General features: G+C 59.6%; 51 protein-coding genes, 2 tRNA genes, 1 other RNA gene and 2 pseudogenes (1 of these 56 running past the window's edge). 27 read left to right on the forward strand and 29 right to left on the reverse strand.

The window, feature by feature from the left end:
- Positions 1-225: 225 nt before the first annotated feature.
- From AAEZ08_RS15400 to AAEZ08_RS15415, 4 genes are all read right to left on the reverse strand, one after another.
- A complete protein-coding gene (locus AAEZ08_RS15400) occupies positions 226-1503 on the reverse strand; it encodes a Wzz/FepE/Etk N-terminal domain-containing protein (protein WP_230697743.1) in 1278 nt (425 codons plus the stop codon).
- A 134-nt stretch (positions 1504-1637) separates the two neighbouring features.
- On the reverse strand, positions 1638-1922 hold the full coding sequence (gene ihfB, locus AAEZ08_RS15405) for an integration host factor subunit beta (protein ID WP_045164450.1): 285 nt from the start codon (positions 1920-1922) through the stop codon (positions 1638-1640).
- Between the two features lie 432 nt (positions 1923-2354).
- On the reverse strand, positions 2355-4016 hold the full coding sequence (locus tag AAEZ08_RS15410) for a DEAD/DEAH box helicase (RefSeq protein ID WP_500124669.1): 1662 nt from the start codon (positions 4014-4016) through the stop codon (positions 2355-2357).
- Between the two features lie 520 nt (positions 4017-4536).
- Positions 4537-5286 carry a spermidine synthase gene (locus AAEZ08_RS15415; RefSeq protein WP_058064699.1) on the reverse strand — a complete coding sequence of 250 codons (750 nt, stop codon included), beginning with the start codon at positions 5284-5286 and terminating at the stop codon, positions 4537-4539.
- 134 nt (positions 5287-5420) lie between these two features.
- On the opposite strand from AAEZ08_RS15415, the gene AAEZ08_RS15420 reads away from it, so the two are divergent.
- Positions 5421-6770 carry a class II 3-deoxy-7-phosphoheptulonate synthase gene (locus AAEZ08_RS15420; protein ID WP_102819559.1) on the forward strand — a complete coding sequence of 450 codons (1350 nt, stop codon included), beginning with the start codon at positions 5421-5423 and terminating at the stop codon, positions 6768-6770.
- Positions 6771-7172: 402 nt separating this feature from the next.
- Here AAEZ08_RS15420 and efp read toward each other — a convergent pair whose 3' ends face one another.
- The 3 genes from efp to ffs form a co-directional block, all read right to left on the reverse strand.
- Entirely contained in the window at positions 7173-7739 is a 567-nt protein-coding gene (gene efp / locus AAEZ08_RS15425) for an elongation factor P (RefSeq protein WP_003280508.1), read from the reverse strand.
- Positions 7740-7784: 45 nt separating this feature from the next.
- Positions 7785-8924 carry an elongation factor P maturation arginine rhamnosyltransferase EarP gene (earP, locus tag AAEZ08_RS15430; protein WP_500124670.1) on the reverse strand — a complete coding sequence of 380 codons (1140 nt, stop codon included), beginning with the start codon at positions 8922-8924 and terminating at the stop codon, positions 7785-7787.
- A 230-nt stretch (positions 8925-9154) separates the two neighbouring features.
- Positions 9155-9251, reverse strand: an RNA gene (gene ffs, locus AAEZ08_RS15435) — signal recognition particle sRNA small type.
- Between the two features lie 308 nt (positions 9252-9559).
- Between ffs and AAEZ08_RS15440 the strand changes: the two genes are divergently transcribed.
- The 3 genes from AAEZ08_RS15440 (at position 9560) to AAEZ08_RS15450 (ending at position 12195) form a co-directional block, all read left to right on the forward strand.
- A complete protein-coding gene (locus AAEZ08_RS15440; RefSeq protein WP_500124671.1) occupies positions 9560-10546 on the forward strand; it encodes an NAD(P)/FAD-dependent oxidoreductase in 987 nt (328 codons plus the stop codon).
- A gap of 105 nt (positions 10547-10651) precedes the next feature.
- On the forward strand, positions 10652-11461 hold the full coding sequence (locus tag AAEZ08_RS15445; RefSeq protein WP_058064701.1) for a motility protein A: 810 nt from the start codon (positions 10652-10654) through the stop codon (positions 11459-11461).
- A 2-nt stretch (positions 11462-11463) separates the two neighbouring features.
- Positions 11464-12195 (forward strand): OmpA/MotB family protein, encoded by a 732-nt coding sequence (locus AAEZ08_RS15450; RefSeq protein WP_003280500.1) that lies wholly within the window; start codon positions 11464-11466, stop codon positions 12193-12195.
- Between the two features lie 37 nt (positions 12196-12232).
- Here the strand turns inward: AAEZ08_RS15450 and AAEZ08_RS15455 are convergent, their stop codons facing one another.
- A complete protein-coding gene (locus tag AAEZ08_RS15455; protein ID WP_003280498.1) occupies positions 12233-13165 on the reverse strand; it encodes a ZIP family metal transporter in 933 nt (310 codons plus the stop codon).
- 237 nt (positions 13166-13402) lie between these two features.
- On the opposite strand from AAEZ08_RS15455, the gene AAEZ08_RS15460 reads away from it, so the two are divergent.
- From AAEZ08_RS15460 to AAEZ08_RS15490, 7 genes are all read left to right on the forward strand, one after another.
- Entirely contained in the window at positions 13403-14587 is a 1185-nt protein-coding gene (locus AAEZ08_RS15460) for an efflux RND transporter periplasmic adaptor subunit (RefSeq protein WP_427703130.1), read from the forward strand.
- Between the two features lie 5 nt (positions 14588-14592).
- Positions 14593-15813, forward strand: coding sequence for an ABC transporter permease (locus AAEZ08_RS15465; protein ID WP_003280494.1), 1221 nt, complete (start codon positions 14593-14595; stop codon positions 15811-15813).
- The gene (locus AAEZ08_RS15470; RefSeq protein WP_003280493.1) at positions 15806-16531 is read left to right on the forward strand and encodes an ABC transporter ATP-binding protein; all 726 of its coding nucleotides are present in this window, start codon (positions 15806-15808) and stop codon (positions 16529-16531) included. The genes AAEZ08_RS15465 and AAEZ08_RS15470 overlap by 8 nt, the downstream gene beginning before the upstream one ends.
- Positions 16532-16710: 179 nt before the next feature.
- Positions 16711-17574 carry an MBL fold metallo-hydrolase gene (locus AAEZ08_RS15475; RefSeq protein ID WP_003280491.1) on the forward strand — a complete coding sequence of 288 codons (864 nt, stop codon included), beginning with the start codon at positions 16711-16713 and terminating at the stop codon, positions 17572-17574.
- 21 nt (positions 17575-17595) lie between these two features.
- Positions 17596-19341, forward strand: coding sequence for a bifunctional protein tyrosine phosphatase family protein/NAD(P)/FAD-dependent oxidoreductase (locus tag AAEZ08_RS15480; RefSeq protein WP_500124672.1), 1746 nt, complete (start codon positions 17596-17598; stop codon positions 19339-19341).
- Entirely contained in the window at positions 19341-21119 is a 1779-nt protein-coding gene (locus AAEZ08_RS15485; RefSeq protein WP_003280488.1) for a SulP family inorganic anion transporter, read from the forward strand. The genes AAEZ08_RS15480 and AAEZ08_RS15485 overlap by 1 nt, the downstream gene beginning before the upstream one ends.
- Positions 21116-21496 carry a rhodanese-like domain-containing protein gene (locus AAEZ08_RS15490; protein WP_003280486.1) on the forward strand — a complete coding sequence of 127 codons (381 nt, stop codon included), beginning with the start codon at positions 21116-21118 and terminating at the stop codon, positions 21494-21496. The genes AAEZ08_RS15485 and AAEZ08_RS15490 overlap by 4 nt, the downstream gene beginning before the upstream one ends.
- 77 nt (positions 21497-21573) lie before the next feature.
- Here the strand turns inward: AAEZ08_RS15490 and AAEZ08_RS15495 are convergent, their stop codons facing one another.
- From AAEZ08_RS15495 to AAEZ08_RS15510, 4 genes are read right to left on the reverse strand one after another with little or no spacing between them, the layout of a single operon-like run.
- Positions 21574-21774, reverse strand: a complete 201-nt coding sequence (locus AAEZ08_RS15495) for a YgaP family membrane protein (protein ID WP_003280485.1) — start codon at positions 21772-21774, stop codon at positions 21574-21576.
- 13 nt (positions 21775-21787) lie between these two features.
- Positions 21788-22207 (reverse strand): DUF6691 family protein, encoded by a 420-nt coding sequence (locus tag AAEZ08_RS15500; protein WP_181067678.1) that lies wholly within the window; start codon positions 22205-22207, stop codon positions 21788-21790.
- Between the two features lie 2 nt (positions 22208-22209).
- Positions 22210-22644, reverse strand: a complete 435-nt coding sequence (locus AAEZ08_RS15505; RefSeq protein WP_058064707.1) for a YeeE/YedE family protein — start codon at positions 22642-22644, stop codon at positions 22210-22212.
- Positions 22641-22958, reverse strand: a complete 318-nt coding sequence (locus tag AAEZ08_RS15510; protein WP_003280480.1) for an ArsR/SmtB family transcription factor — start codon at positions 22956-22958, stop codon at positions 22641-22643. The genes AAEZ08_RS15505 and AAEZ08_RS15510 overlap by 4 nt, the downstream gene beginning before the upstream one ends.
- 185 nt (positions 22959-23143) lie before the next feature.
- Here AAEZ08_RS15510 and AAEZ08_RS15515 point away from each other — a divergent pair, with 185 nt between their 5' ends.
- Both AAEZ08_RS15515 and AAEZ08_RS15520 read left to right on the forward strand, forming a co-directional pair.
- Positions 23144-23434 (forward strand): metal-sensing transcriptional repressor, encoded by a 291-nt coding sequence (locus tag AAEZ08_RS15515; protein ID WP_003280478.1) that lies wholly within the window; start codon positions 23144-23146, stop codon positions 23432-23434.
- Between the two features lie 778 nt (positions 23435-24212).
- Positions 24213-24605 (forward strand): annotated as a pseudogene (locus AAEZ08_RS15520) (conjugal transfer nickase/helicase domain-containing protein); the annotation flags it as partial.
- 189 nt (positions 24606-24794) lie between these two features.
- On the opposite strand, the gene AAEZ08_RS15525 reads toward AAEZ08_RS15520, so the two are convergent.
- From AAEZ08_RS15525 to AAEZ08_RS15535, 3 genes are read right to left on the reverse strand one after another with little or no spacing between them, the layout of a single operon-like run.
- Positions 24795-27905, reverse strand: coding sequence for an efflux RND transporter permease subunit (locus AAEZ08_RS15525; protein WP_003280474.1), 3111 nt, complete (start codon positions 27903-27905; stop codon positions 24795-24797).
- Between the two features lie 2 nt (positions 27906-27907).
- The gene (locus tag AAEZ08_RS15530; protein WP_312245862.1) at positions 27908-29572 is read right to left on the reverse strand and encodes an efflux RND transporter periplasmic adaptor subunit; all 1665 of its coding nucleotides are present in this window, start codon (positions 29570-29572) and stop codon (positions 27908-27910) included.
- Positions 29569-30855, reverse strand: coding sequence for a TolC family protein (locus AAEZ08_RS15535; protein ID WP_003280471.1), 1287 nt, complete (start codon positions 30853-30855; stop codon positions 29569-29571). Before AAEZ08_RS15535 ends, AAEZ08_RS15530 begins: the two co-directional genes overlap by 4 nt.
- Positions 30856-31354: 499 nt before the next feature.
- Here AAEZ08_RS15535 and AAEZ08_RS15540 point away from each other — a divergent pair, with 499 nt between their 5' ends.
- The gene (locus AAEZ08_RS15540) at positions 31355-31684 is read left to right on the forward strand and encodes a DUF2790 domain-containing protein (RefSeq protein WP_003280469.1); all 330 of its coding nucleotides are present in this window, start codon (positions 31355-31357) and stop codon (positions 31682-31684) included.
- A gap of 736 nt (positions 31685-32420) precedes the next feature.
- Here the strand turns inward: AAEZ08_RS15540 and AAEZ08_RS15545 are convergent.
- The 4 genes from AAEZ08_RS15545 to AAEZ08_RS15560 all read right to left on the reverse strand — a co-directional run bounded on the left by AAEZ08_RS15545 (position 32421) and on the right by AAEZ08_RS15560 (position 36314).
- Positions 32421-33476 carry a copper resistance protein B gene (locus AAEZ08_RS15545; protein ID WP_500124673.1) on the reverse strand — a complete coding sequence of 352 codons (1056 nt, stop codon included), beginning with the start codon at positions 33474-33476 and terminating at the stop codon, positions 32421-32423.
- A complete protein-coding gene (locus AAEZ08_RS15550; protein WP_003287672.1) occupies positions 33466-33774 on the reverse strand; it encodes a hypothetical protein in 309 nt (102 codons plus the stop codon). The genes AAEZ08_RS15545 and AAEZ08_RS15550 overlap by 11 nt, the downstream gene beginning before the upstream one ends.
- A gap of 12 nt (positions 33775-33786) precedes the next feature.
- A complete protein-coding gene (locus AAEZ08_RS15555) occupies positions 33787-35604 on the reverse strand; it encodes a copper resistance system multicopper oxidase (RefSeq protein WP_003280464.1) in 1818 nt (605 codons plus the stop codon).
- A 185-nt stretch (positions 35605-35789) separates the two neighbouring features.
- A complete protein-coding gene (locus tag AAEZ08_RS15560; RefSeq protein WP_003280462.1) occupies positions 35790-36314 on the reverse strand; it encodes a cupredoxin domain-containing protein in 525 nt (174 codons plus the stop codon).
- Between the two features lie 362 nt (positions 36315-36676).
- Here AAEZ08_RS15560 and AAEZ08_RS15565 point away from each other — a divergent pair, with 362 nt between their 5' ends.
- From AAEZ08_RS15565 to AAEZ08_RS15575, 3 genes are all read left to right on the forward strand, one after another.
- Positions 36677-37354, forward strand: a complete 678-nt coding sequence (locus tag AAEZ08_RS15565; RefSeq protein WP_003280460.1) for a heavy metal response regulator transcription factor — start codon at positions 36677-36679, stop codon at positions 37352-37354.
- Complete coding sequence (locus AAEZ08_RS15570; protein WP_500124674.1) at positions 37351-38757, forward strand: heavy metal sensor histidine kinase; 1407 nt, start codon at positions 37351-37353, stop codon at positions 38755-38757. The genes AAEZ08_RS15565 and AAEZ08_RS15570 overlap by 4 nt, the downstream gene beginning before the upstream one ends.
- 155 nt (positions 38758-38912) lie before the next feature.
- Entirely contained in the window at positions 38913-39242 is a 330-nt protein-coding gene (locus AAEZ08_RS15575) for a four-helix bundle copper-binding protein (protein WP_003280456.1), read from the forward strand.
- A gap of 67 nt (positions 39243-39309) precedes the next feature.
- Here the strand turns inward: AAEZ08_RS15575 and AAEZ08_RS15580 are convergent, their stop codons facing one another.
- Positions 39310-39612 (reverse strand): hypothetical protein, encoded by a 303-nt coding sequence (locus AAEZ08_RS15580; RefSeq protein WP_003280454.1) that lies wholly within the window; start codon positions 39610-39612, stop codon positions 39310-39312.
- 248 nt (positions 39613-39860) lie between these two features.
- Between AAEZ08_RS15580 and AAEZ08_RS15585 the strand changes: the two genes are divergently transcribed.
- From AAEZ08_RS15585 to AAEZ08_RS15600, 4 genes are all read left to right on the forward strand, one after another.
- On the forward strand, positions 39861-42182 hold the full coding sequence (locus tag AAEZ08_RS15585) for a heavy metal translocating P-type ATPase (protein ID WP_003280452.1): 2322 nt from the start codon (positions 39861-39863) through the stop codon (positions 42180-42182).
- 74 nt (positions 42183-42256) lie between these two features.
- Entirely contained in the window at positions 42257-42529 is a 273-nt protein-coding gene (locus AAEZ08_RS15590; protein WP_003280450.1) for a heavy-metal-associated domain-containing protein, read from the forward strand.
- Positions 42530-42554: 25 nt separating this feature from the next.
- Positions 42555-43013: a DUF411 domain-containing protein gene (locus tag AAEZ08_RS15595; RefSeq protein ID WP_003280447.1), complete on the forward strand. Its 459-nt coding sequence runs from the start codon at positions 42555-42557 to the stop codon at positions 43011-43013.
- A gap of 150 nt (positions 43014-43163) precedes the next feature.
- On the forward strand, positions 43164-44930 hold the full coding sequence (locus AAEZ08_RS15600; RefSeq protein ID WP_003280442.1) for a protein-disulfide reductase DsbD: 1767 nt from the start codon (positions 43164-43166) through the stop codon (positions 44928-44930).
- 279 nt (positions 44931-45209) lie between these two features.
- On the opposite strand, the pseudogene AAEZ08_RS15605 reads toward AAEZ08_RS15600, so the two are convergent.
- The 3 genes and pseudogenes from AAEZ08_RS15605 to AAEZ08_RS15615 all read right to left on the reverse strand — a co-directional run.
- Positions 45210-46476 (reverse strand): annotated as a pseudogene (locus tag AAEZ08_RS15605) (tyrosine-type recombinase/integrase); the annotation flags it as partial.
- Between the two features lie 224 nt (positions 46477-46700).
- Positions 46701-46776 (reverse strand) — tRNA-Gly (locus AAEZ08_RS15610).
- 16 nt (positions 46777-46792) lie between these two features.
- Positions 46793-46868: transfer RNA gene (locus tag AAEZ08_RS15615), tRNA-Glu, on the reverse strand.
- Between the two features lie 228 nt (positions 46869-47096).
- Between AAEZ08_RS15615 and AAEZ08_RS15620 the strand changes: the two genes are divergently transcribed.
- Positions 47097-47852, forward strand: a complete 756-nt coding sequence (locus AAEZ08_RS15620) for a hypothetical protein (protein ID WP_003280439.1) — start codon at positions 47097-47099, stop codon at positions 47850-47852.
- 51 nt (positions 47853-47903) lie between these two features.
- Complete coding sequence (locus AAEZ08_RS15625; RefSeq protein ID WP_003280438.1) at positions 47904-48581, forward strand: glutathione S-transferase family protein; 678 nt, start codon at positions 47904-47906, stop codon at positions 48579-48581.
- A gap of 85 nt (positions 48582-48666) precedes the next feature.
- Here the strand turns inward: AAEZ08_RS15625 and AAEZ08_RS15630 are convergent, their stop codons facing one another.
- From AAEZ08_RS15630 to msrB, 3 genes are all read right to left on the reverse strand, one after another.
- Entirely contained in the window at positions 48667-49557 is an 891-nt protein-coding gene (locus tag AAEZ08_RS15630; protein ID WP_058064764.1) for an ATP-binding protein, read from the reverse strand.
- An 85-nt stretch (positions 49558-49642) separates the two neighbouring features.
- Entirely contained in the window at positions 49643-50125 is a 483-nt protein-coding gene (locus AAEZ08_RS15635; protein ID WP_103457213.1) for a glutathione peroxidase, read from the reverse strand.
- Positions 50126-50151: 26 nt separating this feature from the next.
- Positions 50152-50550 (reverse strand): peptide-methionine (R)-S-oxide reductase MsrB, encoded by a 399-nt coding sequence (msrB, locus tag AAEZ08_RS15640; RefSeq protein WP_003280434.1) that lies wholly within the window; start codon positions 50548-50550, stop codon positions 50152-50154.
- Positions 50551-50740: 190 nt separating this feature from the next.
- On the opposite strand from msrB, the gene AAEZ08_RS15645 reads away from it, so the two are divergent.
- The 4 genes from AAEZ08_RS15645 (at position 50741) to AAEZ08_RS15660 (ending at position 54115) form a co-directional block, all read left to right on the forward strand.
- On the forward strand, positions 50741-51952 hold the full coding sequence (locus AAEZ08_RS15645) for a pyridoxal phosphate-dependent aminotransferase (RefSeq protein ID WP_500124675.1): 1212 nt from the start codon (positions 50741-50743) through the stop codon (positions 51950-51952).
- A 4-nt stretch (positions 51953-51956) separates the two neighbouring features.
- Complete coding sequence (locus AAEZ08_RS15650) at positions 51957-52427, forward strand: hypothetical protein (RefSeq protein ID WP_003280431.1); 471 nt, start codon at positions 51957-51959, stop codon at positions 52425-52427.
- A gap of 88 nt (positions 52428-52515) precedes the next feature.
- Positions 52516-53388 (forward strand): protease HtpX, encoded by an 873-nt coding sequence (gene htpX / locus AAEZ08_RS15655; RefSeq protein ID WP_003280429.1) that lies wholly within the window; start codon positions 52516-52518, stop codon positions 53386-53388.
- Positions 53389-53470: 82 nt separating this feature from the next.
- Positions 53471-54115 (forward strand): DUF2959 domain-containing protein, encoded by a 645-nt coding sequence (locus AAEZ08_RS15660; RefSeq protein WP_003280427.1) that lies wholly within the window; start codon positions 53471-53473, stop codon positions 54113-54115.
- A 26-nt stretch (positions 54116-54141) separates the two neighbouring features.
- Here the strand turns inward: AAEZ08_RS15660 and AAEZ08_RS15665 are convergent, their stop codons facing one another.
- From AAEZ08_RS15665 to AAEZ08_RS15675, 3 genes are all read right to left on the reverse strand, one after another.
- Complete coding sequence (locus AAEZ08_RS15665; protein WP_500124676.1) at positions 54142-54801, reverse strand: thiopurine S-methyltransferase; 660 nt, start codon at positions 54799-54801, stop codon at positions 54142-54144.
- 61 nt (positions 54802-54862) lie between these two features.
- Positions 54863-56257, reverse strand: a complete 1395-nt coding sequence (locus AAEZ08_RS15670; RefSeq protein ID WP_500124677.1) for a sigma-54-dependent transcriptional regulator — start codon at positions 56255-56257, stop codon at positions 54863-54865.
- 5 nt (positions 56258-56262) lie between these two features.
- On the reverse strand, positions 56263-56621 hold the final stretch of the coding sequence (locus AAEZ08_RS15675) for a sensor histidine kinase (protein ID WP_500124678.1). The gene runs 829 nt beyond the window's last position; the window shows 359 of its 1188 coding nt (coding positions 830-1188); the start codon falls outside the window, past its right edge; it ends in the stop codon at positions 56263-56265.

Genomic DNA, 56621 nt, shown 5'->3' on the forward strand with positions numbered 1-56621 from the left:
AGAAGGCCAGCGCTCTGGTCGAGCTGCTGCCGCACAACTGGGTATCCGCCGGCAAGGTGTAATGCCCGTTCGCTTACGAGCATTCGCCCCGAGGGCGGGCCTCCCACAAAAGCTGTGAGGTGTTGCCAAGATTTGTAGGAGGCGCGCCCTCGCGGCGAATGCATCAGGGAGCAGTAGCGGGCGATGCAGAATTGATAGGCTACTGGAGCGTCAGCGGCCTATTGATCAGAGAACAGCGGTGTCTGGTTCGTTGTTACGCGCTACCAGACTGCGTACCAGCGCGACAAACACCCCCAGCATTCCACCAAGCACGAGCCCTAATGCCAAAATCATGGCTTTTTTGGGTTTGATGGGGTTGAGGGACTGCAGAGCTAGCTGATCCAATCGCACCAGTCTCAACCGTTCTGTGTCTAGCTTGATGCCTTTCAGGCGAGCGGCTTCTTCACGTAGCTCGGCGAGGTTGGTCAAATAAAGGTCTTCGCCCTCTCGCTCCTTCAAAATCTCGACTTCCCGATTGTGTTCGAGCATTGCCAATTCCGACTGGATTTCAGCGATACGGGGCTCTATGAAGTCGTCTGAAGTTCGCGCAACAAGCGCATCGCGTTCGGCGGTTAGCGCCTCGGTACCCATGAAGTACAGTGGTGCTTTCTGATTAGTGACCTCAGTGCGAATGACCTGAGTACCGCTGGGGGGCGACGCTGTCATGGCTGATGGGCTTGTTGGATTCCGGATTCCCAGTGATTCGGCAATAGAGATTGCCTCGTTAAGCTCCTGAATACGGTTTGTCCTACGAGTCTTGAGTTCTGCACGCAACGCAGTGAGTTCGTCCTGTAGCTCGGCGCGCTTCAAGGTATCTTCCTCTAGCAGCGCTGCGATTTTCGCTTCTTTGGTGGCCGAATAATGTGCGCGCTGAGCGTCCATGTTCATATCCAGACTGGCCAAGCGGTTATTGATCAGGCTTTCAAGATCCTCCGTGATTTCGCGACGCTCAAGCTCCAGCACATGCGCAACGAAGCCATTGACCACCGCAGCACCGTCCATTCCTTCAGGGTAGGTCAGCCTGAGCCCGACGAAAGCGCTTCGGTTGTCCGTACGCTTGGGATCAGGAAAGAGCATTTCGAAGGCGTCTTCGTTGAAATTAGCAAAGGCCTGCTCAAGCGAGTCGCCGCGCTTTTCGATTTGCTGGAAAAGCTCTTGGTTGTTCAGAAAGAAGTCGAGTCGGTTGTCATAGGATGACAGCGCACCGGCCACTCTGTTGATGGCCTCTTCCGGGGTGAGCTTGTAGATGCCGGTCTCATTGAGTTGATCCAGACTGCTCTGTGGGGCGGGTCGTAGATAGGTTTTGGTCTGGTAATAAGGAGTCGCAAGGAAAGCGTAAGCGGCTGCGATAAGCGTGACGACCGCCGTGATTCCGAGAATCAGGAATTTCTGACGCCAAAGTGCCCGGAATAGCTCGACTAGATCTATCTCTTCGGATGTGGAGGTTTGGTACTGCACGGTGATCCCAACTCCTTGTTATAAATGCGCTTCAATGCAAAGCAGGCGAACCGGGTTTAGTGCACGGTTAAGCGGGAAAGTTCGCTCACGCTGACAATTTTGCGCTTCTGAGAGAGAGATTATGAGTGCGACTGCGCTCGTTATTCTTCTTCGTTCACCCGATCGCGCAGTTCTTTCCCCGGCTTGAAATGCGGGACGAACTTGCCATCGAGCGGGACGGATTGGCCGGTCTTGGGGTTACGGCCGACGCGCGGGGCGCGGTAGTGGAGAGAGAAACTGCCGAAGCCTCGGATTTCGATACGGTCTCCGGTTGCCAATGCTTGAGCCATTTGCTCGAGCATGGTTTTGATTGCCAGTTCCACATCCTTGGACGAAAGCAGCCCTTGTTGGGTGACGATACGCTCGATCAACTCCGACTTGGTCATGGTTTTCCCTTCGTTTTCAAGCGGCTAGATCATTTGGGTTGCGTTCGTTTGTAGCATGTTGTTCAGAGTTTGAACAGCCTGGACGTTTGGGTCAGATATTTGGTTCTGGTGGCGAGGTCCGGACGTTGTGCTTTGGGCTGGTGGATCGGTGAAGCGCGATCCACCCTATCGCTCCATCAGCGATACGCGCCGTTTCGGGGCCATTCACGCAACCCAACCAGCAGCAAAAATGGGCAACTACCGTAGGGTGGATGACGCTTTTCTTCATCCACCATAAGTGCCAGTGGTTCCGTCAATTTTCTTGGCGGATCGGTGAAGTGCGATCCACCCTAACGTTCTGGCAAATGGCAGATGCAAGAAAGGGTGGACCGAAGTCCACCCTTTCTTTTCTGACGAGGCATAGCCTCATCGCGTGCCGCTACGTCTAAAGCATCAATCTTCGCGATAGCGGCGCAGCTTCAGTTGCTTACCACCGACGCGGGTGTCCTTGAGTTTACCCAACAGACGCTCGAGGCCCTCTTCCGGCAGCTCGACCAGGCTGAAGCTGTCGCGTACCTGGATGCGGCCGATGGCTTCGCGGGCCAGGCCGCCTTCGTTGAGGATGGCACCGAGCAGGTTGCGGGCAGCGATGCCGTCACGCGCTCCAAGCGGCGTACGGCAGCGGGCGCGGCCTTCGGCCAGCGGGACCGGAGCGCGACGCTCGCGATCGCCACTGCGCTCCGGACGATCGGAACGCTCGCGCGGACCACTGGTGGGGACCAGCGGCTGCTCTTTCTCCACTTCCGCAAGAGTCAGCGCCTGACCATTGGTGGCCTTGCGCAGCAGCGCAGCGGCCAGAGCACGTGGGCTGCAACCGATGTCGGCGACCAGCTTGTCGAGCAACTCGCCATGGGTGGTTTCGGCATCGGCTACCAGCGGCGCAAGGCTGTTGGTGAGCTTCTTGATGCGAGCATCCAGTACTTGCTGGGCGTTAGGCAGACGCGCCTCGGCAACTTTCTGGTTAGTCACGCGCTCGATCACCTGCAGCATGCGACGCTCACGCGGGGTGACCAGCAACAGCGCACGGCCTTCACGACCGGCACGGCCGGTACGGCCGATGCGGTGTACGTAGGACTCCGGATCGTAGGGCATGTCCACGTTGAATACGTGGGTGATGCGCGCCACGTCGAGACCACGTGCGGCGACGTCGGTGGCGACGACGATGTCCAGACGGCCATCCTTGAGCGATTCGATAACGCGCTCACGCTGGTTCTGGGCGATATCGCCGTTCAGCGCAGCGGCCTTGTAGCCCTTGGCTTCCAGCGCGGCGGCCAGATCCAGAGTGGCTTGCTTGGTGCGCACGAAGGCGATCAGTGCGTCGAATTCTTCAACTTCCAGCAGACGCAGTACGGCCTGAATCTTCTGATCGGCATGGACCATCAGATGCGCCTGTTCGATTCGAGCGACGGTCTGGGTCTTGGCAGCGATCTTGATGTGCTGCGGCTCACGCAGGTGCTTTTCGGCAATCGCGCGAATGGAGTGCGGCAGCGTAGCGGAGAACAGGACAGTCTGACGGCTCTCTGGCATCGCTTCGAAGATCACTTCGAGGTCGTCCATGAAGCCCAGCTTGAGCATCTCGTCCGCTTCGTCGAGTACCAGGAAGCGAATGGTCGACAGCAGGCCACTGTTGCGGCTCAGGTGATCGACCAGGCGGCCTGGGGTCGCAACGATGACCTGCGCACCCTGGCGGATGGCCTTGAGCTGCGGACCCATCGGGGCACCACCGTAGACTGCAACGACGGTCAGGCCAGGCATCTGCTTGGAATAGGTTTCGAATGCCGTGGCGACCTGCAGTGCCAGTTCGCGAGTCGGCGCGAGGATCAGCGCCTGGACTTCCTTACGAGCGGGATCGATCTTCGACAGGATCGGCAGCGCAAAGGCTGCAGTCTTGCCGGTACCCGTCTGGGCCTGACCGATCATGTCGTGGCCGCCAAGGATCACCGGGATCGCTTGGGACTGAATGGGGGATGGCTCTTCGTAGCCGACTGCACTGATGGCAGCCAGAACAGCGGAGTGAATACCGAGTGCGGCAAAGCCGCCGATTTCTTGGGTCATGGGTCTTGTCTCTGATGCTCCGCAAGACCCATTGTTCCGAAGCTGCGCATGCCGTGCAAAACCCGAAGGTCACCCTGGCAGCCTGGTCGGCGGGGTTGCGAAAACGAATGAATGATGAATCGTCAAGGATAGCCCGCTCGAAGCGGACAGCAGCCGAAGCAGCGCTTCGTGTGTTGCAGTACCTGAACGCAGGCTGGTTTACAGCCGGCGCGTACTATACCGGATTAACGTGACGCTGTGCGTGTATTTTGCACCGGTGCTTGGTGATCGCCCTGGTTGCCTCTAGCAGGCTTGCGGTCTGCATTCGCCGCGGGGCGCGCCTCCCACGGGTGGAGCGTGCATTTTCTGATGTTGTGGATGTCCGACCTCGGACAAAGCTTTTGCGTTGGCAGGCTTGAGGTCTGCATTCGCCGCGAGGGCGCGCCTCCTGCGGGAGGCGCCGTGCATTTTCGTGCTGCGGGAGGCCCGACCTCGGGGCGAGGCTTGCGTCTTAGCAGTGGCGCGCCTCCTTGCGCAGCCTTCAGCTCGCGGGCCGTAGCGCCCCAATCAGTGATTCGAGTGAATAGCCGAGACGCGGCGCAAGCGCTTCGGCACGTTGACGCAGCCCGACCATATCCAGCTGCTGATCAAGATCGGCCGGCACCAACAGCACCACGTTGCCCTCCTTCACCGGGCACTCCCAGTAATGCCGGTGATAAAGCCCGCGCAACAATGCCGCTCCAAGGGGACGGTCGTCGTCAGTACCCCACTGATTGATGATCAACCAGCCACCCGGGTTGAGCTTTTCCTGGCAACGCTTGAGGAATGACCAGGCCAGATGTGCGGCATCCGGCCCGGCGTCGTTGTACAGGTCGACGAAGATCAGATCGGAGCTCTCAGCGGTATCCAGCAACTCGGTTGCATCGCCGATGCGGATGTATAGCCGCGAATCGTTCTGCAGACCCAGGTACTGCATCGCAAGCTCCGGCACCGCCGGTCGCAGCTCGATAACTTCGACATCCTCCAGCGGCAGGAACTGCAGGCAAGCCTGGGTCAGGTTCCCGGCACCCAGCCCGAGAAACAGCGCAGTTTCCGGCTCCGCGTGACAAAGCCCTCCCAACAGCATGGCGCGGGTATAGTCGTACTCCAGCCAAGCGGGATCGGCCGTGAAGACGCAACTCTGCTCGACCGCCGCACCAAATTCCAGAAAGCGGTAATCGCCCACTTCGAGCACGCGAATGAGCCCGAACGCGTCTCGCACCTCGGCGAGCAACCGTTCCTCTTTGTCCATCGATGTTGCTCCGCAGCTGTCCGGCCGCCCCGGCCGGCGATGGCGCATCTTACGCAGCCCCATAGGCCATCGCTATCTCCGAGGTCCTAGCGCTTCAGGTAAAATCGCCGCACTTTTTAGGAATTGGAACGATCATGAACGACGCCTGGAGCCCCGAAAGCTGGAGAAATAAGCCGATCCAGCAGCAGCCCGAATACCCGGATGCCGATCACCTCAAGCGCGTTGAACAGACCCTGGCTGGCTTGCCGCCCCTGGTGTTCGCCGGTGAAGCACGCGAACTGAAGCGGCAATTCGCAGAAGTGACCCAGGGCCGTGCATTCCTGCTTCAGGGCGGCGATTGCGCCGAGAGCTTCGCTGAATTCTCCGCCACTAAGATTCGCGACACCTTCAAGGTGCTGCTGCAGATGGCCATCGTGATGACCTTTGCCGCCGGTTGCCCGGTGGTAAAGGTCGGACGTATGGCCGGTCAGTTTGCCAAGCCACGCTCAGCCGGCGACGAGACCATCGAGGGTGTGACCCTGCCGGCTTATCGTGGCGATATCGTCAATGGCATCGACTTCAATGAGAAAAGCCGCGTGCCGGACCCGGAGCGCCTGTTGCAGGCCTATCACCAGTCCACCTCCAGCCTCAACCTGCTGCGCGCCTTTGCCCAGGGAGGTTTTGCAGACCTGCATCAGGTGCATCAGTGGAACCTGGACTTTATCGCCAATTCCTTATTGGCCGAGAAGTACCACCAGCTGGGCGCGCGCATCGACGAAACGATGAAGTTTATGCGCGCATGCGGCCTGGACGGCGCGCCGCAGCTGCGCGAGACCAGCTTCTTCACCGCCCACGAGGCACTGCTGCTCAACTACGAGCAGGCTTTCGTCCGGCAAGACAGCCTGAGCGGCGGCTGGTACGACTGCTCCGCACACATGCTGTGGATCGGTGACCGCACCCGTCAGCTGGACGGCGCGCATGTCGAGTTCCTACGCGGCGTGGGCAACCCCATCGGCGTGAAGGTCGGGCCGAGCATGGACAGCGATGAGCTGATCCGCCTGATCGACATCCTCAACCCACAGAACGATCCGGGCCGCCTGAATCTGATCGTACGCATGGGTGCCGACAAGGTCGAAGCTGGCCTGCCGCGACTGGTGCGTGCAGTGCAGAACGAAGGTCGCCATGTGCTGTGGAGTTCCGACCCAATGCACGGCAATACAATGAAGGCCTCCAGCGGCTACAAGACTCGGGACTTCGAGAAGGTGCTTGCCGAAGTCCGCCAGTTCTTCGATGTACACCGTGCCGAGGGCAGCTATCCCGGCGGCATACACATTGAGATGACCGGTCAGAACGTGACCGAGTGCATCGGTGGTTCGCGGCCGATCACCGAGGCCGGCCTCAGTGATCGCTACCACACCCATTGCGACCCGCGACTCAACGCCGATCAGTCGCTGGAAATGGCCTTCATGATCGCCGAGACACTGAAGCAGCTGCGCCCCAACTGACGGTTTTGGCAACAGCCGTCTTGGTGTCGGCAGCTAAGGCCTCGCAGCTGCGACGCTGTGAAGGTAGGCCCTGTCAGCGGCGTCACCGAGCGATCCTCGGTGGGCTGAAGCCCACCCTACACACTGCTCCCCAGCTGATGGCCTGGTAGTAGCCGTCTTGGTGTCAGCTTAAGCATCGCAGCTAGGATGCTGCGAAGGTGCGCCCTGTCGGCTGCCGTCACCGAGCGATCTTCGGTGGACTGAAGTCCACCCTAGGAACGAGCGGTTCGGCACAGAGGGCGGGCTATAACGCTGTAGGGTGGGCTTCAGCCCACCAGTTCGTGCACTCACCATCCACCCGATAGTGCGCACAAAAAAGCCCGGCGCTGGGCCGGGCTTTTTTCGAGCGGTCTGCGAGGCCTATCAGGCCTTGACGCGGGACTTATACTCGCCGGTACGGGTGTCGATTTCGATCGAGTCACCAATTTCGCAGAAAGCGGAAACCTGCAGCTCGGCACCGTTCTTCAGGCGAGCGGTCTTCATAACCTTGCCGGAGGTGTCGCCACGGACGGACGGCTCGGTGTAAACGATTTCGCGAACGATGGTGGTCGGCAGCTCGACGGAGATCACCTTGTCGTTGTAGAAAACGGCTTCGCAGACGTCGGTCATGCCGTCTTCGATGAAGGTCATTACGCCTTCGAGATCGTCTTTTTCGATTTCGTACTGGTTGAACTCGTCGTCCATGAACACATACAGCGGGTCGGCGAAGTAGGAATAGGTCACTTCCTTACGCTCGAGGATGACCGGCTCCAGCTTGTCGTCAGCCTTGTAAACGGTCTCGGTAGCCGAACCGTTGAGCAGGTTCTTCAGCTTCATCTTGACCACGGCACTGTTACGACCGGACTTGTTGAACTCGGCTTTCTGGATGACCCAGGGTGCGCCGTTGATGATGGCCACCTGGCCGGCACGGAACTCTTGTGCGGTTTTCATACGAAATATCCGAAGGGAATTAGAGACAAAAAAACAGGCCGCGTATCATAGCCAATCTGTGTAAAAAAACACCAGCTTTCCGGCCAGGTCGCCATTGGCTACCTGTTCGTGCGTCCAGCCTTGGGAGTGCGCGAGCAGCGCCGGATATTCCCGCATCAAGGCGTACCAAGCCTCGCCCGCGCCCTCCCCCATGTTCCAAGCTCGCCAGAATCCTCGCAGCGCGACATCAGCAGCCGTCGGCAACCCATGCGCGTACAGATCGAGGAAGGCATTGAGCTTGTCCCAGTGGGCATCGTCTTCCTGAGGATAGATATGCCACACCAGCGGTCGGCCGGCCCACTGGGCGCGTATGAAAGACTCCTCGCCCCGCACCGCATTGAAGTCGCAGCTCCACAGCAGCAGGTCGTACTCGTCCTGGGTCATGAACGGCACGATATTCAGCTGAAGACTGCCGCGCTGGTGGTGCTCACCAACTTGCACCTTTGGTAAACCGAGCCAGGCGGCGACATCACCAAGTACCCGCCCCTCTGGAACCAACAGCTGATTGACGTGCGAATCAGCCGCTAGCGCGTCCAACCAGCCCGCAACTGCAGGGTTCTCATAAGCGAACAGCGAAAGCAGGCGTGAGCCCGGCTGTCGCACCACCCCCAGCGTAGCGAGAAAATCAGCCTGCTGCGCCACACCACCCTGGAACTCCGCACGCCGCAGCATCAGATCAGCCTCGCGGATGAGACCGCCGGTCTGCGCTTCAAAGCCGGGGAAGAAAAAGTACTTTTGCAGTCCGTTCGCCTGGAGTGACGGCAGTGCATGGCAGCCGACGATCCAATCCTCGGCGCTCAGGTACTCCAGATTCAACCAGAGGATTCGCCGGCCGCTCGCAGCCATCGCATTGATGTACGGTTGAGGCAAGCTGCAGGCAAACGCTTCGATGACCACATCGGCGGGATCAGCACCCGGCCACGTCTTAGCCCAGAGCCTGACATCAACGCCCTCATGTGTTTGCTGCTCGGCGTTGGCATTGGCCGCAGGGCACAGCCGAGCGAACGTGACCAGATCGTCTACCCAGAGCCGCACCTCCTGGCCATGCTCTGCCGCCAGCTGTCGGGCCAGGCGCCAGGTGACGCCGATGTCGCCAAAGTTATCCACGACAGCGCAAAAGATGTCCCACTTCGCTTTGACAGACAAACCCATGCTCCTCGACCAGACAAAGGCACTTCACGCCTTTTGAAAATGCTGCGCAGGATACAAGGTTGAGCCAGACATCGGGCGTCGAGGCGTAGGTAAAGCTCTAGGTTTCGTAGCAGGCGGCATGTCAAGGATAGAACGGCAGACGTACGAATGCGCCCGAGCCCTTGTAGGCGTCAGCGTGTTTAAACAAGGAGGGAGAGAAACCGGGAAGTCGTTATGGAGGTGAACCCTACCAGCCACACCCCGGCACACAATGTCACCGCTGCGGCTGCTCCCTTCCAGGCCTGACCGGGTTCACGGCTGATCGTTGCGAGGGGACCGGCAGGGCCCACCATAACAAAACTCGCCTGGCGGCGAGCGGCGCCATTGTACCGGCTTATCAGCAACTTACAACCATTGGCTGCAGGCGCGGTGCACGGCAGGCCGATCGCCTCATGCGTCTGGGGAGAGCACCGACAGTCAGCAACACTGAAAACCGTCGGATGGTTGCCCCATTGCAGCAAAACCCTCTAGCCAAACACCGGCGTCTGTCCGAGGATGAGCAGGCTCAAGCGCTATCGAACGCTTGTCATGAAATCATGCTGCGCGGCGTTTCGTCCGTACAGCTGATGGCACCAGCATACGAGGTAATCATGAGCAAGGCTCCAATCGCCATCATCGGAACCGGAATCGCAGGTCTGTCGGCAGCCCGCACCCTGTGCGATGCCGGGCACGCCGTACACCTCTTCGACAAAAGCCGCGGTAGCGGCGGCCGCATGGCCAGCAAGCGCAGCGACGCGGGCTCGCTGGATCTCGGGGCGCAGTACTTCACCACGCGCGATCGGCGCTTCACCGAAACCGTGCACCAATGGCAGGCCGAAGGCTGGGTAGGTCAATGGACACCCACCCTCTTCCAGTCCCGCGACGGACAGCTGAAACCCTCGGCCGACGAGCAGCTGCGCTGGGTCGGCACGCCAACCATGAGCGCAATTACCCGCGGCCTGCTGGGCGAGATGCCGGTCACGTTCAGTTGCCGGATCACCGAGGTATTTCGCGGCGAGCAGTTCTGGACCCTGGTCGATGCTACCGGCACCAGTCACGGACCGTTCAGCCAGGTAGTAATTGCGGTTCCGGCACCGCAGGCGGCCGCGCTACTGTCGAGCGCGCCCAAGCTAGCCGCGGTCGCAGCCAGCGTGGCGATGGAGCCGACATGGGCGGTCGCGCTGGGCTTTGCCACACCGTTGAGTACGACCCTGGAAGGCTGCTTCGTGCAGGACGATGCACTGGACTGGATCGCGCGCAACCGCAGCAAGCCAGGACGCAACGGCGACCTCGACACCTGGGTACTGCATGGCACCAGCAGCTGGAGCCGCCAGCATCTGGATCTGCCCAAAGAGCAAGTCATCGAGCGTTTGCATGGCGCTTTCGCGGAGCTGATCGACTGCGTGGTGCCGGCCCCGGAATTTACGCTGGCTCACCGCTGGTTGTATGCCCGGCCCGCGCAGGCCCATGAGTGGAACGCGCTGGCCGACGCTGGTTTAGGCCTGTACGCCTGCGGCGACTGGTGCCTGTCCGGTCGGATGGAAGGTGCCTGGCTCAGTGGGCAGGAAGCCGCGCGGCGGCTGCTGGAAAATCTCTAAGCGCAAGCACCGCGGCTGATCCGGGCCTGACCCAGGTCAGCCGCGCATCCAGACCGGCTGCTATCATCGCGCGCTTTGTGCATTGCCCCCTTCAGCGGAGTCTCGATGAATCCCTCCACCCTGATCGGCATCCTCGCGAGCATCGGCCTGCTCGCTGTCGTCATGCTCTTTGCAGCCAAAGAACCTGCAATGTTCATCGACCTGCCCAGCCTTGGCATCGTTCTGGTCGGCACATTGGCGGCCACCTTTATCAGCTACCCATTACGCGAGGTCACGCGGGTATTCGGGCTGATATGGACCGTAATGCGTAACGAGCGGCTGTATACCCGTCAGGATCTGGATGAGCTGGTTCAGATATCCCGACTGTGGATCAGCGGAGATCTCGTCGCCGTGGAAAAGGCAGTCGAGCAGGTCAGTAATCCGTTTCTACGCACGGGCGTCCAGCTGGTGATCGACAATACACCGGAAGAGGACATCCTGGACGTGCTGCAATGGCGGATCGCTCGTTTGCGTGCCCGTGAAAACGCCGAGGCGCAGCTGTTTCGCGCCATGGCCAGCTATGCGCCGGCATTCGGCATGATCGGCACTTTGGTGGGACTGATCAACCTGATGTTCATGCTCGGCAGTGGCGACATGGATCTGATCGGCCGCAGCCTCGCGGTCGCATTGATGACCACCTTCTATGGTGTGTTGCTGGCCAACCTGATTCTCAAGCCGGTCGCCGTGAAGCTGGAACGGCGCACCGAGCAGCGCGTGGCACTTATGAACCTGGTGATGCAGGGCATTTCGATGATGTGCAACCGCCGCAGCCCCGCTTACATGCGAGAAACGCTGAAGTCATTCATTGCCCACCATGACGACGAGATCCGCGACGGCACCCCCGTCGCGCCGCGCGTCAAACCGCAGGGTGATTGAGGGTGAGCGGGCCACAGGGCAGCCGGTTTGCCAGATGGCATATCGAGCCGCAACGGGAGGAGGAGCAGGAAGCCTGGCTGGTGACCTACCTGGACATGCTCACGCTGCTGCTGGTCATGCTGGTCATCATGCTGGCCATGGCGGGTAAAGGGGATGCCAAGCAGAACGAACAGACAGCGCTCGAGGCTGCGCCGCTGACTGCTGGCGAACAGGTCGTGGCACTGCAGTCTTCAGCCTCACCCATCCCATCCATTGTCCCGGTACCGACGCCAGCGACCGATGTGGAAACCGAAGCCGATGAGGCGGTCCGCTCGGTGGCGGATCTAGCGCTAGGCGAAGATATCGAGGTAATCGTCAACGATGGCAGCATCAGCTTTCGCATCAGCAGCGAGATACTGTTTGGCTCCGGTCGGGCAGAGCTGGAAGATGCGGGCCTGGACGTAATCGATCGCCTGGTGCCAACCCTCGCCGCAGGCCGCTATCGAATCATCGTCGAAGGCCACACCGATAACCTGCCAATCCAGACCGAACGCTTCCCTTCCAACTGGGAACTCTCCGCCAGCCGCGCCAGCAGCGTGGTGCGCTACCTGCAGTTGGCCGATATCGAAGCGACGCGCTTGAGCGCGACCGGCTATGCCGACACTCGCCCGATTGCCGACAACGCCGATGAGCGCGGCCGGGCCAGTAACCGGCGCGTCGAGCTGGTCATGCGCACCGAGCCGGATAAACCCTGACGACCATCGATCTCCAAGGCCGACGACACCGCCTGCATCACCCCAGCGCGGTATCCAGAAACATCATCACCGCGAAGCCCACCATCAATCCCAAGGTGGCGGGCGTCTGATGCCCGTTGCGATGGGTTTCCGGAATGACTTCATGGGAAACCACGAAGATCATCGCGCCCGCAGCCAGGCCGAGGCTGATGGGATAGGCAATGGCGAACCCGCTCGACATGCCGATACCCACCAACGCGCCAATTGGCTCCATCAGCCCGGAAGCCGCAGCGACCAGTACCGACCGCATTGCAGACAGCCCCGTCGTGCGCAATGCCAGCGCGACAGCCAGCCCCTCCGGAATGTCCTGGATGGAGATGGCAGTGGTCAGCGGCAGGCCAACACTAAGGTCGCCATTGGCGAAGCTGACACCAATGGCCATGCCTTCGGGAATGTTGTGCAGCGCGATGGCAAGGACGAACAGCCATACTCGATTAAAACGCTCGCACTCCGGCCCGCAAGGGCCAGTGCTCTCGTGCTCATGGGGTGTGAAGTAATCCAGCCCAAGCATCAACAGCACGCCGAGACCCAGGCCGACGACAACAGTCAGAGCCGCCGCCGGACCACTGCCGAACAATTCACGGCCGGCTGCCAAGCCCGGCAGGATCAACGAGAACGCGCTCGCCGCCAGCATCATTCCAGCTGCGAAACCAAGCATGCTGTCCTGTGTACGGGTAGAGATGTCGCGCAGACCGATCGCCAGGAACGCGCCAAAAGCCGTCGCGACAAAACCGGCAGTGCCGCCGAGCAGCGCGTAGCGAACGTTGTCCGTGTCATCGCTCTGAAATGCACTAACGCCGCCCGCCACCAGCAGAAGCAGCACCGCGGCTGCAGCAGCGGCGAGGCTGAAGGTGATCCAGGGGCTGGCCTGCGCTTGGGCGATCCAGGCGGCGCGTAAAGTGGCAGCAGGGCTTTGAATGGTCGAGGCCATGATCACGAAATCCTGGGGGCGGACCGCCAGTGTACTCCGCCCCTCTCGGAACCTGAGCCTATCGCCGCGATAGGACATCCCCATGGACCGCCATCGCAGCGCGAAAGCCATCTGCCCTTGATCAGCAATGCGACGCTATGCCTCGTAGCCATTGGCCTTGTACCAATTGCCCGAAGTTGTCCGTAAGCTTGAAACGATTTGATCGCCGTCACGGGCCGCATCAGGGAGTGGTCCGTCGTGCCAGCCGCAAAATCCACCCGCCGCGCATTTCCGCTGCTCGTTGCACTCGTGCTGCTTGGCGCCTGGCTGTTCTGGCGCCAACTGCAAGGCCCGCAATTGCCAGCCTATCGCGTTGAAGCACGACCGCTGGTGCAACGTGTAGTCGCCAGTGGCGAGGTGGATAGCCAATCGCTGGCACAGGTAGGCAGCGAGATAACCGGTGTCATTGCTGCGCGCCATGTGCGTGAGGGTGACGCGGTGAAGGCCGGCGATCTGTTGCTCGAGCTACGCGACGACGAGCAGCGCGCCCGCCTGCTTGAAGCGGAGGCCAGCCTGCAGCAACTGATCGATTCCACCCGCCCACAGGCGCAAGCCACATTGCGCGAGGCACAGCACAATCTGGAGCAGGCGAGCCGAGAGCTGCAGCGCCGTGAAACGCTCTTCGAACGCAAAATCCTAGCCTCCGAACCGCTGGAGCAGGCCCGCCGTGCGGAGCTGACCGCACGAGTCATACGTGATCGCGCCCGTTTCGCCGCTGCCGCCGTGGCCGCAGGGGGCAGCGAGGAGCAGGTATTGCGCCAGCGCCTGGAAGCGGCTCGCGCAGCGCTCGCAAAAACCCGTATCCACGCGCAGGTCGACGGCATCGTGCAGACGCGCGATGTCGAGCCCGGCGACCTGGTCCAACCGGGCCGCACGTTGTTGGCCATCGCCCGCTCAGGCAGCAGCGAAATTCTGTTGCCGCTGGACGAGAAGAATCTGGCCCCAATCGAACTGGGCCAAGCCGCGAAGATCATCGCCGATGCCTACCCCGACCGCGTGCTGACGGCGCGAGTCAGCTTTATCGCACCCAGCGTCGACACAGCCCGCGGGACCATCGATGTTCATCTGGACCTGCAAGAGCCGACCGACCTTCTCCGCCAGGGCATGACGGTTTCGGTGAACATCGAGACTGGCCGTCGCGAACAAGCACTGGTGCTGCCCAACGATGCACTGCGCGCGCGCGACGGCGCGCGTGCTCAGGTACTGCGGGTCAACGCTGGACGGGTCGAACGGGTCAACGTACGTCTGGGCCTGCTGGGCACCGCATTGAGCGAGGTCATCGATGGTCTGGAAGCCGGTGACCTGGTGCTGATCGCTGACGCCGAAGAGGGCCAGCGCGTGCGGGTAGTCGAGCAACAGATCCCCAGCGGCATTCAGGACTGATTGGCATGCGCCTGGCCGACTCGTTGTGGACCGAATGGACGATCGCCCTGCGCTTCCTGCTGGACAACCGTATGCAATCGCTGCTGATCATCTTCGGCATCGCCGTCGGCTCGGCGGTGATCGTTTTCATTACCGCATTGATCACCGGCCTGCAGGCCAACGTGGTCGAACGCACGCTCGGCACACAGGCACATATCCGCATCCTGCCGCCGGATGAAGTCAACCGCACCTTGCCTGTAGATGACGGTAGCTGGTCACTGGTGCTGGAGAGCCCAAGGGCACAACGGCTGCGCTCGATCATCAATTGGCAGGATGTTCGCGATGTGCTTGATCAGGACTCGCAGATCCTCGCGGTGTCACCGGTAATCAGCGGCCCGGCCATCGCTCGACGCGGCGTGGCCCGTGCTTCGGTGGCCTTGCTCGGCATCGATCCGCAGCGTTACCAGCGCATCATCCCCCTCAGCCGCGACCTCATCGCAGGCCAGCTGGTGGTCGGCGCCGGCAACGCGGTGATCGGCAAGGAACTCGCCCGTGACCTGGGCCTGGGCATCGGTGACAAGCTGCGACTGGATGCGGGCGAAGGCCGGGAAACCGTAGTCGATATCGCAGGCATCTTCGAGTTGGGCGTGCGCGAACTGGACGCACGTTACGTTTACCTGGATTTGAAGCAGGCGCAGACGCTGCTCGACCTGCCGGGTGGAGTCACAGTAATCGATACCACAGTCGCGGAAATCTTCGAGGCCGACCAGGTCGCCACGCGCCTGGCTCGCCTCACCGGGCTGCGCGCCGAGAGCTGGATGGAAACCAACGGGCAACTGCTCAATGCCCTCAGTTCGCAAAGCATGACCACCGAAATGATCCGCGTATTCGTCGGTATCTCCGTGGCGTTCGGCATCGCCAGCGTGCTGGCCGTTAGTGTGGTTCAGCGTACCCGAGAGATCGGCATCCTGCGCGCCATGGGTAGTCCACGTGGGCAGATCCTGCGCGTGTTCCTGCTGCAGGGTGGGCTACTCGGACTGCTCGGCTCGGCCTGCGGCGGCGGCGTCGGATGGGGGCTGGTGCAGGTGTTCAATATAGCCGGCCCGCGCCTGTTCGATATCCCCGTCGACCCGACACTGGTACCGCTGGCCATGCTGATCGCCACGATCACCGGCGTGTTGGCGGCTGCCATGCCGGCGCGCCGCGCGGCACGTTACGACCCTGCGGTGGCAATTCGTTATGTCTGATCTGGCCACCAATGCAGACGAGGTCCTGCGCCTGGACCAGGTGCGCAAGGCTTTCAATCCTGGCACGCCACTGGAAACGCAAGTACTGCACGGTATCGACCTCCGCCTGTGCCGCGGCGAGCTCACAGCACTGATCGGGCCGTCCGGCTCAGGCAAAAGCACGCTGTTGAACTTGATCGGCCTGCTCGATGCGCCCAGTTCCGGCGAGCTGTACCTGCTGGGACAAGCGACACGCGACAGCGACGACGAAACCCGCACCCACCTGCGCAACCAGGCGATTGGCTTCGTGTTCCAGTTTCACCACCTGATCTCGGCCTTCAGCGTGCTGGAAAATGTGCTGATGCCGTTGATGATCCGCCACGGCAAGCCATCGAGCGCGGATATCGAACTGGCGCGCGGCCTGCTCGACGAAGTCGGGCTGAGCCAGTTCGCCGACAAGAAGCCAACGCAGATCTCCGGTGGTCAGCAGCAACGGGTGGCCATCGCCCGAGCGCTGGTCACGCGCCCTCCTCTGCTGCTGGCCGACGAGCCGACCGGCAATCTGGACAGTCGCACCGCGCAAAGCGTGTTCGAACTGTTCCATCGCATCAATGCTCAATTTGGCTGCGCGGTGCTGGTGGTAACCCATGATCCGCGACTCGCTGCGGATTGTGAGCGGACCATCCAGCTGGTCGACGGACATATCGTCAGTGACGAAGCCCGAACCAGCACCCTCTGAGCAGTCACTCTTTGGCTGGCCTAGCGCTCAGCCTGCGGCCACCGTGCGTCATGCCCACACGCGAAACGACCTCGACCATTAATAACTATTAATTCTAAGCATATAACCAACTTCAGAGCTAAGATCAAGCATCACACGAATACCCCCGCCGGTATATGAATATAGAAGAGGCGCACCCCATGAATGCCCACATTGAAGCTTTCTTCGATCCCGCTACCTTCACTTACAGCTACGTGGTCAGCGACCCCGTTACGCGTCAATGCGCGCTGATCGATTCGGTGCTGGACTACGACGCGGCGTCGGGCCGCACCTCCCATGCCAGCGCGGAGCGTTTGATCGCTTACGTACGTGAGCATGAGCTGAAGGTGCAATGGTTGCTTGAGACCCATGTGCATGCTGACCACCTGAGCGCCGCGCCTTATCTGAAGCAACAACTTGGCGGTCAGCTGGCAATCGGTGATCGGATCACCGTTGTGCAGGACACATTCGGCAAGTTGTTCAATGCCGGTACCGATTTTGCTACCGATGGCCGCCAGTTCGACCATCTGTTTCACGACGGCGACACCTTCCAGGTGGGCGACGTCCAGGCGCGCGCAATCCACACGCCCGGCCACACGCCCGCCTGCATGACATACGTCATCGGCGACGCGGCGTTCGTAGGCGATACGCTGTTCATGCCCGATTACGGCACTGCCCGCTGCGATTTCCCCGGCGGAGACGCGCGCATGCTGTATCAGTCGATCCAGAAACTGTTCGCCCTGCCGGGCGATACGCGGGTATTCATGTGCCACGACTACAAGGCGCCGGGCCGAGAAGAGTTCCTCTATGAGACGACTATCGCCGCCGAACGCGAAAGCAACGTGCACGTACACAGTGGCATCACTGAGGACCAGTTCGTCGCCATGCGCACCGAGCGGGACGCAACCTTGGGCATGCCTACGCTGATCCTGCCTTCGGTGCAGATCAACATGCGCGGCGGCGAGCTGCCCAGCCCCGAAAGCAACGGCACGCGCTATCTGAAGATCCCTCTGGACGTGCTGTAAGCCGAGCGTGGAGGCCGTCACATGCAAACTCTAAAACGCCTGACACCCTTCATCTCCGTCGCCGCCCAACTGCAACCGTCGGACATGGCACTGCTGGCCAGCAGCGGCTTTCGCTGTGTCATCAACAATCGTCCGGACAACGAGGGTGAAGCTCAGCCTTCGAGCGAGGCGATGCGCATCGCCGCCGAGGCTTCGGGGCTCGAATACCACTTCCTGCCGGTGGTATCCGGCCAGATCAGTGACGCCGATATCGCGGGCTTTCGCGCGCTGCTGGAGCGGATCAAGGGGCCGGCACTGGCGTTCTGCAGGACCGGCACCCGATCGGCCTCGCTCTGGGCGCTGGCCGAGGCACACCATCTGGATCCGCAGGTACTGCTGAAAACAGCGCAGCAGGCGGACTACGATCTGAGCGCCCTTTTGCCGCGGCTGCAGCAGCACTGGCAGTCCGAGGGCAATCAGCTGCTCCTCTCTGCGACACGATTCGCCGCTACACCGCGCTACGACGTGCTGGTGGTTGGCGGCGGTGCGGCCGGCTGCGCCGTGACTGCCAGCCTGCTCAAACGCAACCCTGATTTGCGCGTCGCCATAATCGAGCCGCGGGACCAGCACTACTATCAGCCCGGCTGGACGCTGGTAGGCGCCGGCGTATTCGACCGCGCCGACACCGAGCGAGCGATGAGCCGCTGTATCCCGCCCAAGGCCCAGTGGATACGCGCCGCCGCCGAAGCATTCGAGCCGGAGCATCAGCAAGTGGTGCTCGAAGACGGCAGCCGCATAGGCTATCGAGCGCTGGTGGTATGCCCTGGATTGAGCCTCGATTGGGATGCTATCGAAGGCGCCCGCGACAGCCTTGGCAAGTTTGGCGTGACCTCTAACTACGCCTTCGAGCTGGCGCCCTATACCTGGCAATTGGTGCAGAGCCTGCGCGGTGGCAAGGCGCTGTTCACTCAGCCGCCGATGCCGATCAAGTGTGCCGGCGCACCGCAGAAGGCCATGTATCTGTCCTGCGATCACTGGCGCCAGCAAGGCGTGCTGCAGGACATCGAGGTCGACTTCTGTTCGGCCGGCGCGGTGCTGTTCGGCGTCGCCGACTTCGTGCCCGCGCTAATGCAGTACGTCGAACGCTACGGTGCCCGGCTGAACTTCAACCACAACCTGGTGGCAATCGACGGGCCGGCACAAAAGGCCCGGTTTAAAGCCACCGACGGCACCGGACAGAGCACTACGGTGGAGCGTGACTTCGATCTGCTGCATCTGGTGCCGCCGCAGCATGCGCCGGACTTCATCCGCCAGAGCGCTCTGGCTAACGCCGACGGCTGGTTCGAAGCAGAGCACGAAACCATGCGTCACCCGCGCTTCGGCAACATATTCAGTCTTGGCGACGTCTGCTCCGCCCCCAACGCCAAGACCGCCGCAGCTGTGCGCAAGCAGGCACCAGTGGTAGCGGAAAACATCCTGAGCGTGCTCGACGGCAAGGGGCCTCGAGCGATCTATGACGGCTACGGCTCCTGCCCGCTGACGGTCGAGCGTGGCAAGGTGATCCTTGCCGAGTTCGGCTACGGAGGCAAACTGCTGCCGACCTTCCCGCTCGATCCACGTGTGCCAAGACGCCTGGCCTGGCGGCTGAAGACCCAATGGATGCCGTCGATCTACTACGACATGATGCTCAAAGGGCATGAGTGGCTGGCCGAGCCGAAACACCTGGATTTCGAGCCACGTCCGGCTGAGGCGTCCAGCGCCTGCGACTTCACCCAGGAGAAAAAGTGATGCAGCAGCGGCTGGCCCGTTACCTGCCATGCCTGGGCTGGGCGAAAGACTACAACCGGGCAGCGGCAGCCAAGGACAGCCTCGCGGCGCTGATCGTGACCCTGATGCTGATACCGCAGAGCTTGGCTTACGCAATGCTCGCAGGTTTGCCGCCGGTAACCGGCCTTTACGCCAGCATCTTGCCGCTGATTGCCTATACCCTCTTTGGCACCAGCCGCACCCTGGCGGTTGGCCCGGTTGCAGTGGTATCGCTGATGACCGCCGCAGCCCTAGGGCCGCTGTTCGCTGCTGGAAGCGCGGAGTACGCAGGCGCGGCAATGCTGCTGGCGTTGCTCTCTGGTGCGATCATGCTGGTCATGGCCGCGTTGCGGCTGGGCTTCATTGCAAATTTTCTCAGCCATCCGGTGATTTCCGGATTCATCAGCGCCTCAGGCATTCTCATTGCCCTTGGCCAGCTCAAGCACATCCTCGGCATCTCGATCGTCGGTGAAAACGCGTTAGAGCTGGCCCAAGGCTTGGTCGCTGGCTTGCCGCAAACGCACCTGCCGACGCTAGGCGTCGGCGTCACCAGCCTGATATTTCTTTATCTGATACGCAGCCAGCTCGGCGACCGGCTGCAACGGCTCGGCATGAATCCTCGGACTGCCGGAACGCTGTCGAAAATTGGGCCAGTCGCAGCCCTGCTCCTTGCGATAGCGGCCGTCAGTACCTTTCAGCTCGCCGACGCTGGAGTGCGGGTGGTCGGCGAGGTGCCCAGCGGACTGCCTTCGATGAACCTGCCGTCGCCGAACCTTGCCCTGGCCATGCAGCTGCTGCCGGCTGCAGTGCTGATCAGCCTGGTCGGCTTCGTCGAATCAGTCTCCGTGGCGCAGACCCTTGCAGCCAAAAGACGAGAACGCATCGAGCCCAACCAGGAACTGGTGGCCCTCGGCGGCGCCAATGTTGCCGCTGCCCTAAGCGGCGGCTTTCCAGTTACTGGTGGCTTTGCCCGCTCGGTGGTCAACTTCGACGCAGGCGCTCAAACACCGTTGGCCGGCGCCCTGACCGCAGCGGGCATCGCTCTGACTGTCGCGTTTTTCACGCCGCTATTTCACAACCTGCCACATGCCGTGCTGGCCGCGACGATCATTGTTGCGGTGCTCAGCCTGGTGGACCTCGCCGCGCTTCAGCGTACCTGGCGATACTCTCCCCAGGACGCCTCAGCGATGGCCGCGACAATGCTCGGCGTGCTGCTGATTGGCGTGGAGAGCGGCATCATCCTCGGGGTCGGTCTGTCATTGTTGCTCTTCCTCTGGCGCACCAGCCAACCGCATATCGCCGTGGTCGGGCAACTGCCTGGCAGTGAGCATTTCCGAAATATCGAACGCTTCGCCGTAGTGCAGAGCGACAAGGTCTTGTCGGTGCGCGTCGACGAGAGCCTGTACTTCCCCAATGCGCGCTTTCTGGAAGACCGCATCGCCGAGCTCATTGGCCGCCATCCACAGGCCGAGCATCTGGTACTCATGTGTCCCGGCGTAAACCTGATCGACGCCAGCGCCCTGGAAAGCCTCGAAGCCATAGCAGCACGCCTTCGTACCGCCGGCATTCAGCTGCATTTCTCCGAAGTGAAAGGCCCGGTGATGGATCGGCTACGGCGCACTGATTTTCTCGAACATTTCGGCGGCCAGGTGTTCATCAGCCAGTACGAAGCCCTGCTCAACCTGGACCCTCATACCACCCGTCACGCAGTGGAACGACAGCGCGACCACTTTTCCAGCATCAAGGAGAACGCAGAATGAAAACCGCACATGATCTCGTCGAGCAGGCTCGGGCCGGCATCCAGGAGATACCGCTGGCTGAGGCCGAGGCAGCGATCCAGGCGGCCGATGTGGTAATCGATGTACGTGAAGCAGACGAATTCCGGGAGGGCCATGTCAGCGGTGCGCTGAACATTCCGCGCGGCTTGCTGGAATTCAAGCTCAGCGGAACGCCTGAGCTGGGCGCACGCGATCTGAACATCGTGCTCTACTGCAAAACCAGCGGCCGTGCGGCGCTGGCAGCCGCTTCGCTGCAGCAAATGGGCTATTTGAACGTGAAATCTATCGCCGGCGGTTTCGACGCATGGACCGCAGCCGGAAAAGCGGCGGTCAAGCCGAGCCTGCCGAGCTTCGAATAACGACACAAAGGTAAATCTGCACCAGCGAAAAGGCCGACATCACCGTCGGCCTTTCGTGGTCTGCAGCACAGCAGCCGTTATGCCTTGGTGTTGCAGGCTTTGCAGGTCTTGATGCCAAGCAGCGTATAGGCCGGGCAGAAGCGAAAGATACCGGTGGCCAGCGGTAATAGGCCGATCCAGCCCCACACGCCGATTACTCCGGCCAGGCTCAGGCCGATCAGCGCAATGCCGATTACGATACGTAGTGTCCGATCGATGGTTCCAACGTTGGCTTTCATAATGACCTCCCGGTCAGCAAGTGCGCCGGCGTTCCAGCGCAGAGAACAACAGCATCCCGCCTAGCATGGCGAGAACGAAAAGCACGACCTGCCAATGCCCGCTCAGCAGTACGGCAATAGCTGGCCCCGGGCAGATGCCAGCGATACCCCAGCCCACTCCAAACAGCAGACTGCCGCCGATCAGCTGTCCATCGAGTTCGCGCTTGTTGGGTAACTGCATGGGAGCACCAAGCAGCGAGCACTTACGCGCCTTGGCCCACGTAAACGGCAGGAGTGCCGTACCGATAGCGCCGGCCATAACCAGCGCAAGCGATGGGTCCCAGGCGCCAGTGATATCTAGAAAGCCGATAACCTTCGCCGGATTGGCCATTCCCGAAAGTAACAACCCCACCCCGAACAACAGCCCGGCAGCAAACGAAGCCAGCTTGCGCATGCTCATCCTCCAAGCTGATGACGCAGAACAAAGACGGTGGCAAAGCCAGCGGCCATGAAAGCCAATGTGGCGACGATGGAGCGCACAGACAGTCGCGAAATGCCGCACACCCCATGGCCACTGGTACATCCGGCGCCATAGCGGGTGCCCAGGCCGACCAGCAGACCAGCCACCACCAACCCGAGCCAGCCGGACTGAAACTCCAAGGCCGGCAACGTACCGAACAGCATCCACAACAGCGGCGCGACCAGCACACCCAGCAGAAACAACAGCTTTTCACCTCTGCCCTCCGCGCCGCGCTGCAGCGCGCTGGCTAGCAGCCCACTGATACCTGCGATACGCCCGTTGAGCAGAACAAACAGGCTCGCTGCCGCACCAATCAATACGCCACCAGCGAGTGCAGACCACGGCGTGAAGCTGATCCAGTCGATGGTCATTGCCGATCTCCCTCGCAGAACAACTGATAAAGCGTGGTGATCACGGCCAAAGCTTCCGGGCTGCTTATTCGATAGTGGATCTGTTTGCCCTCGCGGCGCGTAGCCACTAGGCCTTCTCGCCTGAGCACAGCCAGCTGCTGCGACAATGTCGGCTGCTGGATACCCAAAAGTTGTTCGAGCTCGGAGACATTGCGCTCACCCTGCGAGAGCTGACAGAGCAGCAACAGGCGATCAGGGTTGGCCAGAGCCTTTAGCAAGGCACCGGCGGAAGCCGCGTTGGCTCGCAGTTGCTCTATATCCAAATCGGGGCCCATGACGAAAACCAAAACGCTTAAGATGAAAACAATATATTTTTTTATATATTATTATGCAAGCCCTGAGCGAAAGAAGTTGGCCATGATCGCTTGCGCCGCTAGCATGCCCCTACCCGTATATGAGTCCCCGCTCCGGTACCCGGAACGTGGCAGACATACCATTCCACTGATTTCGAGGTAGCGGCATGAACGACCAGACTACTCTTGCCGAATCCGCAGACCTGCAGGCGCAACAGCAGGCCATGCTGAAACGGCTCGCGAGGGTCGAGGGACAAGTGCGGGGAATCCAGGCAATGATCAAACGTGGCGAGGATTGCGAATCCATCGCCCAGCAGTTTTCCGCTGCTCGCAGCGCGCTGGACAAGGCTTATCGGTTGATGCTGACCTGCCTGATCGAAGAGGCACTGCACGATCAAACCCAGGATACCGGCGAGACACTGGCGCGCGTACGCAGCATCTTTACCAAGTACACCTGAAGGTACGCTGGCCCTGAGCAGTCGTTCAGCGCCAACCGAGTCTAGGGGTCGCCAGGATAATCGGCGGCCTCGGCCAATGCTGCCACATCATCGGTCACTGATTAGCGCGGGACGCGCCTGCAGACACCGGCTGAAAAGGCCTGATTCAGAAACGAAAAAAGCGACCCTAAGGTCGCTTTTTCAATCTTCAAGTTCTTCCAAGAAGCACTCGAAGAGAATTTGGAGCGGGAAACGAGACTAGAGCCTAGCCCACAACCTTTTGATTTAAAAGGATTTTCCGCTACTGCTGCCTAGGCAACGGACACAATTATGGACTCGTTCGAAGAGGCAGGCAAGCCCCCCGCCAATTTTCTTTCCAGTTAGTCCTTTCGCCTGCTTACCCGTCCAGTCAGTTGCAGGGGCTGTAGGACGCTTTTCCCCTGAGCGGCACCTGCCAGTGAGCACCTCATAATCGCCGTCAATCGAGACGCAGCACTCAATCCTGCCAGATAGCACGATCATTCAGACCACAGAATCATTCATCGATAGCGGTGAAACCTCACCCGTGGCGACCGCCGCACGTGCGGCCTGTGCTGCACCCGCTGCCGATAGCGTCGACGCCCTGCTGGCATTGCTCGGCACCTCAGATACCGAACCGCACCCACAGAGGCCGGAGGTTGAACCACCCCCAGCAACGGGCATCAATGACCCGGCCGCACCTTCCCAGGCGAACGATTCAATGCTGCCCCCTGCCGCTGTACTTCCGCCCATCGAAAACGGTGGAAACTCACCGGAGTCACCTTCCGGCGAACATTTCCTGGCTTGGCTGCGGCAGCGTGTACAGAGCCGCAAACTCATCATCAATGACGCCAGGGCCCTGGTGCACACCGTGGCCGACACGGCATTTCTGGTTAGCCCCGGTGTGTTTCAGCGCTACGCACAAGAGCACCCGAACACGGCCACGCTCGCCAAGCAGGATCAGGTTGCAGATTGGCAGTGGGTGCAAAAGCGCTTCGAAAAGTTGCAACTGCACCGCAAGCAGGTCAATGGTCTGAACATCTGGACCTGCGAGGTGACAGGACCACGCAAGTCACGACGACTGCATGGTTACCTGCTGGCAGATCCGAGGCATCTGTTCGAGGAAGTGCCGCTCAACAACCCGTTCTTACAACTTGGCGTTGATCGCAGCTGACCCGACTTGAGCAAGAGAATGTCGCTAGTGTGGACTACGAAAGTGCCGAAGCCTCGCTCGTTGCAACATACAACCATCTCTGGTCTCAGCAGCTACTCGGGCTTTTGTTGTCTGCTTATTTGCTCCCGGAGGCCTGGGTGGCGCCTCCAAACCTCCGGGTAAGCTGCGAATGAACACGCTACCGAGCGATCACCGCAGACTGCGCTGCTTGACCAGCATGTAGATCGCCGGAATGACCACAAGCGTCAGTACGGTGGAAGAAATCATCCCACCCACCATCGGCGCGGCAATGCGTCGCATCACCTCCGAGCCGGTACCGGTGCCCCACATGATCGGCAGCAGGCCGGCCATGATGGCCACTACCGTCATCATCTTCGGCCGTACTCGCTCGACTGCACCAGTTATGACTGCCTGGTAGAGATCAGCCACCGTTAACTGCTCGCCGGCTGCTTCCCGTTCGGCTCGGCGCTCGGCGAGCGCATGGTCAAGGTAGATGAGCATGATCACACCGGTCTCGGCAGCCACGCCAGCCAGGGCGATGAAGCCCACCACCACGGCCACCGAGAAGTTGTAGCCCAGCGCCCACATGAGCCAGATACCACCCACCAGCGAGAACGGCACCGAGAGCATGACGATCAGCGTCTCGGTAAGCCGGCGGAAATTCAGGTACAGCAGCAGGAAGATCAACACCAGGGTCAGCGGCACGACGATTTTTAGCCTCTCCGCCGCCCGCTCCATGTATTCGAACTGGCCGCTCCAGGTCACGTAGTAACCGGGTGGAAAGGTCACCTGATCATTGACCGCCTGCTGTGCCTCTCGCACATAGCTGCCGATGTCGCGGCCGCGAATATCGACATAGATATATGCTGAGAGCAGCGCGTTTTCGGTACGAATGCTGGGCGCGCCCTTGGAAACGCTGATATCGGTGAGCTGCCCGAGCGGAATTTGTGCGCCGCCCGGCGTGGGCACCAGCACCTCGGTGGCAATACGCTGCGGGTCGGAGCGCAGCTCCCGTGGGTAGCGAACGCTGACGCCGAATCGCTCGCGCCCTTCCACGGTCGTGGTCACAAGCTCGCCGCCCAACGCAGTGGCTATGACCATCTGCACCTCCCCCACCGTCAGGCCGTAGCGGGCCAGGGCATCGTAGTCGGGGGCAATATCAAGATAGAAGCCACCCGTGATGCGCTCGGCAAACGCGCTGGTTGTCCCGGGCACCGCCTGCACAACCGTCTCGATCTGGGTGGCCAGCCGCTCGATCCCGGCGAGGTCCATGCCAAACACCTTGATGCCAATGGGCGTTCGTATGCCGGTAGATAGCATGTCCAGGCGCCCCTGAATGGGCATGGTCCAGCTGTTGGCCACACCCGGAAACCGGAGCGCTTCATCCATCTCGGCGATGAGCTTATCCATCGTCATTCCCGGCCGCCAGTGCTCTTCCGGCTTGAGGTTGACCACCGTCTCGAACATTTCGATCGGGGCCGGGTCGGTGGCCGTGGCCGCGCGGCCCGCCTTGCCGAATACCGAGGCTACCTCGGGAAAGCTCTTGATGATCCGGTCCTGCACCTGCATGAGTTCCGCAGCCTTGGTGATGGACATGCCCGGGAGCGAGGCCGGCATGTACAGCAGCGTGCCTTCGTTGAGGCGCGGCATGAATTCGCTGCCAAGCTGGCGCGCCGGCAGGATGCTCACGCCCAAAACCACGAGCGCCACCACGATGGTTGTCACCTTCCATCGCAGCACGATATGGATGATCGGGCGATAAATCCAGATCAGGAAACGGTTCACCGGGTTCTTGTGCTCGGGGATGATCCGCCCGCGCACGAACAACAGCATCAGCACCGGCACCAGCGTCACCGAGAGTAACGCCGCACCCGCCATGGCGAAGGTCTTGGTGAAGGCGAGCGGCGAGAACATCCGTCCTTCCTGGGACTCCAGCGTGAACACCGGTAGGAAGGAAACGGTAATGATCAGCAGCGAGAAGAACAGCGCCGGCCCCACCTCGCGGCAGGCTTCAATGATGACCTCTGCCCTCGGCTTGTCCGGCGACGCTCGCTCCAGGTGCTTGTGCGCGTTCTCAATCATCACGATGGCCGCGTCCACCATTGCGCCGATAGCGATGGCGATGCCGCCCAGGCTCATGATGTTGGAATTGAGCCCCAGCCAGCGCATGACGATGAAGGCGATCAGGATGCCCACCGGCAGCATGAGGATGGCCACCAGCGCACTGCGTACATGCAGAAGAAACACAATGCACACCAGCGCGACGATGATCGACTCTTCCAGCAGCGTGACCTTGAGATTGTCCACGGCGCGCTGGATAAGATCCGAACGGTCGTATACCGGCTCGATCTCGACACCTTCCGGCAGGCCGGGACGAATCTCCTCTATCTTGGCCTTCAGGTTGTCGATCACGTTCATGGCATTTTCGCCGTAGCGGGCGACGGCGATGCCGCCGACCACCTCGCCCTCCCCGTTGAGCTCGACCACGCCGCGACGCTCATCAGGGCCGAGCTCGACGCGCGCCACATCGCGCAGCAGAACCGGCACCCCGCCCGCGGCCTTGAGCACCAGTTTCTCGATGTCCGCTGCACCACGCAAATAGCCGCGACCGCGCACCATGTACTCGGTCTCGCTCATTTCCACGATGCGACCGCCCACGTCGGCATTGCTGGTCCGAATGACGTCGGAAATGCGGCTCAACGGGATGTCGTAGGCCTGCAGCTTCTGCGGATCGACGGTGACTTGGTACTGCTGGACGAATCCGCCGATGCTGGCGATTTCGGACACACCCTCGGCCTTGGTGAGTTGATAGCGCACAAACCAGTCCTGCAGCGTGCGCAGCTCCGCAAGGGTATGCCGCGCACTGGTCAGCGCGTATTGGTAGACCCAGCCAACGCCGGTGGCGTCCGGCCCCAGCGCCGGTGTCACTCCAGCTGGAAGGCTCTTGGAGGCGAAGTTCAAGTACTCAAGCACCCGCGAGCGTGCCCAGTAGATATCGGTGCCGTCCTCAAAAATCACATAAACGAAGGAGGCGCCAAAGAACGAGAAGCCCCGTACCACCTTGGAATTGGGTACCGAAAGCAGTGCCGTGGTGAGCGGGTAGGTAACCTGGTCCTCTACCACCTGCGGCGCTTGCCCCGGAAACTCGGTGTAGACGATCACCTGCACGTCGGACAGGTCCGGCAGCGCGTCCAACGGGGTTTTCACCACGGCGTAGACGCCGGCGCCGATAATGATCAGCGTGGCGAGCAACACCAGGAAGACGTTGCGAACCGACCATTCAATGATTCTGGAGAGCATATTCAATGCCCCCCATGGGAGTTGCTGTGGCTATCCGGCATGACGTGGCCGGAATGCGCGTCTGGCGTGGCGTGGTTTTCATGGTCATGCCCATCACTTGGCGACGCATCAGCCTCGCTGCTTCCGTGACTGCCGACATGAGCGTCAGTGCTGCTCTCAATTGGGACGGTGTGGCCGGCGTGACTGGCATGAGCGGCATGAGCGCTGTGTGCGTCGGCATCGGTTGGCGTGGCAGCATGGCCAGGTCCAGCATGCTCCCCATGATCATGGGCAGCGGCTGGCGCCGACTTCGTGCTCATGCCGCTCAACGCGGCCTTGAGGTTGCTCTCGGCATCGATCAGGAAGTTGGCACGTGTGACCACGGACTCTCCCTCGCCCAGCCCTTCAAGCACTTCAAGAAAGCCGTCTGCCAGTCTGCCGGTGAGCAGTTCGCGCGGCTCGAAGCGACCCTCACCCAGGGCGACCAGTGCGACCTGCCGAGTGCCGCTGTCGATCACCGCCGAGTCGGGAACCGCGAGCACGGGTGTGCGCTCCCCAGCAGCCAGCTGGGCAGTGCCAAACATGGCCGGCTTGAGCAGGCCGTCGGGATTGGACAGCTCGATACGAACCTTTACAGTGCGGGTCTGCGGCGAGAGATCGGGGTAGATGAAGGTCACCTCGCCAGTGAAATGGCGGCCTGGATAGGCGCTGACCGTGAGCTGTACCGCTTGCCCCGGTTTTACCAACGCCAGGTCCTGCTCGAATACTTCAGCGATAAGCCAGACGGTATCGAGGTCCGCAATTCGGTAGAGAGCGTCCCCGGCCTGGAAGCGCATGCCTTCCAACGCCGGTTTGTCCAGTACGACCCCATCCACCGGAGCGGTGATCGTCAAGGTACGGCTGGTTTTGCCGGTACGGCGCAAGCGCTCAAGCTGTGCTTCGCCAATATCCCAGTTGCGTAGCCGCTGCATGGCAGATTCTGAGAGTGAGGCGACCCCCTGCCTGGCATTCGCACTGCCAGCCGCTAGGCGCTGTCGTCCAGCATTGGCGATCAAGAACTCCTGCTGCGCCGAGACCAACTCGGGGCTATAGACGTCTATCAACGGCTGGCCCTTACGGACCGGCTCACCGGTGGTGTTCACATGGAGCTTCTCAATCCATCCGTCGAACTTCGGCGCCAGGGTGTACTGGCCACGCTCGTCCACCTGCACCGTACCGACGGCACGCACCGTGCGCGTGAGCACGCGGCGCTCGACCGGCGAGGTCAACACACCCAGTAGCTGGATCTTCTCGGGACTGATGGTTACGGTACTTCCGGATTCCTCACCCTCGTAGACGGCGATGTAGTCCATGCCCATGGAGTCCTTCTTCGGCACTGGCGAGGTGTCCGGCAGGCCCATGGGATTACGGTAGTAGAGAACCTTGCGCTCGCCCCGCGCGCCAGCGGGCGCCTCGTTGGCATACACCGGGATGTAGTCCATCCCCATCGGGTCCTTCTTCGGCACCGGCGAGGTATCGGCCAGGCCCATGGGATTGCGGTAGTAGAGAGCCTTGCGCTCCTGTGGCGCGCTGCTACCGACGGCCGCTGAAGGTGCGGGCTTTTGCGCCATCATGTAACCGCCGGCAAACCCGGCGATTGCGGTGGCGAGGGCAAATGCGCCGGCGCCCAGAATCATGCTGCGTTTCATAGCTCTGCTCCGACAAGACGCTCCAGTTCCACCACCCGTACGCGCTGCTCCAGTTCATACGAAAGGAGCGACAGCCGCAGTTGACGGATCTGTCGCTGGGCATCGAGCAAGGTGGCGAAATCGACGTTGCCGGTCTGATAGCTGGCGAGCGCCGATTGATAGGTGAGTTCCGCCTGCGGCAAGAGCGTTCTTTCGGTTAGCGCGTGCTGCCGAAAGGCTGTCTCCAACGCCGACCATGCTTCACCGACGCTACCGGCGAGGCGACTGTTGACCGCTTCGCGCCGCGCCTCTGCGGCATAGCGCATTGAGACGGCCTCGCGCTGCTCGGCGCTGCGGCGCCTGCCCCACAGTGGAACGTTCATCTCCAGCATCAATTCGAATTCTTCTGCGCGGTTGCCCATCTGCACAACGGCGGTGCCGACGGTGATATCCGGAATCCAGTTTCGATTCGCGAGCTCCTCGGCGCGCCGGGCTTCCTGAATCCGTGCATTGAGCTCGGCCACTTGAGGATTGCCGCCAAGGATTCTCGCCTGCAGCTCCGCCAGGGTAGGCACCGCGGCAGGCAGCGCGGACCAACCGGCAGGCGTCGCCAGCGGCGCGTTCGCCGGGCGGGCCAGAATACCGTTGAGCCGCGCCGCAGTACCGCGCCGGTCACGCTCCAGCGTTAGCAGCTCGCTCTGCAGGCTGCTGTGCTCGGTCTGCGCCTTGATCACGTCTTGTTGCGGTGCAAGCCCGACCCGGTAGCGCGCCTCGGCGATGCTCTCAAGCTCATCCACCAGGCTCCGCAACTCCTCGGTCACCTGGGTGGCGGCATGGGCGTACTGGTATTCGTTGAAGGCGAGTTTGACCAGGCTTCTGAGCTCGACCCGGCTCAGGCGCTCGCGCGCCACCGCCTGCTCTGCGCCCGCCTCGGCGATCTCGCGGGCAAGCCCTCGCTTGCCGCCCAGCGGAAAGGTCTGACGGAACGCGTAGCGTGTGCTGCCGACGCCGCTCGGCGAGAGGCTCGGGTCGTCACGGGCGATACCCATTTCTTCGAACGTGAGCATCGGATCAGGAAGCGAGCCGGCCACGTCGGGCCGCTCCCAGGCGGCCTGTCTCTCATACCCTGCAGCCCGCAGCTCAGGGCTCTGGCGTTCGAGCAGGTCGAGCAGCGGAGGCAAGGTGGCGCCAAATTCGGCTGACTCTGGTGCGGCTTGAACACTGCCGCTCAGAACAAGGCCCAGGGTGACAGCAGCCAGCAGCACTCGTTGGCTGCCAGGCAACGGTTGAACGATCCAGTTCATAGCTTCCCCTTTCTGCTATGCCGGCCCCTTTGATCGCAGCGCCGAAAGCCAAAACCTTTCCCAGCTTCGGCTAGGTCCACCAGGCTCTCTCTCATCGCGCAGAGCGAAAGGTGCACCAATGAGCCACTTCCTTTTCTCAAAATATTCATCAGATCTAGCTCCGTAGCACGCGGAGTCGGCACAAGGAAAAGCATGGGCTCGTTAGTGATCCGAGCCTCGAATTAAGAAGCGTTTTTTATTGCCTGGCTTTATTGCAGATCAGGCCTGTCATGCAGATGACCTGGACATTACATCGATGTCAGCTTTTTCAAAGCAATACTGATATGCCGAAAATCCAACACGGAGATCTGGCGCAACGAGACTTGCGTTCTTAAATATTAACTTTTTAAAAAACATTAGCCGGACAAACCAATCAATTACAACAATGTAATCCTGAAGTCATCCACCTGAAATCCCGCCAAGCTTATAGTGCCAGCGACATTTTAATCAGGAGTTGAACATGAACACTGGCAGAATCATGGCCGCATTATCATTGATGACGGTAACTTCGCTGACCATGGCTGGAGGTAGTTCGGATAGCACTTATGGAGAAATGATTCGCGCAAACGAAAAGGCGATGCAGGAATACGCCATCTCCACCGGAAAGAATCCACCAAAAGTAGTGCACTATCGTTATGGAATGGAGCTAGACATTGCCAAAGTCATCCAAACCACACGAACTGACATAACTTGCAATGAGGTGATACCAGCACAGATGACTTACGAGGACTCCAAGGGCAACTTAAATATTCTTGAATATCATGTAGCTGGAACTAACTGCCCGGGATAACACAAGGAGCGTTCAACTGTCGAGCGGCATGAAGGCCGCTCGCATATGATTACGCTATATACCAGAGAGATAACCCACCTATCGCTGAGCTTTCAGCCGACTTTATGTATCGCGTCCAACAATGCGGGTCAGGGGCATTGAAAGCTGTGATACCACTACCGGCTAGTGGTAACACGGCAGCTACCTGACCAGCGTCACGCTGTATACATGCCAATCACCTTGCAGACATGCAAAACTCCGCCTACATCCATATCTAGCGTGCCAGACAGCGGCGATCCCGATGAAGTCAGTGCGCTTGGTGAGCCAATGACCGATAACGGTAGAGCCTGATCTTGCTCAGCGCCCCATTTCGGCAGCTTGCAGGAAAGCAACCATGCCTCAATTTACTCGTCACTCATGCCCCAAACAGACATACCGGTGGCTTTGATATTGGTCAAGGCTGCTGGGTATAGCGTTTGGCTCAGTTCAATATCGACGAGTCTTGGTGCTAAGCGGCATCTAACGCATCTGAAGATGCGTTTACCAATGCGAACACGGATAAGCGATTTACTACTCAACTCCGACACGTGGATGTTCCATGGGGGGCATCAATGGAACGTTCGTGCGCCTTCGCGGGCGAAGCATGCACTACGGGGAATGGGCATCAAGAGCACCGACGTCGCCTCCGGCTAAAACTTCAGCGTTACCGACAGTGCCCTCTGCCTCCTAGCTTATAACTGTCTTCGTCCTCTCTGACTCAAAACCATACCCGGATGCCAGCGACAAAGCGCGCCTCTGAAACATCCCCGTCCTCCTCACGCACCAGGTCTGCAGTGTTGCCATAGGAGCGGCTCCAGGAAACACCGATATAGGGCGCAAACTGCCGGACGATCTCATAGCGCAGACGCAAACCAAGTTCGGTATTGGCCAGCCCCGACCCTACGCCTCGTTCTGGATCGTTCTTGCCATAGAAGTTCACCTCGGCTGTCGGCTGGAGAATCAGCCGGTTGGTAAGCAAAATGTCGTACTCACCCTCGAAGCGGGCTGCGGTCTGGCCATTCTCACCAATAAATGCGGTAGCCTCTGCTTCGAAGTCATAGAGCGCCAGCCCCTGAATGCCAAACGCCGCCCACGTTTGAGGTGACTCCGGCTTAAAATCCTGGCGGACGCCGGCAACCACATCCCACCAGGGTCCGATTGAGCGCCCATAAAGCAGCTGCAGTTCAGCATCCTCGGTAACGCCGTTGGTGCGCTCCCCCTCCGAGCGAAACCAGACCCGATTGATATCACCGCCCAGCCAGCCGGAGGCGTCCCAAGCCAAGGTGCTGCCTTCATCGGCATCCTGATATTCGAATCGATCAAGCAGAAAGAAGCTGTTGATGGCGCTGTCATGCACCTGATGGCCGGGCAGCGGCGGAAACGCCGCCTTCCGGTCGGCGTCCGTAAGAACCGGAATGGGCGTACGACTGGTCGCTCTCGCAACGTCAGCGGAGCCATGGTTCATCTTGGAATGATCCATGGCGCTATGATCCATCTCACCCATTTGCCCTTGCATGGCGCCGTGATCCATCTTGCTGTGATCAGCCGCAGGAGTCTGGTTCTGCGACGTTCGCACCCTGGTTGGCTGGCTATGATCCATGCCTCCCATTGCGCTCGGTGCAGAGCCATGATTCATCTGGCTATGGTCCATGGGCATAGAGCCATGGACCATCGCGGAATGGCCCATTTCAGCAGCTGCGGTGAAACCACCGCTGAGGGCGCTCAGCGATACAGCCAGCGCTATGAACGAAGGACGCGTGATCCTAGTGGTCATGGTTCGAACCTGCCTCGGCTTTGCCGCCATGCCCACCCATCATTTTTTTATGATCCATCCCATCATGATTCATGGAACCGTGATCCATAGCGCCATGGTCCATTTGCTTCATCTGGGATGTCTTTTCTTGCGACGCAGGAGCCGCTTTGCCACCAGCACCCTTGTGCGTTTCAGCCGAGTGCTGGGCATGCTCGTTGTGATCTTGATTTGCCATCGAGGTAGGGACGTACAAGGTGGCTATCAGGCTCAGCACGGCGACACCACCAAACAGCGCTTTTCGTTTCAGCAAATTGCTCATTGAATCTCTCCTCTACTCGTCCACACGAACTTCACGGAACATGCCCATTTCCATGTGAAGCAACAGGTGGCAGTGGTAAGCCCAACGCCCCAATGCATCGGCCGTCACGCGATAACTACGTTTCGAGCCCGGCGGGATGTCGATGGTGTGTTTGCGCACCAGAAAGTTGCCGTTCTCGTCTTCAAGATCACTCCACATGCCATGCAGGTGAATTGGGTGGGTCATCATCGTGTCGTTGACCAAAGTGATACGAACACGCTCGCCATACTTGAGTCGCAGCGGTTCAGCATCAGAGAACTTGATACCGTCGAACGACCAAGAAAACTTCTCCATGTGCCCGGTGAGGTGCAGTTCAATGGTGCGGCTCGGATCGCGGCCGTCCGGATCGAGGAAGGTGCTGCGAAGATCAGAGTAAGTGAGGACTTGACGCCCGTTGTCACGCAGGCCGATTCCCGGGTCGCTCAGATTTGGCGCCGGCGTCATGGTCTGCATGTCAACTAAAGGGTTATTGGTTTCGGAAGCCGGGTGCGACTGCATCGTGCCATGGTCCATCCCCGCCATTTGGCTGTGATCCATACCGGACATGCTGCCATGGCTCATGCCTGCCATTTGGCTGTGGTCCATGCCTGCCATCTTGCTGTGATCCATACCGGCCATAGAGGCCATCCCGCTCTGCATAGAGCCATGCTCCATGCCATCCATGCTGCCGTGATCCATGCCCATGTCGGCCATTGAGATAAGCGGACGAGGGTCGACCTCTGGGACAGGCGCGCTCAGCCCTTCGCGAACCGCCAAGGTGCCCCTGGAATAGCCGGTACGATCCATGGATTGCGCGAAGATGGTGTAAGCCTGCTCGTTTTCGGGTTCGACGATGACGTCGTAGGTTTCGGCCACGGCGATGCGGAACTCATCGACACTGACCGGTTTGACGTACTGTCCATCAGCCGCAACCACCGTCATCTTCAGACCAGGAATACGAACATCGAAGTAGGTCATGGCTGCAGCATTAATGAAACGCAGCCGAATTTTTTCGCCCGGCTTGAAGATGCCCGTCCAGTTGCCGTCCGGCGCCTGGCCGTTCATGAGGTAGGTGTATGTGTAGCCACTGACGTCGGCGAGATCCGTAGGGCTCATCTTCATCTCGGCCCACATCTTGCGGTCGGCAATAGCAGCGGACCATCCCATCTCGCTCACGTCATCAATGAAGTCACCGACGGTGCGTTTGTGATAGTTGTAATAGTCCGATTGCTTCTTCAACTTTGCCAGGACCCGATCCGGATTCTCGTCGGTCCAGTCGCTCAACAGCACCACGTAGTCACGATCGTAGCTGAAAGGTTCGGGATCTTTCGCATCGATCACCAAGGCACCATAGACTCCGGCCTGCTCTTGGAGGCCCGAATGGCTGTGGTACCAATAGGTACCATTCTGGTTGACATCAAATTTGTACTCGTACATGCCGTCCGGAGCGATGCCATGGAAGCTCAAGCCAGGCACACCGTCCATGTTGGCCGGCAGGATAATGCCGTGCCAGTGAATGGACGTATCCTCATGCAAACGATTGCGAACCCGAAGAGTGACCGTATCTCCTTCCCGCCAGCGCAGGATCGGCCCTGGAAGTGAACCATTGATAGTCATTGCGGTGCGGGCCGCGCCCGTTATGTTTACTGGAATCTCACCAATGAACAGATCAAAGTCGTTACCGGTCAGCACGTTAGCTTGTCCTGGGCTAGTGACCGCCCAAACCGGCACGCGCCACATGCCCAGGCCACCAAGTATTCCAGTTGCGGCTAACCCTTTGATGAAAGTTCGCCTTGTGGGTTTTCTATGCATATTTCTTCATCCAATTATTAGATGAGCTGGTAGTTCATAATCCAGCCTCGGGCTTGTAGCGCCCTGATGGACATTTAAAGCACGCAGTAACTCAAACAACTTGCTGATCAGTCCTGATAAGCGAACTTACAAGATAGCAACCATGCTCCACTCATTAAGCGGGGCAGTACTTTTACGTTAGGCGCTTAACGTATCTCTACCTTGCCGACCATTCCCGCTTGATAGTGTCCCGGAATATTGCAAGCAAACTCCAGATTCTTGGTTTTCGAGAACGTCCAGATCAACTCTTCGCGGGCGCCGGGTTCGATCAGAACACTGTTCGGATCATCGTGTGTCATCCCGCCATCCATTTCACCTTCCATATGGCTCATATCATGAGCACCAGTCGGGGTAAGCATGCCGCTGCGAAACATCGCAATCATTTCTTGCTCGTGCGCGGCATGGGTGGCCGAGTAGCCGAGGTTGAATTCATGAAGCAGGGCTCCATCGTTATGCAACACAAAACGGACAGTCTCACCTGCCTTTACTTCAATCGTCTCAAGCGCAAAGACGTTATCGCTCATTCGTACCTCAATGGTGCGATCTACCGCCTGCGCGTCTCCTGGTTGCCCAAAGTCGAGCGCATGACTATGGCCGGGGGCGGCCATTGCAGCAGTAGCGCTGAAGACCAAACCAAGTGCGGAAAAAAGGGAAAGAGAATAAATTTTCATTGGCTGGAGCTCATTCAAGTTATTGAGGAGTACCCAAGAGTAGGACGACTGACCTGCCGGCTGGCTTACCCTGAAATTACATTTGTGTAACCTTCAGCATGCCTCTTCGCCAAAAGCCGCAGGCAGAAAAAAGGCGCCCGAAGGCGCCAATAGGCCAAGGAGCAATGTGGAGGCCTGGAAAAATTTACTCGCCATAAAGCCGTTCGGAGCCCCACTGCATCGAGAGCACAACAGATACCCTGCAAACTCTAGACACCCAGTTCTGTCAGCCACCTGAAGCGGACGTTACATTTTTGTAAGCTTCTGGTTGAGGGTCCTAATTGCCTGCACACTCAGGCTGTCGAGTTTCGGAGTCTGTACGCATGAAATTACTGGTAGCTGAAGACGAACCCAAAACCGGGGCGTATCTGCAACAAGGCCTGACTGAAGCCGGATTCAACGTTGACCGGGTCATGACGGGTACAGATGCGCTTCAGTACGCGCTGAGTGAAACCTACGACCTTCTGATCCTGGACGTGATGATGCCCGGGTTGGATGGGTGGGAGGTGCTGCGTATGGTCAGAGCAGCAGGGAAAGACGTACCGGTATTGTTCCTGACAGCACGTGATGGTGTGGAAGACCGCGTCAAGGGTCTTGAGCTCGGCGCGGACGACTACTTGATCAAGCCGTTTGCTTTCTCCGAGCTTCTGGCAAGAGTAAGGACCTTGCTTCGCAGGGGCAGTGGCTCCCCTACCCAGACCACCCTGAAAATTTCGGATCTCCAAGTGGACCTGCTGAAGCGCCGTGCCATCCGTGCCGGAAAGCGTATCGATCTGACCGCAAAGGAATTTGCGCTGCTGGAATTATTGATGCGCCGCCGCGGCGAAGTACTGCCGAAATCCCTGATTGCCTCTCAGGTATGGGATATGAACTTCGACAGCGACACCAATGTCATCGAGGTCGCAGTACGCCGTCTGCGCGCAAAAATAGACGACGACTTCGAGCCCAAGCTGATTCAGACCGTGCGCGGCATGGGCTATATGATGGATGCGCCGGAATGAGCGTGCGCCACCTTTCGCTGACAGCCCGCATGAGCCTGATGTTCATGTCTGTAGTGGTGGTGGTTCTGACGATGGCCGGCCTGAGTTTTAACGTGCTCAGCCAGCACCACTTCGAAGTGCTGGATCGACAGGCCCTGGTCGAGAAGCTCGAATCGACCCGACACATCCTTAATAACGCACGCAGCGACGCAAGCCTCACCGAGGAACTGCCGCAGTTACGAGCGCTGCTCGGTGCCCATCATGATCTAGCGGCGACCATCCTGAGCGGTGATGGCAGGGTACTTTTTTCCGACCCCAAGGCTGCCGATGTCCCGGAAAGCTTCAGGCATGCGCAAGAGCAAAGCATGTGGGAATGGCAGAATGCAGGACACCTGTATCGAGGGATGACTGCGCAAATTTCCGTGGCCGACAAGTCCGAGCCCCTCACGGCGCTGTTGATTCTCGATGTCACGAGCCATGCGCACTTCTTCGAGACCCTGCAGCGATGGTTCATTGCCGGGCTAGTAATCAGCGCCCTGATCAGTGCGGCTTTAGGCTGGGTGGTTGTACGAAGCGGGTTAAGACCTCTTCGGCAAGTGACCCATCTCGCGACATCGATGTCAGCCCGGTCGTTACAGGAGCGAATCCCGCTGGAGCCGGTTCCGCTGGAGCTGCAGCAGCTCGTTCTATCCTTCAATGCGATGCTGGGCCGCCTGGAAGATGCCTTCGTACGGCTGTCCAATTTCTCGGCTGACATCGCGCATGAACTGCGAACCCCTGTCAGCAATCTCATGACCCACACCGAGGTAGTGCTCACCCGAAAGCGGGACCTTGATGCTTACGAGGATAACCTCTACTCCAATCTGGAAGAATTTAAGCGAATGTCACGCATGATTGATGACATGCTTTTTCTAGCAAAATCTGACAACGGATTGATAATTCCAGAACAAAGCACTATCGAACTTTCGAGATTAGTTTCCAAGCTGCTTGAGTATTACCACCTATTGGCCGAAGAGCGCGGTATACACCTCTCAGCTTCAGGCAGAGGCGAGGTGCTGGGAGATAAGTTGATGCTCAATAGAGCGCTCTCCAACTTGTTATCCAATGCGCTGCGCTATACCCCGACCGGGGAAAACATCTCTGTAACGATTCGTGAGACGGAAGAGACGGTCGTCCTTAGCGTCGAGAATCCCGGCGGGACGATCAAACCAGAACATCTGGAAAAACTTTTCCATCGTTTCTATCGGGTCGATCCAGCACGGCGTGAGGGCAACCCAAGCAACGCTGGCCTCGGTTTGGCAATCACTAGATCCATCGTTGAAGCCCATAACGGGAGAATCTGGTGTACCTCTGCAGGTGGCGTAACGGCCTTTTATATGGAGTTCCCCGGCAAGCCGCATAGCAGCAAAGGCAATCACCTTTGATATCAAGCAGCTACAGCAAACCAATAGCCTTACAATATTGTAATGTAAGTCATCGAAACAGAAGGACTCTAAGCCTGTCGTATTGAATGGACCTAGCTGATGATTGCCGCGACCGGCGTAAGGTTCAAAGCTAACCATGAACTTCAGGAGGACATATGGACAACAAAATATTCGATAACTGTATTCAAGCTTGCTCTAACTGCGCCCTCGTGTGCGAAAAATGCGCATCTGCCTGTCTACGTGAAGAAAACGTCCAGGCGATGGCTCGTTGCATTGAACTCGACAGGGATTGTGCTGACGTGTGCGCTCTGGCAGCCAGACTTATGAGTCGCCAGAGCCAGCTATCCAAAGAATTATGCGCACTGTGTGCAAAGATCTGCCGGGCCTGCGGCGAAGAGTGCGCCAAGCATCAGATGGATCATTGCCAGGAATGCGCAAAGGCTTGCATGAAGTGTGCTGAAGAATGTGAACGCATGGCTGCGTAGTCGAACTTGCTGCCTTTGCCAGGGCAATCTCAAGCCTTGGCAAAGACAGCAATTAGCCCTTAAAAAATCAGCCGTTATTGATGCCAACCGGCACGCCTCGGTATTCTACAGTATGAATGACGCCATCGGGGGTGCGAATCTTTATTTCATATGGCCGTACACGACCATCAGAGCGACCCATAACTCTCTTGCCCTTATAATCCACGCTTAAAACCTTACCATCCTTAAGAAGTTTATTTAGAACCTGCTTGCCATCAGCCGCCGAATAATCATGTCGCATCTGCGATTCTTGGCCAGTTTCAGTCGCCACCGCCAAAGAGGCGGCCATTGTTAGAGCGAGAACAGTGAGTGCTTTCCGCAGGATCTTCATGATTAACACCTCTGGGTAATTGATGCCTAAATCTTAAAGGCACCACCCTTACGGCATGCTGTTTCGCTTGTTACAAATTCGTAAGTTAACTAATTATCGATATAGGAACCATTTCTTGGCGGAATGCCCAGGTGTCTGCCGCAAGCTTACAATAATGTAATTCTTGGGTCAGGCGGCTGTCAGCCCGTCAGGGATACCCTATATAAAATACCCCCGCGTGTGCGTAGACAGGTTTAACAGGAGCGGTAATGTCTCAGGCCAATCAGCCACATCCCACACTTCAGACCCCATCGGATCGTGACCCTGTTTGTGGCATGACGGTCAAATCCGACAGTCCGCACCAGACCAGCCACGCCGGCCAACAACTGCTCTTCTGCAGCCAACGCTGTCTGGAAAAATTCAATGCCGAGCCAAGCAGATATTTGGATGCTGGGGATGCTCACGGCGAGACGCCGACCGTCGATCACGGCGCCGAATACACCTGCCCGATGCACCCGGAAATACTGCAGATCGGCCCAGGCACATGCCCCAAATGCGGCATGGCCCTGGAGCCGGTCATGCCCGAACTGGAAGAAGAGGACAACCCGGAGCTCAGAGACTTTTCTCGACGCTTCTGGTGGACGTTGCCGTTGACCGTGATTGTCACTGTATTGGCAATGGGTGAGCACGCTATCTCGCTGTTTCACGGCGCCACGCAGAACTGGGTCGAACTGGCGCTAGCCACCCCGGTGGCGCTCTGGGCCGGCTGGCCCTTCTACGTGCGCTGCGTGCAATCGTTCATCAACCGCAGCCCGAACATGTGGACGCTGATCGGCCTCGGAACCTCCGCCGCCTACCTGTACAGCCTGATCGCCACCCTGGCGCCCGGCGTATTCCCCGACCACTTCATGCAGGGTGAACGCATCGGCGTGTACTTCGAGGCGGCAGCGGTAATCATCTCGCTGACTCTGCTCGGCCAAATCCTGGAACTCAAGGCGCGCTCGCAGACCTCGGCGGCGATCAGATCGCTGCTCGGTCTGGCGCCCAAGACCGCCCGGCGCATCAAGGCCGATGGCAGCGAAGAGGACATTCCCCTCACCCATGTGCACAGCGGCGACAAGCTGCGGGTGCGCCCAGGCGAAAAAGTGCCGGTTGATGGCATGGTGGTGGAAGGCGAAAGCGCGGTGGACGAGTCGATGCTGACCGGCGAGCCGGTGCCGATCATGAAACGCGCCGGTGATAGCCTGATCGGCGCTACCCTCAACAGCCACGGCAGCTTGGTGATGCAGGCACAAAAGGTCGGCAGCTCGACCGTGCTTGCGCAGATCGTGCAGATGGTAGCCCAAGCGCAGCGCTCCAAGGCGCCAATGCAGCGGCTGGCCGACGTCATTGCCGGGCGTTTCGTGCTGGCGGTCATCGCCATCGCTGCTCTGACCTTTGTCGTATGGGGCCTGTGGGGGCCGGAACCGAGCTGGGTGTTCGGTCTGATCAACGCAGTCGCGGTACTGATCATTGCCTGCCCCTGCGCCCTGGGCCTGGCCACGCCGATGTCGGTGATGGTCGCCACCGGCAAAGCGGCCGGCAGCGGCGTGCTGTTCCGCGATGCTGCCGCGATAGAAAACCTGCGCAAGATCGACACTCTGATCGTCGATAAGACCGGCACCCTCACCGAAGGCCGCCCTGCTTTCCACAGCGTCGAGGCGGCGCCCGGCTTCACGCGGGACGAGGTGCTGCGACTGGCCGCCAGCCTGGATCAGGGCAGCGAACATCCCCTGGCACACGCCATCGTCGATCATGCCCGTGCCCAGGGCCTTGCGCTGAGCACGCCTGAAACCTTCGAATCGGCCTCCGGCATCGGCGTGCGTGGCAAGGTTGACGGCCGCGACTTGCAGTTGGGCAACACCGCGCTGATGAATGATGCCGGCGTGGATGCCAGCCCGCTCAAGGGGCATGCCGAACAGCAGCGCGGCGAAGGCGTGAGCATCATGTTCCTGGCCGTGGACAACGTACTGGCCGGTCTGCTGGCGGTTTCCGACCCGATCAAACCGACCTCAAAACTGGCGATCCAGCGCCTGCAGGCAGACGGCATACGGGTGATCATGGCCACCGGCGATGGCCTGACGACTGCCCGTGCCGTAGCCCGCGAACTGGGTATCGAGGAGGTGCACGGCGAGGTCAAGCCGCAGGACAAGGAACGCCTGACCGCCTCGCTGCAACAGCAAGGGCACCGCGTGGCCATGGCCGGCGACGGCATCAACGACGCCCCGGCCCTGGCGCGCGCCGATATCGGCATTGCCATGGGCACCGGCACCGATGTGGCGATGAACAGCGCCCAGGTCACGCTGGTCAAGGGCGACCTGCTCGGCATCCTGCGCGCGCGCAGCCTGTCGGTGGCCACCGTGCGCAACATGCACCAGAACCTGACCTTCGCCTTTCTTTACAACGCTCTGGGCATTCCTTTGGCAGCCGGCCTGCTCTACCCGCTGACCGGCCTCCTGCTGTCACCAATAATCGCAGCGCTGGCGATGAGCATGAGCTCCGCTTCGGTGGTGTTCAACGCCTTGAGACTGCGCAAGGTATCAATCGACTGAAACTCTTGACCTTGCCACCTTGGCAAGGTTGAGAATTGCCTCAACCCCAGCAGCAACCTCGCAAGGAGATTGTCATGAGCACCGTTGAATTGAGTGTCAAAGGCATGAGCTGCGGCTCATGCGTCCTGCATGTCACCGAGGCGCTCAACGCAGTTGAAGGCGTCACCGAGGTCGACGTCGATCTGCAAGCGGCCAGTGTGCGGGTCAGCGCTGAGTGCGACAGCGATGTGCTTGTCGCCGCCCTAGGTGATGCTGGATACCCCGCCCAACTGAGCAGTCCGGCGGCCTCATCGAGCCCCGCCAGGAAAACCGGATGCGGTGGCAGCGGTGGCTGCTGTTGCAAGTGAGCAAACCATTGGAAACAGGTTTTTTATGTCCAGAACACTGACTACCGCGGCGCTCGCCGCCCTGCTGCTAAGTGGCGCCGCCCAGGCCGCGCAACCCCTGATCATTGATGTGCACCGCGACGCCAACTGTGGGTGCTGCAAGGACTGGATTACCTACCTGGAGAACAACGGCTTCGAAGTCCGCGATCACGTCGAACGCAACATGAACACGGTCAAGCAAGACCTCGGCGTGAAACCGCGTCTGGCTTCCTGCCATACAGGCGTGATCGATGGAAAGTTCGTTGAAGGCCACGTGCCCGTTGCGCAGATTTTGGAGCTTCGCAAGCGCCCTGACCTGCTGGGCATCGCCGTGCCAGGCATGCCGGCTGGCTCACCAGGCATGGAGTATGGCGACGTCAAACATCCCTACCAGGTGATCGGGATAACTCGCACTGGCCGAGAAAAGGTCATTGCCAATTATCCGCTGGAACAAGCCCCGAATTAATAGCAGCTCGCCGGGCGGGCTGGTACTGGCTGGCATCCTGCGATGCACTGAATCGCAGCGGAGACCATCCCCAGCCCGCACTTCAAAAAGCCCGGCTCCGTTAACAAGCTGAAATTCACCTCCTTTTCGTTATTAGCCCGCGAGATGGTCATGTCCCGCCTCCTGCTGTGTCTGCTGCTGCTACTGCTTACCTTGCCAGCCAACGCCGAGATATTTGATTCTTCGCGTCCTCAGTCGGCTCTGTTCGGCACTCCGCTGAATAACAGCCAGGATTTCCTTCCGGTAGACAGGGCCTTCCGCCTCGACCTGTTGGAAGCCGGTAAGGACAGCGTCCGCCTGCGCTTCATAAATGCCGAGGGTTATTACCTCTATAAACATCGCTTCGCATTCACCAGCGACCACCCGCAAGTGTCAATCGGCACCCCGCAATGGCCCGCGGCCGAACCGAAAACCGATGAATTTTTTGGCGATGTCGAGGTGTTCTACGGCGTTACCGACTTGCTGCTACCCGTTAATAACCCTCAGAACACACCGTTCACCTTACAGGTGAGCTATCAGGGCTGCGCTGATCTGGGGCTGTGCTATCCGCCAGAGATTCGCAGCTTCGAGGTAGGTGATCCCCCCCTCATTGCAGCCCTGCAACAAGGGGTCGCCATTGACTGGCGTAGTCTGGCGCTGTTCTTCCTGGCGGGCTTGGGCCTGACTTTCACACCCTGCGTGCTACCGATGCTGCCAATTCTGTCTGGCGTGGTATTACGCGGACAACTCGGCGGAACGCGTGGATTACGCCTATCGCTTGCCTACGTACTCCCCATGGCTGCCAGCTTCGCCCTGCTTGGTGCGCTAATGGGCATGTTCGGCGCTGGCCTCAACCTACAAGCGCGCCTGCAGTCACCGTGGCTGTTGGTGCCCTTTGCGATGTTCTTCACTGTTTTCGCTCTGGCCATGTTCGGCGTATTCGAGTTGCGCATGCCGCGCTTTATCACCGAACGACTAGATCTCCTAGCCGGCCAGGCCCGCGGGGGTTCAATGTTGGGCGCCGCCACGCTCGGCGTACTGTCGAGCCTGCTGGTTTCGCCCTGTGTGACTGCCCCTCTGGTCGGCGCACTGCTCTACATAAGCACCACCGGCGACGCACTGGGTGGCGGCCTTAAGCTGTTTGCCCTCGGGTTGGGCATGGGCGCGCCGTTGGTATTGTTCGCCATCGGCGGCGGAGCATTGCTACCCAAGTCTGGCACCTGGATGGTCGGTGTGCGCAAAGCTTTCGGCGTGATGCTGCTGGCTGTCTCTGTATGGCTGCTAGAACGCGTGCTACCCGCTCCAGTGACTTTGGCCTTGTGGGGCCTTTTGGCAGTTGGCAGCGCGATTTGGCTCGGTGCCTTGGAGTTCACCCTCAAGTCCGGCCGGCAAAGGCTCGCCCAACTACTCGGTGTGGCACTACTGGTCTACGGTGTCAGCGCCTGGCTCGGCGCTTTGCAAGGTCAATCCGATCCGCTGCGACCGCTGGGTCAGCTGGACGCCAAAGCCGTACTTCCGAGCGGCGCTAACGCCGGCTGGCAGACCGTGGATACACCAGCTGCTCTGGATGCCGCTCTGCTGTCAGCAAAAAATGCCGACCAACCACTGCTATTGGATTGGTACGCCGACTGGTGCATCAGTTGCAAAGTAATTGAACGAGAAGTGCTGGCAGCACCCGCCGTGCGTGAGCAACTGACCGGTTACCGACTGGTGCGCTTCGACATAACTCGTAGCGATGCCGAGCAACGCGCCCTGCTCGACCGCTACCAGCTGTTCGGCCCACCGGCACTGCAGTTATTCGCTCCCAATGGCGAAGAATGGCAAGATCTCCGTACTGTTGGCGAAACCGACGCTGAGAGTTTCGTCAAACGCCTGCACCAAGCCAACGGCCGAATCTAGATTAGCCCCTCCACTTCTGGAGGGGCGTGTTCTACCCCTGGCTGGCCAGCAGGCTAACGGAAATGCAATCGCCGCTACAGCCTACTGTCATCAGAGCAGCCGGCGGTGCCGGCCCAACATTCCACACCGCAACAACTGAAATCTAAGCTCTAGCCACCATCGACAGGCGCTCAATAGGCCTACCAACTGACGACACCAGAACTAGCGACTTACCATCATCAACAGGCTCGACGGACATTTCCGCACCTTGGTCCAGCAGCCGCATACCATCGAAGCGGATAGTAAGGTGCGTACTGGCCGTTTCTACCTTGTTCTGCTCTAACAAATCGAGCCGATCGGCCCAGTCTTGCATCATTTTCCGGCGGGGCTCCACATACAATGCGTGATTGTAAGTGGCGCTGACCTTGTTGGGATCAGCGTGCGAGAGTTGGGCATCCACCCAATTCTTGGGGTAACCGAACTCGTTGAGGGCCGTGGAGAGCGTGGCACGGATGCCGTGACCGGTGAGCAAATCCTTATAGCCCATACGCTTGATCGCGCCGTTCAGCGTGTTCTCGCTAATGCGCATTCTCAGCTCGCTTCGGTGTGCAAGCAGATAGCGCTGGGCTGGCTTGGTCTGCTCCAGCAGATAGCGAACGATCTCGATGGCCTGGACCGATAACGGCACGACATAGGGCGGAATATCCTGCGGCCGCTGCCCCCGCTTGCGCATGCCATTCTGCAGTTGCTTGACTACCTCGGGAGGAATGATCCACAAGCCGCGCTCAAGATCGAATTGATCAGGGGTCGCCAGTCGCAGCTCACCAGTACGCACACCCGTCAGCAACAGCAGGCGAATACCAAGTTGTGTGGTGATCCTGCCTCTATAACTGCGTAGCTTGTTCAGCAGACTGGGCAGTTCAGGCAGCCGCAGGAAGGGATTATTGACCACCGGTGGTTTGGGGACAGCCACGACATCCAGATCCGATGCGGGATTGCTTTGCAGCCCCGCGACTTTCACCATCGCAAAGCGGAACAACTGCCTGAGCCAGGTGCGCACTTTCTCGGCGGTGGTAAATGCCCTGCGCTGCTCGATACTAGCAAGCACGTCCAACAGGTCGGGACGGCAAATGTCGAAGATGGATACGGCGCCTAACGCGGGCAACACGTCCTTATCGAAGATACGCTGGATCTGCGAGAGGGTACTTTGCCTGCCCTCCTTGAGTTCCAGCTTGCGGTGCCCAAGCCACTGCAGATAAACCACCTTGAAGCTGTTCTCCGTCGCGAAACGGACAGCTCGAAGTTTTTGCTTACGATCAATCTTGGGATTGACGCCTTTCGCTACTAGGGCGCGGGCCTCATCGCGTAACGCACGCGCTTCCCGAAGGCTGACCTTCGGATAGGTGCCCAGCGACATTCGTTTCTGTTTGGTAGCCCAGTAATATCTGAAGTGCCAAGACTTACCGCCAGCGGCAGATACCGCCAGAGAAAGGCCGTCGAAGTCTGTGAGGGTATAGTCTTTGCCAGTCGCCCGAGCCTGCCGGACAGTGACGTCTGTGAGCGCCATGGTATAGCTCCTGAACATAGGTCAGGGCTAGATGCTTGTCTCGCAGGCCACGCTCCTCCAGCAACAATCCGGAAACCACGCACCCCGCAAAGATGGACTTAAAAATGGACTTAAAAGCACTGGCTGGGGACGGATTCCAGTAGATTTCGCTGGAACGAAAAAAGGGCCCTAAGGCCCTTTTTCAATGACTTACAGACTTCAATAGACGTCTATAGATCATAATTTGGAGCGGGAAACGAGACTCGAACTCGCGACCCCGACCTTGGCAAGGTCGTGCTCTACCAACTGAGCTATTCCCGCTTATCTACAACAAAAATGGCGTCCCCTAGGGGACTCGAACCCCTGTTACCGCCGTGAAAGGGCGGTGTCCTAGGCCACTAGACGAAGGGGACGCTGCCCGGAAACCACAAGTTTCATTCCGGCTTGCAGCGCTCTGTTTGGTGCTTCACGCTGCAAGTGGCGCGCATTCTATGGAGGCCTCCAAGAGTCGTCAAGCATAGTTTAGAAAAAAATTTCTCTACGTGGCTCAGCTGCAATAGAAGCTATCGGCCACACCGCCGAGCCACTACACTCAGGCGAAAGACCAGCGGCGCGCGAGGTACAATCAAGTGTCCCCACTTATGATCACGGGCCTGGTCCTGGCCGGGGCCTTTCTACTGGTCGGCATCGTGTACACGATCCAGATCGTCGAAAAGGGCAATTTGGAAAAGGCCCGCAAGCGCGCAGACTTGACTGACCGCTGCCGCCGCTGTGCCAATCTGTCCGATAGCCTTCCAGGACAGATGATGACGCCGGCCCTCAAGTTACTGCTGTCGCGGCTCGAGCTCGCCCTGAGCGAGCGTCTGCAGCCGCTGGACAAGGGTAACGAAAAACTCGCTTCGCGCATTCAGACGCTACGCGCTGACGTGGCGAAGGGCGATGGCATCGAGGTACGCAATCCACCACGGCAGATTCTGACCGAAGCGCAAGCCAAGGAAAGTCGCTTCATGCTCGAAGACCTTCATGCGCAGATCGTTCATGCGACCAAAGAAGGGCTGCTGCAGAAAGCTGAGGCCAAACGCTGGGTGCAGGACATCCAACGCATGTTGGCCATTTTGCATATCGAGTTCTTCACCAGCCTGGGCAAGCTTGCATTGCAGCAGGGCCAGCCACAGCGCGCGCGCCTGGCGTTCGAACGAGGCATTCAGCACATTCGCCGCCAGCCGGCACCGGCCCCTTACCAAGCCCAGCTGCAACAGCTGGAGGCGCTGCTCGAGCATTCAAACGCTCTGGTACTGAATAACGAGCAGCCCAAAGCAGAAATGCCCAACGAGCTGGAAGAAGGGTTGAAAGCGTTCGATGACGAAGATCTCTGGAAGAAGAACAACGTCTATTGATGGCTCACCATCCGGCGCCTTGAAAGAACCGATTAGCTGCGGAGAACAATAATGGCTTTAACCCTTTACGGCGTGCCCCTCTCCCCCTTCGTACGCAAGGTGCGCCTGTGCCTGCAGGAAAAGGGACTCGACTATAAGCTCGAAACGGTCATGCCCTTTACACCGCCGCAGTGGTATCTGGAAATCAATCCCCTAGGCCGCATTCCAGCGCTCAAGGACGGCGACTGCACCCTCGCCGATTCCAGCGTGATCTGCCAGTACCTGGAAGAAGCCTATCCCGATACCGTCGCGCTTTACGGAAACACAGCCCAAGACCGTGGCCGAATCCGTTGGCTGGAAAAGTACGCTGACTATGAACTGGCGCCCCTGACTACCTTCACCGTCTTCCGCAACCGAATCCTCAAGCCAACCTCCGGCCATCCTTGTAACGAAGAGGCCGTGCAGGCAGCTCTGCAGCAGAAGCTACCGCCGCACTTCGATTACCTGGAGCAGCAACTTGGCCAGCAGGGCTTCTTCGTCGGAGATCGGCTCTCGATGGCCGATATCGCCATAGCCTGCCAGTTGATCAATATGGCGCACGGCGGCGAACAGCTCGACGCGCAACGCTGGCCAGGCCTGGCTGGTCATCATGCTCGTATGCTGGCGTTGCCTTCGGCCTCAGGCATGCTGCCGGACGAGCAGCGCATGAACGCCAAACTCAAGGAAATGGGCAAGGCCGCTACTGCCTGAACCACGCCGCCCGAGCAATGCCCGCTGCGATACGCGCAGCAGGCAGCGATGGCGGGTGGTTGCTGGCGAACCCTTCACGATCCCTTCAGCCCCGGGCCTCCAGCAAACGCTTACCTACCCACTGACGGGCGTACTGGTAGGCACAGCGGCCATTGCGATTGCCGCGTCCGGTGGCCCAGCGAATTGCATCCTTCTCCAACGCTTCATCCCAGTCCCACTGCAACTTCGCGTTTCGCGCCAGCGAGTCGATCCAGTGACGCACCACGCTGAGGTAGTGTTGCTGGGTAAAGGGGTAGAACGACAGCCATAAACCAAAACGGTCGGACAACGCGATTTTGTCTTCCACCGCTTCGTTCGGGTGCAGTTCGCCGTCGACCATCTGCCAGTTTTCGTTGTCACTCTGCCGCTCCGGCACCAAATGCCGGCGGTTCGACGTCGCATATAGCAGGACATTTTCCGGTGCTCGTTCCAGAGAGCCGTCCAGCACGCTCTTGAGCACACGGTAATCGCCCTCTCCCGCCTCGAACGAAAGGTCGTCACAAAACAGGACGAATGCCTGACGCAATCCTGCGAGTTGCTCGACAACTCGCGGCAGATCCGCCAGATGATCACGTTCGATCTCGATCAAGCGCAGCCCGCTCGCGGCATATTCGGCCAGCAACGCGCGAATCAGCGAGGATTTGCCGGTCCCTCGGGCACCCCAGAGCAGCACATGATTGGCCGGCAGGCCATCGACGAACTGACGGGTATTGGCAGCCAGCAAGTCACGCTGGCGATCAACGCCGATCAAATCAGCCAGACTCAGATCCAGACTGACTTCCAGCGGCGCCAGGAAGCCGCTGCGGGCGTCACGCTGCCAGCGCGCCGCCAAGGTGCGATCCCAATCGATGATGGGAGGCTGAACCGGTAGCAGCGGCTCGATACGCGCCAGCAGGCCCTCTGCACGTTGCAGGAAGGCTTTCAATTCGACATCCATGGAGACTCCAGATACTAAAAGGCCCGGTTGAACCGGACCGAACAACTCGCGATGGGCTGGCCTAACAGCGCCCTTGCCTGAACCGCTAAAGCAGTGCTTCGATTTCTGCGGCCAGCGCTTGAGGGCTGGTGCGCGAGGAATATCGCTTCACCGTCCCGCCCTGATCGGCAACGAGAAATTTGGTGAAGTTCCACTTGATAGCCTTGCTGCCCAGCAGGCCAGGCGCCCGCTTTTTCAATTCGATAAATAGCGGATGGGCCTCCCCACCGTTGACCTCGACCTTGGCGAACAGCGGAAAGGAAACACCGAAGCGTCGCTCACAGAATGCGGCAATTTCCTGCTCGCCATCCGGCTCCTGCCCACCAAATTGATTGCATGGAAAACCAAGCACCACCAGCCCGCGCTCGCCATAACGCTGCCACAGCTCCTCCAACCCCTTGTACTGGGGCGTGAAACCACACTGACTGGCAGTATTCACAACCAGCAGCACCTTGGCGCCGAAATCAGCGAGCGTCTTCTGCTCACCCTCGATGGTGACGCAGGGGATGTCCAACAATGGATCGTGCATACATGGCTCCTTGCGGCCGGCGGAGCTCAAGCTTCGCGCGGTTCCAGATTGAGAGAAGCCGAATTGATGCAGTAACGCAATCCGGTTGGCTGTGGGCCATCAGGAAACACATGACCAAGATGAGCATCGCAGCGGGCGCATCTGACCTCGATCCGATGCATGCCGTGACTGAAATCGTCGATGCTGGCAATGGCAGTATCGCTCACGGGCTGGAAATAGCTGGGCCAACCGCAGCCAGAATCGAACTTGGCATCCGAGTCGAACAGCGGTGTACGGCAGCATGCACAGTGATAGATACCGGTTGTCTTGGTGTCGTTGTACTTGCCTGTGAACGGGCGCTCTGTGGCACCGAGCCGGCATATCTGGAACTGCTCGTCAGAGAGTTCTTCACGCCAGACCTCGAGCGGTTTTTCCAGCTTATCCATCGATACACTCCTCAGCTCAAAAAAGGCCGATCTGTACCTTTTCCGGTGGTCGGGGCGCACGTATCATGCGTCCCTCTTCGACGCCTAGTCTGGCAGCGGGGTTTCCTACTGCCAAGGCGCCCGGGTTCATGCCAAACGTGACCAGCCATTTCCGGAACTGGCGCGTTTTCACTTCGGGACACTCAGGATCATGCAGGTCAGCAAATCGAACAAGCTCGCCAATGTCTGCTACGACATCCGCGGGCCCGTGCTAAAGCACGCCAAGCGGCTGGAAGAGGAAGGCCATCGCATCCTCAAGCTGAATATCGGCAACCCAGCGCCGTTCGGTTTCGAAGCACCGGAGGAAATCCTCCAGGACGTGATCCGCAATCTGCCCACTGCGCAAGGCTACAGCGATTCGAAAGGCCTGTTCAGTGCGCGCAAGGCAATCATGCAGTACTACCAGCAGAAGCAGGTGGAGGGCGTCGGCATCGAGGATATCTACCTCGGTAACGGCGTATCCGAGCTGATTGTCATGTCCATGCAGGCCCTGCTCAACAATGGCGACGAGGTACTGATTCCCGCGCCGGACTACCCGCTGTGGACCGCCGCGGTCAGCCTGGCTGGCGGAAAGCCGGTGCATTACCTCTGCGATGAACAGGCCAACTGGTGGCCGGATCTGGCCGACATCAAAGCCAAGATCACGTCGAACACCAAGGCACTGGTCCTGATCAACCCCAACAACCCTACCGGCGCGGTCTATCCGAAGGAAGTGCTTGAGGGTATGGTCGAGCTGGCCCGTCAGCACAAGCTGGTGCTGTTCTCCGACGAGATCTACGACAAGATTCTGTATGACGATGCAGTGCACATTTCCACTGCGTCGCTGGCACCGGACGTGCTGTGCCTGACCTTCAACGGCCTGTCCAAGTCGTACCGCGTTGCCGGCTTCCGCTCCGGCTGGGTAGCGATCTCCGGCCCCAAGCACAAGGCTCAGAGCTACATCGAAGGCCTGGATATCCTTGCTAACATGCGCCTGTGCGCCAACGTGCCATCACAGCACGCCATCCAGACCGCACTGGGGGGCTACCAGAGCATCAACGACCTGGTACTGCCGCCGGGTCGCCTGCTCGAGCAGCGTAACCGCACCTGGGAGCTGCTCAACAATATTCCCGGCATCAGCTGCGTCAAACCAATGGGGGCGCTGTACGCCTTCCCGCGCATCGACCCGAAGATCTGTCCGATTCACAACGACGAGAAGTTCGTGCTCGACCTGCTGCTGGCCGAAAAGCTGTTGATCGTCCAGGGCACGGCATTCAACTGGCCGTGGCCCGATCATTTCCGCGTGGTCACCCTCCCCCGCGTAGACGATCTGGAACAGGCCATTGGACGTATCGGCAACTTCCTCAAGACTTATCAGCAGTAAAACGATGGACCTGCAGATCGACGATTTCTACAAGGATGCAGCGAGCGGCCTGCTCATGCTCTATCAGGCCTTTCCGCGCAAGGTTGCGCTTTATGTCGAAGATCTGATCGGCCGGGAGGAGCCGGATGAGTTCGGCCTCCCCTCCAAACGCCACCAAAGCTGCTTGAGCGCACTGCTCTGGCTTGCCGAAGAAGGCTATCTGCGATTCGATAGCACCATTCATTTCCAGGCCCTTGACCAGGCGGTGCTTACCGAAAAAGGCTTCGTGCGCCTCACGCGCGGCGTCCCGGGACACATCGCTGGGGACCACAGCCTGCCTCCGAGCGTGCTCCGCATTCAGGCGAGCCTCGCCCATCAGCTTCGCGATGCACTGAAGAACAGGCACGGCGAGCGTGTCGCTCAACTTGCCCGACTGCTGTTCGAAAACGAGCTGGGTGCACCTTTGCACCCGAGCCTGGCTGGACAAGCGACATAGCTTGAAATAGTCGCTCGGTTGAATAGCTCAAGGCCGCACCTTATATAGCCTATCGTTCTTCAATTCCTACCCTGGAGTCTGCCGCAACATGATGCGCATTTTCTTGTTCCTGGCCACCAACCTTGCGGTACTGGTCATTGCCAGCATCACCCTGAAGCTGCTCGGGGTCGATCGCTACACCGGCCAGAACTACGGAAGCCTGCTGGTCTTCTGTGCGGTTTTTGGCTTCGCAGGGTCGCTGATCTCGCTGTTCATCTCCAAGTGGATGGCGAAGATGAGTACCCGCACCGAAATCATCAGCCAGCCACGTACCCGTCATGAGCAGTGGTTGCTGCAGACGGTTGAACAGCTGTCGCGCGACGCCGGTATCAAGATGCCCGAAGTCGGGATTTTCCCTGCCTACGAAGCCAACGCTTTCGCCACCGGCTGGAACCGTAACGACGCGCTGGTCGCAGTCAGTCAGGGCCTGCTCGAGCGCTTCTCTCCAGACGAGGTCAAGGCAGTGCTGGCCCATGAGATCGGCCACGTAGCCAACGGCGATATGGTTACGTTGGCGCTGATCCAGGGTGTGGTGAACACCTTCGTGATGTTCTTCGCGCGCATCTTTGGTAATTTCGTCGACAAGGCGATCCTGAAAAATGAGGATGGTCACGGCATTGGCTACTTCGTCGCAACCATCTTCGCCGAACTGGTTTTGGGCCTGCTCGCCAGCATTATCGTCATGTGGTTCTCGCGTAAGCGCGAGTACCGTGCCGACGAGGCCGGTGCCCAGCTGGCCGGCACCAGCGCCATGATCGGGGCACTGCAGCGCCTGCGCGCCGAACAAGGCATGCCGGTGCACATGCCTGACACGCTCAAAGCATTCGGCATCAACGGCTCGCTGAAGCATGGTCTGGCCGGCCTGTTCATGACCCACCCACCGCTGGAAGAGCGTATCGAAGCGCTGCGCCAGCGCGGCTGACCTACGCGATATGTACCAAGGGCGACGTAAGTCGCCCTTTTCATTTGTCTATGCAGTGTCATCCCGCATACAAGGAATCACCATGCGTCGCTTCATATTCGCCTGCTGCGCCCTACTCGCCCTCACTGGCTGTCAGAGCGCCTACTACTCAGCCATGGAGAAGGCCGGCATCCATAAGCGCGACATTCTGGTCGATCGAGTGGAAGATGCCCGTGACTCCCAGCAGGAAGCCAAGCAGCAGTTCAAGGACGCCCTGGAGCGTTACCGCAGCGTCGTCGAGGTAAAGGGCGGTGATCTGGAAAAGCGCTATGACGCGCTCAACAGAGAGTACGAAGCCAGCGTGGCAAGCGCCCGCGATGTTCAACTTCGCATCGAGGCAGTCGAAGACGTGGCTGACGCGTTGTTCAAGGAGTGGGAAAGCGAGCTCAAGCAATACAGTAACGCCAGCTTGAAAGCCGCCAGCGCAAAGGAGCTCAGCCGCACCAGGGCTGAGTACCGGACATTGCTTCAGCGCATGAAGGCAGCAGAGAAGCGCATCGAGCCGGTGCTCAGCGTGTTACGGGACCAGGTGCTGTTTCTCAAGCACAACCTCAACGCCCGAGCGATCAGCGCTTTGCATGGGGAGTACCGTACATTGCAAGGCAATGTCGATCAGTTGATGGCAGATATGCAGCGCGCCATTGACGAGGCGGATACGTTCATTCGCCGGCTACAGGCCGCAAACTGATCGCCACACCGCTAACCTGCGGCGGGTCAGACCCGCCGTTGCAGCCGATGAAAGTGCTCACCGAGGCGCGTTAGACCACGCTCCCGCATTCGCGGGTTACGCTCCAGAACCTCCTTGGCCTCCAACCGCTCCACATCCCATTCATAGGCATACAGGCCCATTACCTCGGCATCGCTGACAGCAAACGGTGGGCCGTCCATTTCAGCTTGGTCATAGTCCAGCGTAACCAATAGCTGCTGACAACCGCCTGGCAGAATGGCCGACAGCAGCGCCGCGTAGCGCTGCCGCATTGGCGGGGGCAGCGCAATCAGCGCGGCACGATCATAAACACCTCGGCATCCAGCAACATCGGCGGCGCCCAGCGCGAAAAAGTCACCACAACGAATCTCCAGTGCCCCGGATCGATAGACCCTGAACACCCCGACTTGAGTAATCTCGGCCTCAAGCTGCTGCTCGGCGAAGAATGCCTCAACGGCCTTCTCGCTCAGCTCGACTCCCAGCACCCGGTAGCCTTGCCCGGCGATCCACGTCATATCCAGGCTTTTTCCGCAGAGTGGCACCAACACCTGGGCGCCGGCAGGTAGGTCCAAGCGCGGCCAGTGGCGACGCAAGCCAGGATGAACATCGTCAAGGTGAAAACCGATCTCGTTGCGAGCCCAGCGCTCCTGCCAGAAGTCTTCGTGCACCTGGAAATCTCCATCATGATGATGGCGGCAGCTTATCAGAGCATCGTTGAGGCCAGCGCACTCAGCCGGCGTAAAGCGACGCCTCGACATCCAATCCGGCATCGCGCATCTGCGCGAGTTTGTAGCGCAGGGTGCGTGCACTGATACCCAGCCGGTCAGCCGTTTCCTTACGCCGCCCGCGTTCGGCACGCAGGGTGTCGATGATCAGCTGAAACTCGCGACGACGCAGATCATCGCCCAGCGCGTTGCCGGGCTCGACCACGTCAACGGCAGGCTCGCCCAGCGACTGCCGGGGAGCGCCAACCACTGGCAAGCTCGCCTGGATGCCCGGCGCCACAAGACACAGGTCACCAGGCTGTATCAGGCCACCCTGCTGAAGAATCAGTGCGCGCTGGATGGCGTTATCCAGCTCACGCACGTTTCCGGGCCACCCATACTGAACCAGGCAGCGCTGCGCCTCAGCCGAAAGGCGCGCCGGGACCTGACGCATCTTCCGGGCATGACTGGCCAATAAGCGTTCGGCCAACGGCAGAATGTCTGCGGGCCGTTGACGCAGGGGCGGCCATGCCAGAGGGAACACCGAGAGCCGATAGAACAAGTCTTCGCGAAAGCGGCCGGCAGCCACCTCGCCAGCCAGGTCCCGGTTGGTGGTGGCAAGCACTCGAATATCCAGCACGATTGGCCTGCGCCCGCCTACGCGCTCGACTTCCCGCTCCTGCAAGACGCGTAGCAGCTTTGCCTGCAGCCCCAAAGGCATTTCGGAGATTTCGTCGAGTAATAGCGTGCCACCATCGGCCTGCTCGAACTTGCCAGGCTGACTCGCAATCGCCCCGGTGAACGCACCCTTCTCGTGACCAAACAGGGTCGCTTCGAGCATGTTGTCCGGGATCGCAGCGCAGTTAATTGCAATGAACGGCTTGTCCATCCGAGACGACTGCTGATGAATGTAACGCGCCAGCACCTCTTTGCCGGTACCGGATTCGCCGGAAATCAATACTGTCGAATCGCTTTGCGCCACCCGCGCGGCAAGGCTCAGCAATTGCTGACTGGACAGCTCGCACGCCACCGGCCCCTCCGACTCGGCAGTATCGACGGAGCCGTTGACATGGCGAGCCAGCAACTCCAGCAGCGTGCCCGGTTCAAACGGTTTGACCAAGTAATCGACAGCGCCTTGGCGCATAGCATCAACCGCCCTCGCCACCGCGGCAAAAGCGGTCATCAGCAGTACTGGAATGTGGGGATAGCGCTGCCGAATCAGGCCCAGCAACTCATGCCCATCCATGCCTGGCATGTTCACATCGCTGATGACCAACCCGAACAGCTCTTCGCTCAGGGCAACCAGGGCTGCATCGGCGCAGTCGACGGCACGGTATTCGTAACCACCCAACTGCAGCGTAATGCCCAAGGCTTCGCGTAAAGAGTGGTCATCTTCGACCAGAAGTATCTTGGCGGCCATGCAGGTCACTCCGATCTCTGTACAGCAGGAATCAGCGGAAGTGTCACCACTGCGCACGTGCCCTGCCCTAGCCGCGAGCGCAATTGCAATTGGCCCTGATGCGCTTTGGCGACAGCTTTGGCGACGGCCAAACCAAGCCCGGTACCGGCAGTTCTGGTCGTGAAGAACGGCTCACCTAAACGAGCCAGTGTGTCGGCTTCGATACCTGGGCCGTTGTCAGTGATACACAGCCGCAGCGCTCCATCCCGGCGATACAGGTGAACCTTCAGCCGGAGGTCTCCACCACTGGCCTGCAGGGCATTCTCGATAAGATTGAGCAACGCGCCGACCAGCGTATCGCGATTACACAGAATCTCTGCACCGT

Origin of the sequence: Pseudomonas sp. E45-MNA-CIBAN-0222, from assembly GCF_040310405.1 — a bacterium.
In the GTDB taxonomy this organism is placed as follows: domain Bacteria; phylum Pseudomonadota; class Gammaproteobacteria; order Pseudomonadales; family Pseudomonadaceae; genus Stutzerimonas; species Stutzerimonas stutzeri_AC.

Bases quoted from the DNA above. Each gene is read 5' to 3' on its own strand.
- AAEZ08_RS15600 (WP_003280442.1), top strand. From the start codon at position 43,164: ATGTCCCGCCTCCTGCTGTGTCTGCTGCTGCTACTGCTTACCTTGCCA.
- AAEZ08_RS15490 (WP_003280486.1), top strand. From the start codon at position 21,116: ATGAAAACCGCACATGATCTCGTCGAGCAGGCTCGGGCCGGCATCCAG.
- AAEZ08_RS15465 (WP_003280494.1), top strand. From the start codon at position 14,593: ATGCGCCTGGCCGACTCGTTGTGGACCGAATGGACGATCGCCCTGCGC.
- AAEZ08_RS15525 (WP_003280474.1), bottom strand. From the start codon at position 27,905: ATGCTCTCCAGAATCATTGAATGGTCGGTTCGCAACGTCTTCCTGGTG.
- AAEZ08_RS15470 (WP_003280493.1), top strand. From the start codon at position 15,806: ATGTCTGATCTGGCCACCAATGCAGACGAGGTCCTGCGCCTGGACCAG.
- AAEZ08_RS15630 (WP_058064764.1), bottom strand. From the start codon at position 49,557: ATGGATGTCGAATTGAAAGCCTTCCTGCAACGTGCAGAGGGCCTGCTG.
- msrB (WP_003280434.1), bottom strand. From the start codon at position 50,550: ATGGATAAGCTGGAAAAACCGCTCGAGGTCTGGCGTGAAGAACTCTCT.
- AAEZ08_RS15510 (WP_003280480.1), bottom strand. From the start codon at position 22,958: ATGGGCCCCGATTTGGATATAGAGCAACTGCGAGCCAACGCGGCTTCC.
- AAEZ08_RS15535 (WP_003280471.1), bottom strand. From the start codon at position 30,855: ATGAACTGGATCGTTCAACCGTTGCCTGGCAGCCAACGAGTGCTGCTG.
- AAEZ08_RS15620 (WP_003280439.1), top strand. From the start codon at position 47,097: ATGATCACGGGCCTGGTCCTGGCCGGGGCCTTTCTACTGGTCGGCATC.
- AAEZ08_RS15645 (WP_500124675.1), top strand. From the start codon at position 50,741: ATGCAGGTCAGCAAATCGAACAAGCTCGCCAATGTCTGCTACGACATC.
- AAEZ08_RS15455 (WP_003280498.1), bottom strand. From the start codon at position 13,165: ATGGCCTCGACCATTCAAAGCCCTGCTGCCACTTTACGCGCCGCCTGG.
- AAEZ08_RS15550 (WP_003287672.1), bottom strand. From the start codon at position 33,774: ATGAGCAATTTGCTGAAACGAAAAGCGCTGTTTGGTGGTGTCGCCGTG.
- ihfB (WP_045164450.1), bottom strand. From the start codon at position 1,922: ATGACCAAGTCGGAGTTGATCGAGCGTATCGTCACCCAACAAGGGCTG.
- AAEZ08_RS15595 (WP_003280447.1), top strand. From the start codon at position 42,555: ATGTCCAGAACACTGACTACCGCGGCGCTCGCCGCCCTGCTGCTAAGT.
- AAEZ08_RS15545 (WP_500124673.1), bottom strand. From the start codon at position 33,476: ATGACCACTAGGATCACGCGTCCTTCGTTCATAGCGCTGGCTGTATCG.
- AAEZ08_RS15660 (WP_003280427.1), top strand. From the start codon at position 53,471: ATGCGTCGCTTCATATTCGCCTGCTGCGCCCTACTCGCCCTCACTGGC.
- htpX (WP_003280429.1), top strand. From the start codon at position 52,516: ATGATGCGCATTTTCTTGTTCCTGGCCACCAACCTTGCGGTACTGGTC.
- AAEZ08_RS15625 (WP_003280438.1), top strand. From the start codon at position 47,904: ATGGCTTTAACCCTTTACGGCGTGCCCCTCTCCCCCTTCGTACGCAAG.
- AAEZ08_RS15565 (WP_003280460.1), top strand. From the start codon at position 36,677: ATGAAATTACTGGTAGCTGAAGACGAACCCAAAACCGGGGCGTATCTG.
- AAEZ08_RS15555 (WP_003280464.1), bottom strand. From the start codon at position 35,604: ATGCATAGAAAACCCACAAGGCGAACTTTCATCAAAGGGTTAGCCGCA.
- efp (WP_003280508.1), bottom strand. From the start codon at position 7,739: ATGAAAACCGCACAAGAGTTCCGTGCCGGCCAGGTGGCCATCATCAAC.
- AAEZ08_RS15500 (WP_181067678.1), bottom strand. From the start codon at position 22,207: ATGCGCAAGCTGGCTTCGTTTGCTGCCGGGCTGTTGTTCGGGGTGGGG.
- AAEZ08_RS15515 (WP_003280478.1), top strand. From the start codon at position 23,144: ATGAACGACCAGACTACTCTTGCCGAATCCGCAGACCTGCAGGCGCAA.
- AAEZ08_RS15410 (WP_500124669.1), bottom strand. From the start codon at position 4,016: ATGACCCAAGAAATCGGCGGCTTTGCCGCACTCGGTATTCACTCCGCT.
- AAEZ08_RS15670 (WP_500124677.1), bottom strand. From the start codon at position 56,257: ATGGCCGCCAAGATACTTCTGGTCGAAGATGACCACTCTTTACGCGAA.
- AAEZ08_RS15440 (WP_500124671.1), top strand. From the start codon at position 9,560: ATGAGCAAGGCTCCAATCGCCATCATCGGAACCGGAATCGCAGGTCTG.
- AAEZ08_RS15585 (WP_003280452.1), top strand. From the start codon at position 39,861: ATGTCTCAGGCCAATCAGCCACATCCCACACTTCAGACCCCATCGGAT.
- AAEZ08_RS15480 (WP_500124672.1), top strand. From the start codon at position 17,596: ATGCAAACTCTAAAACGCCTGACACCCTTCATCTCCGTCGCCGCCCAA.
- AAEZ08_RS15580 (WP_003280454.1), bottom strand. From the start codon at position 39,612: ATGAAGATCCTGCGGAAAGCACTCACTGTTCTCGCTCTAACAATGGCC.
- AAEZ08_RS15505 (WP_058064707.1), bottom strand. From the start codon at position 22,644: ATGACCATCGACTGGATCAGCTTCACGCCGTGGTCTGCACTCGCTGGT.
- AAEZ08_RS15495 (WP_003280485.1), bottom strand. From the start codon at position 21,774: ATGAAAGCCAACGTTGGAACCATCGATCGGACACTACGTATCGTAATC.
- AAEZ08_RS15590 (WP_003280450.1), top strand. From the start codon at position 42,257: ATGAGCACCGTTGAATTGAGTGTCAAAGGCATGAGCTGCGGCTCATGC.
- AAEZ08_RS15420 (WP_102819559.1), top strand. From the start codon at position 5,421: ATGAACGACGCCTGGAGCCCCGAAAGCTGGAGAAATAAGCCGATCCAG.
- AAEZ08_RS15635 (WP_103457213.1), bottom strand. From the start codon at position 50,125: ATGCACGATCCATTGTTGGACATCCCCTGCGTCACCATCGAGGGTGAG.
- AAEZ08_RS15530 (WP_312245862.1), bottom strand. From the start codon at position 29,572: ATGAAACGCAGCATGATTCTGGGCGCCGGCGCATTTGCCCTCGCCACC.
- AAEZ08_RS15570 (WP_500124674.1), top strand. From the start codon at position 37,351: ATGAGCGTGCGCCACCTTTCGCTGACAGCCCGCATGAGCCTGATGTTC.
- AAEZ08_RS15415 (WP_058064699.1), bottom strand. From the start codon at position 5,286: ATGGACAAAGAGGAACGGTTGCTCGCCGAGGTGCGAGACGCGTTCGGG.
- AAEZ08_RS15485 (WP_003280488.1), top strand. From the start codon at position 19,341: ATGCAGCAGCGGCTGGCCCGTTACCTGCCATGCCTGGGCTGGGCGAAA.
- AAEZ08_RS15575 (WP_003280456.1), top strand. From the start codon at position 38,913: ATGGACAACAAAATATTCGATAACTGTATTCAAGCTTGCTCTAACTGC.
- AAEZ08_RS15540 (WP_003280469.1), top strand. From the start codon at position 31,355: ATGAACACTGGCAGAATCATGGCCGCATTATCATTGATGACGGTAACT.
- AAEZ08_RS15475 (WP_003280491.1), top strand. From the start codon at position 16,711: ATGAATGCCCACATTGAAGCTTTCTTCGATCCCGCTACCTTCACTTAC.
- AAEZ08_RS15445 (WP_058064701.1), top strand. From the start codon at position 10,652: ATGAATCCCTCCACCCTGATCGGCATCCTCGCGAGCATCGGCCTGCTC.
- AAEZ08_RS15650 (WP_003280431.1), top strand. From the start codon at position 51,957: ATGGACCTGCAGATCGACGATTTCTACAAGGATGCAGCGAGCGGCCTG.
- AAEZ08_RS15560 (WP_003280462.1), bottom strand. From the start codon at position 36,314: ATGAAAATTTATTCTCTTTCCCTTTTTTCCGCACTTGGTTTGGTCTTC.